The sequence below is a fragment of the Streptomyces sp. NPDC102258 genome (genome assembly GCF_055584685.1).
The window spans coordinates 259,165-308,930 of sequence record NZ_JBVJLO010000008.1; the positions used below are offsets into that span (position 1 = coordinate 259,165).

Genomic DNA, 49,766 nt, shown 5'->3' on the forward strand with positions numbered 1-49,766 from the left:
AGTCGCCGGCGGCGAAGACCGGGCGGCGGGCTGCGGGCTGGACCTTCTCGGCGGCCGGGCCGCGCACCCCGAAGACCTCCTGGTTGATCCAGCAGCGCTTGCCGTCGATGTACGTGATCACCGTGTCGGCGCCGTCGGCGACCGATCCGCAGCCCTGGAGGTGGGCGGTGTACGCGCCGCCTCGGGTGGTGGTGTTGCGGATGCCGATGACGTGGTCGGCCCCGACGCCGACGCCCCGGGCCCACACCTCGACGACGGGCTGCGGGGAGGCGGAGCTGATCCACACGTCGAAGCCGGCCTTCCGGAGGCCCTTGATCAGGTCCCGCTGCTGGTCGTAGTAGCGGACCCAGGCGGTGGCGGTGGTGCTCGTGCCGACCCGCTGGGTGGCGCCGACGGGGGCGGCGAGGTTCTCGGCGCGGGCGGCGGCGGCGAAGCCGCGGACCTGGGCGGCGGTCCAGCCCTGCGTCAGCTGCGCCAGCCAGGCGTAGGCGGGTTCGGTCGTACGGTGGTCCCAGCCGGCGAAGGCCGCGGCGCCGGTCCGGGTGGCGGCGGTGCCGTAGACGGCGTTCAGCTCGTCGGCGCAGGCCGCGCCGCGCGGGGTGCCGGTGGGCAGGGGGGCGCCGGGGCGGGCGAGGGGGCCGCAGGCGGTGTCCAGGGCCCGGGCGGCGGCCGGGGTGAGGTAGCGGCTGGTGGTGGTCCAGTCGCCGTTCGCGGGTCGGCGGATCTTGCCGTTGCGCAGCAGCCAGAACAGGGTGGCGTCGCCGACGTCGTTCTTGACGACGGTGTTGTCCCAGTCGAAGACGGCGACGGGCTTGGAGCGGCCGGGCCGGTACGGGTCGCAGCTGCCGTACCGGTCGATGAGCTGCTGGAGGCGGGCCTGGTTGTCCCCGTACCAGCCGGCCGCGAGCTTCGGGGTGGTGCAGTGGGCGCCGGGGCGGGCCGCCGGGGCGGCGGGCGCGGCGGCGGTCAGGGCGCCGGCGGCCAGCACGGCGGCGGCGACGGCCTGGAGCCGGCGCGTGGGGGTGGGTCGGGTCACGGGGGTGATCACTCCTGATTCCGGTCGGTGAGGACCGTCGCGGACGGCAGCGCACGGCAGCACGCGGCAGCCGGGCGTCGTGCGACGCCCGGCTGCCGGGAGGGTGCTGCGGGGGGTGAACGTCTAGAGGGGCGTGACGTACGCGCCGGAGATCCCGCCGTCGACGAGGAAGTCGGTGGCGTTGATGAAGGAGGAGTCGTCGCTGGCGAGGAAGGCCACGGCGGCGGCGATCTCGGTGGGCTCGGCGAACCGGCCCAGCGGGATGTGCACGAGGCGGCGGGCGGCCCGCTCGGGGTCCTTGGCGAACAGCTCCTGCAGCAGCGGGGTGTTGACGGGCCCCGGGCACAGGGCGTTGACGCGGATGCCCTCGCGGGCGAACTGGACGCCGAGTTCGCGGGACATGGCGAGGACGCCGCCCTTGGAGGCCGTGTAGGAGATCTGCGAGGTGGCGGCGCCCATGATGGCCACGAACGAGGCGGTGTTGATGATGGAGCCGCGGCCCTGGCTGCGCATGTAGGGCAGGGCGGCCTTGCAGCACAGGTAGACGGAGGTGAGGTTGACGTCCTGGACCCGGCGCCAGGCGTCGAGGCCGGTGGTGAGGATGGAGTCGTCGTCCGGGGGCGAGATGCCGGCGTTGTTGAAGGCGATGTCGACGGAGCCGTAGGTGTCGAAGGCGGTCTTGAACAGGGCTTCGACCTGCTCCTGGTCGGTGACGTCGACCTGGACGAAGGTGCCGCCGACCTCTTCGGCGGCGGCCTTGCCGGCCCGCTCGTCGATGTCGGCGCAGACGACGTTCGCGCCCTCGGAGGCCAGCCGGCGGGCGGTGGCGAGGCCGATGCCGCTGCCGGCTCCGGTGATGACGGCGGTGCGGCCGACGAGGCGGCGGCAGATGATCTCTTCGTTCGACATGCGGGTCAGGCCTCCGTGCTGAGGAAGACGTTCTTGGTCTCGGTAAAAGCGGTGAGGGCGTCCGGGCCGAGCTCGCGGCCGAGCCCGGACTGCTTGTAGCCCCCGAAGGGGGTCCAGTAGCGGACGCTGGAGTGGGAGTTGACGGAGAGGTTGCCGGCCTGGACGGCGCGCGAGACGCGCAGGGCGCGGCCGAGGTCGCGGGTCCACAGGGAGCCGGAGAGCCCGTACTCGGTCGCGTTGGCCAGGCGTACGGCGTCCTCCTCGTCCTCGAACGGCAGGACGACGGCGACCGGCCCGAAGACCTCCTCGGCGGCGACCGGCGCGGTGGGGGCGGCGCCGGTGACGAGGGTCGGCGGGTACCAGAAGCCGGGTCCCTCGGGGGCGGTGCCGCGTACGGCGGTGAGGTCGTCGGTGACGTAGGACCGTACGCGGTCCAGCTGGAGCCGTGAGATCAGCGGCCCCATCTGGGTCTTTTCGTCGGCCGGGTCCCCGACGACCACGCCCTCGATGCCCGGGGCGACGAGCTCCAGGAAGCGGTCGTAGACGGAGCGCTGGACGAGGATGCGGGTACGGGCGCAGCAGTCCTGGCCGGTGTTGTCGAGGAAGGCCATCGGGGCGGCGGCCGCGGCGGCTTCCAGGTCGGCGTCGGCGAAGACGATGTTGGGGCTCTTGCCGCCGAGTTCGAGGGTGACCCGCTTCACCCGTTCGGCGCACTTGGCCATGATCTGCTTGCCGACGCGGGTGGAGCCGGTGAAGACGATCTTCGCGACTCCGGAGTGCTCGACGAGGGCGTCGCCGGCGACCGCGCCGTGGCCGGGGAGCACCTGGAAGAGGTGCTCGGGGATCCCGGCTTCGAGGGCGAGTTCGGCGAGGCGCAGGGCGGTGAGCGGGGTGGTCTCGGCGGGCTTGAGGAGGACGGCGTTGCCCGCGGCGAGGGCCGGGGCCAGGCCCCAGGCGGCGATCGGCATGGGGAAGTTCCAGGGGGCGATCACGCCGATGACGCCGAGGGGTTCGAGGAAGGTGACGTCGATGCCGCCCGCGACGGGGATCTGCCGGCCGGAGAGGCGCTCCACTCCCCCGGCGGCGAAGTCGAGCAGGTCGCGTACGTTGCCCGCCTCCCAGCGGGCGTTGCCGATGGTGTGGCCGGCCTCGCGGACCTCCAGCCGGGCCAGTTCCTCCAGGTGTCCGTCCACGACCGCGGCGAAGCGGCGCAGGATCCTGGCCCGGTCGGCGGGGGCGGCGGCGGCCCAGCCGCGCTGGGCCGCGGCGGCCCGTACGACGGCGGCGTCGACGTCGTCCCGTGTGGCGGCCGGGACGGTGGCGACGATTTCCTCGGTGGCCGGGTTGAGCACGCTCAGGGTGGCCGGGGCCAGCGCGTCGGACACGTGGTGCCTTTCTGGTGTGCGGTGCGTTCGGGTGCGGGGGGCGGCGCGGTTACAGGCGTTCGAAGGAACGGCGCAGTTCCCAGTCGGTGACGGCGGAGTCGTAGGCGTCGAGTTCGACGCGGGCCATGTTGCGGTAGTGCGCGACGACTTCGGGGCCGAAGGCCGCCTTGGCGATCTCGCTGTTCTCCCAGAGCTCCGCGGCCTCGCGCAGGGTGGCCGGGACGTGCGCGTAGTCGCCGGTATAGGCGTTGCCGGTACAGGCCTCGGGGAGTTCGAGGCGGTGCTCGATGCCGTAGAGGCCGGCCGCGACCAGGCCGGAGACGGCCAGGTAGGGGTTGACGTCGCCGCCGGGAAGGCGGTTCTCGAAGCGGGTGGAGCGGCCGTGGCCGACCACGCGCAGGGCGCAGGTGCGGTTGTCGGGGCCCCAGGCGACCGCGGTCGGGGCGAAGGATCCCGGGCGGAAACGCTTGTACGAATTGATGTTGGGGGCGTAGAGAAGGGAGAAGTCGCGCAGCGCGGCGAGCTGGCCGGCCAGGAAGTGCCGCATCACCGGCGACATGCCGCCCGGGCCGTCGCCGGCCATGGCGTTGTGGCCGTCGGCGTCGACGAGCGAGAGGTGGATGTGACAGGAATTGCCCTCGCGCTCGTCGTACTTGGCCATGAAGGTGAGCGAGACGCCCTCCTGCGCGGCGATCTCCTTGGCGCCCGTCTTGTAGACGGAGTGCTGGTCGCAGGTGGTGAGCGCCTCGTCGTAGCGGAAGACGATCTCGTGCTGGCCGAGGTTGCACTCGCCCTTGGCGGACTCCACGACCAGGCCGGCGGCCTGCATCTCGTTGCGGATGCGGCGCAGCAGGGGTTCGACGCGGCCGGTGCCGAGGACCGAGTAGTCGATGTTGTACTGGTTGGCGGGGGTCAGGCCGCGGTAGCCGGAGTCCCAGGCCTGCTCGTACGTGTCCTTGAAGACCATGAACTCCAGCTCGGTGCCGACCATCGCCGTGTAGCCGTGCTCGGCGAGGCGTTCCAGCTGGCGGCGCAGGATCTGGCGGGGGGCGGCGACGACGGGCCCGCCGTCGTTCCAGGCGAGGTCGGCGAGGACGAAGGCGCTGCCGGGGTTCCAGGGGACGCGGCGCAGGGTGGCGAGGTCGGGGTGCATGGCGAAGTCGCCGTAACCCCGGTCCCAGGAGGACATCTCGTAGCCGTCGACGGTGTTCATGTCGGTGTCGACGGCGAGGAGGTAGTTGCAGCCCTCGGTGCCGTGGGCGAGGACCTCGTCGAGGAAGAACTGTGCGGCGAACCGCTTGCCCTGGAGGCGCCCCTGCATGTCGGGGAAGGCCAGGACGACGGTGTCGATCTCACCGCTCGCGACGAGGGCGCGGAGCTCCTCGGGCGCGAGCGGCGGCTTGCGGTCTACCACTGGAATCTCTCCTTCGGTGAGCCGAGGGGGCCTAAGGTATTGAATAAGACCATTGCTTGGGAAGGGGAGGGGCCGAGATGACCGACACGGCGGGCGAGGGTGGCGCGATCGCGCGGCTGAATCCCGTACTGCGCCAGGTGCGGGCGGGCAACGGTTTCGAGGAGGCGCTGGAGCAGATCCTCCAGGTGGTCCGGCTGGGTCTGGTCCCGGGCGGGGAACGGCTGCCGCCCGAGCGCGAGCTGGCGGAGCGGATGGGGATCAGCCGGGTCACCCTGCGCGAGGTGCTCAAGGTGCTCCAGGACCAGGGCCTGGTCGAGGCCCGGCGCGGCCGGTACGGCGGAACGTTCGTGCTGAGCCGTCCGGACCCGCCGGCCGGTGGCGCGGAGGAGGAGCTGCGGCGGCGGGTGGCCGGGGTGGACATCGAGGACGCGCTGCGCTTCCGCGAGGTGCTGGAGGTGGGCGCGGCCGGACTGTGCGCCGCGCACGGGCTGACCGAGGAGGGCGCCGAACGGCTGCTGCGCGCGCTCACGGCCACCCATGACGCCCCGCTCACCGACTACCGCCGCCAGGACACCCTCTTCCACCTCACCCTGTGCGAACTCGCCGGCTCACCCTCGCTGACGGCCCAGTACGCGGCCGTCCGGGCCACCGTGAACGACCTGCTGGACTGCATCCCGCTGCTGGTGCGCAACCTGGAGCACTCGCAGCAGCAGCACACCGCCCTGGTGGAGGCGGTGCTGGAGCGGGACGCCGGCGCGGCGCGGACCGTGATGCGCGAGCACTGCTGCGGGACGGCGGCCCTGCTGCGCGGCTTCCTCGCCTGAGGGACGGGCGCCCTTTCGGACGGCCCGGCGGAGGTTCGGGGCAGGCCCGGGGGAGGTTTTCGTAACCGCTGTTTAACGCAGGGGTCTTGCGCCCACCCCGCCCCGGACGCAAAGGTACGGCACACAACCATTGCCCCAACCCTTGCACCGCATTGCCCTAGGCAGGAGCGCACATGGCCGACGACACCGCACCCCCGCCCCTGTCCGCGCCGCCCTCCCCGGGAGCCGCGGACGCCGAGTACCTCAAGCGCCGCACCCTGCGCCGCGGCAGCGCCGGCTGGCTGCTGCTGACCGGCCTCGGTGTCGCGTACGTCGTCTCGGGCGACTTCTCCGGCTGGAACGTCGGCCTGGACAAGGGCGGCTTCGGCGGCCTCGCCATCGCCACCGTACTGATGGGCGTCATGTACGCCTGCCTGGTCTTCTCCCTCGCCGAGCTGTCCACGATCCTGCCCACGGCGGGCGGCGGCTACGGCTTCGCCCGCCGCGCCCTCGGCCCCTGGGGCGGCTTCCTCACCGGGACGGCCATCCTCATCGAGTACATCCTCGCCCCGGCCGCCATCGTCATCTTCATCGGCGACTACGTCGAATCCCTCGGCCTGTTCGGGCTCACCTCCGGCTGGCCCGTGTACCTGGGCTGCTTCGTCGTCTTCATCGGCGTCCACCTGTGGGGCGTGGGCGAGGCCCTGCGCTTCAGCCTGGTCGTCACCGCCATAGCCGTCGCCGCGCTGCTGGTCTTCGCGGCCGGGGCGCTCACCGGCTTCGACGCCGCCTCCCTCGACGACATCGCCGTCGACACCGGCGCGTTCGGCTCCAGCTCCTGGCTGCCGTTCGGCGTCCTCGGCATCTGGGCCGCGTTCCCCTTCGGCATGTGGTTCTTCCTGGGCGTCGAGGGCGTGCCGCTCGCCGCCGAGGAGGCCAAGGACCCGGTCCGTTCCATGCCGAAGGCCCTCGCCATCGCCATGGGCATCCTGGCCCTGCTCGCCCTGATCACCTTCTTCGCCGCCACCGGCGCGCGGGGCGCGGACGCCGTCAGGTCCGCGGGCAACCCCCTGGTCGTGGCCCTGGAGGGGGACGGCGGACCGACCGCCCTGAGCCGCTTCGTGAACTACGCGGGCCTCGCCGGCCTCGTCGCCTCCTTCTTCTCCCTCATCTACGCGGGCTCGCGCCAGCTGTTCGCCCTCTCCCGCGCCGGGTACCTGCCGCGCTTCCTCTCGCTGACCTCCCGGCGCAAGGCCCCGTACCTCGGACTGGTGATTCCGGGCGCGATCGGTTTCGCGCTGGCGGCGGCCACCGGCAACGGCGCGCGGATGCTGAACATCGCGGTGTTCGGGGCGACCATCTCCTACGCCCTGATGGCCCTCTCGCACATCGTGCTGCGCCACCGCGAGCCCGGCCTGGAACGCCCCTACCGCACCCCCGGTGGCGTCCTGACCTCGTCCGTCGCCTTCGTCCTCGCCCTTTCGGCGCTGGTGGCCACCTTCCTGGTGGACCAGGACGCGGCGTTCATCGCGCTCGGCGTCTACGCCGTCGCCCTCGCCTACTTCGCCTTCTACAGCCGCCGCCACCTGGTCGCCTCGGCGCCCGAGGAGGAGTTCGCCGCGCTGGCGGCGGCCGAGGCGGAGTTGACCCGCGGCTGAAATCCTGATCCCGCTCGTTGTCCGGCACCATCCTGGAGGTAGCACCGTGCCCAGGCCGCTCATCGGCATCACCACCTACGTCGAGGAATCCACCCGCTACGGCGTGTGGGACCTGTCCGCCTCGCTCGTCCCCGCCGGGTACTACGAACTCGTGCAGGCGGCGGGGGGCGCGGCCGTGCTCCTGCCGCCGGACGAACCGCAGCGGGCGGCGGAGGTGCTGGGCCGGGTGGACGGCCTGATCGTCGCGGGCGGCCCGGACGTGGACCCGGTCCGCTACGGGGCCGCCCGTGACCCCCGTACGGGTCCCCCCGCGACCGTCCGCGACGAGTGGGAACTCGCGCTGATCGGGGCGGCGCTGGCGGACGGGGTTCCGCTGCTGGGGATCTGCCGGGGCATGCAGGCGCTGAACGTGGCCCTCGGCGGGACGCTGATCCAGCACATCGACGGCCACGTCGACACCCCCGGCATCACGTCCTGGCACCCGGTCAGCCCCGTCCCCGGCACCCGCTACGCCGAACTCGTCCCCGAGGTGGCGGACGTCCCCACCTACCACCACCAGGCCGTCGACCGCCTGGGGCGGGGCCTGATCGTCTCCGCGTACGCCGAGGACGGCACGGTGGAGGCCATCGAACTCCCGGCGGGCGAGCCGTGGGTGGTCGGCGTCCAATGGCACCCGGAGCGGGACAAGGACACCCGGGTCATGGCGGCCCTCTTGGCGGCAGCGGGCGCGTACGCGACGGTGTTTTGACGCGCCCCTCGCACCGCTCAGCGCTGGCGCGCTTCCCGGGCTTCGGCGCGCTGCGCCGGACTCCGTCCGTCGGCCTGTGGGGCGGGGCCGCTGCCCCTGGCCGCTGCCCGGTCCCCCTGCGGGCGCGTGGCCGCTGCGCGGGGCTGGGGCCCCCTCCCCGCCCTTCCACCGTTCCCCGGGCTCCGCCCGGACCCGTTCCGGTGCACGTCACCACACGGCGCTCCGCGCCCGCGCCTCAAACGCCGGCGAGGCTGAAGTGGCCGACCCGGACCGGCAAAATCCAGCCCCGCCGACGGGAATCCAGCCTCGCCGGCGATTGAGGCGCGGGGTCCGGGAATCCAGCCTCGCCGGCGTTTGAGGCGCGGGGGTCCGGGGGTTGGCCCCCGGCAACGGCGCGCAAGGTAGACCGGACGCTCAGCCAAATTCCAGCCTCGCCGGCGATTGAGGCGCGGGGTCTGGGGCGGAGCCCCAGGGATCGCGGGCGGGGGGCCGCTTGGGTGGCGCCCCCCATATCCAGCCCCGCCGGCGATTGAGGCGCGGGGGTCCGGGGGCTGGCCCCCGGCGACGGCGCGCAAGGCGAACGAGCCGCCCGGCCAAAATCCAGCCTCGCCGGCGATTGAGGCGCGGGGGTCCGGGGCGGAGCCCCAGGGGGCGGGCCCGGGCGGTGCGGATGGGGGTGGTCCGGGCTAGCGGCGGGTTAGGGAGAGGAGGTCGCGGGCCGGGCCCGCTGGGCGGGAGCCGGTGGGCCAGACGGCGCGCAGGGCCCGCCCCAGCTCCGCCCCCACGACCGGCACCGCCACCAACCGCCGCCCCGCCAGCTCATCCCCCAGCGCCAGCTCCGACAGCACGCACGGCCCCGCCCCACTCACCGCGGCCCCCTTCACCGCCGTGGTCGACGCCAGTTCGAGCAGCGGCTCCGCAAGCCCCCCACTCCCGGCCAGCGCCGCGTCCAGCACCTGCCGCGTCCCCGACCCCCGCTCCCGCAGGATCAGCGGGGTCCGCGCCAGCTCCGCCGCCTCCACGGCCCGGGTCCGCCGCGCCCACGGGTGCGTCGGGGCCACCGCCACCACCAGCCGGTCCTGCGCGATGACCGCCGAGTCCAGCCCCTCCGGCACCGACAGCCCCTCCACGAAGCCGAGGTCCGCGTCGTGTACGAGGACCCGCTGAGCGACGTCCGCCGAGTTCCCGGCGTGCAGCGAGACCGCCGTGCCGGGCCGCTCCCCGCGCAGGGCGATCAGCCACCCCGGCAGCAGGTACTCCGCGATGGTCATGCTGGCCGCCACCCGCAGCCGCGAATCCCGCCGGCCCCGCAGCGCCTGCGCCCCGGCGTCGAAGGCCTCCGCCGCCTCCACCACCCGCCGGGCCCAGTCGGTGACGAGCGCACCCTCCGGCGTCAGCGTCGAGCCGCGCGGCGAACGGTCGACCAGCGCGACCCCGAGCCGGGCCTCCATCGCGCGGATCCGGCTGCTCGCCGCCGGCTGCGTGATGCCGAGGTGCCGCGCCGCCCCGCTGAGGCTGCCGACCCGGGCCACCGCGAGCAGCAGCTCCAGCGCACCCAGATCCGGTACGCGGTGCGCGAGCGGAACCCACTCCTCATTACCCATAACGTCAGTTTATGGCCTCATAGGACAGCGACCTCTGCCCTCCCCGCTCCCCGGCCGCCAGGCTGGACGCATGGCCACCACCCTCGCGCTCCCCCGCACCACCGCAGACCCCGCACCCCGCGCCGCCCACAAGGCCCCCACGCTGCGCCACCTCGGCCCCAACTGGTACGCCTCCGTCATGGGCACGGCGATCGTCGCCAACGCCGGCGCGTCCCTCCCGTACCAGCTCCCCGGCCAGCGCGTGGCCTGCCAGGCCGTCTGGGCGCTGTCCGCCGTGGCCCTCGCCGTCCTGCTCACCGCCCGCGCCGGGCACTGGCTGCACCACCGCGACCAGGCCCGCGCCCACCTCCTCGACCCCGCCGTGGCCCCCTTCTACGGCTGTCTCTCGATGGCCCTGCTGGCCGTCGGCGGCGGCACCCTCCTCGTCGGCAAGGACCTGATCGGCGCGCACGCGGCCGTCGTCACCGACGCCGTGCTGTTCACCGCCGGGACCGCGACCGGCCTGGTCATGGCCGTCGTCGTGCCCTACCTGATGGTGGTCCGGCACAAGGTGGAGGCCGCCCAGGCCAGCCCCGTCTGGCTGCTGCCCGTGGTCTCGCCCATGGTCTCCGCCGCGGTGGGCCCCCTGCTGGTCCCCCACCTGCCCGCCGGCCAGCCCCGCGAGGCGCTGCTGCTGGCCTGCTACGCCATGTTCGGCGTGAGCCTGCTCGCCACGCTGCTGCTGCTCCCCCTGGTCTTCGGCCGGCTGATCGTGACCGGCCCCCTGCCCCTGGCGCTGACCCCGGCCCTGTTCCTGGTGCTCGGCCCCCTCGGCCAGTCCACCACCGCCGTCAACCAGCTCGCCGACGTGGCCCCCCACGCCATCGACGCCCCCTACGCGGGCGCCCTGGCCGCCTTCGCCGTGGTCTACGGGGTCCCCGTGATGGGCTTCGCCCTGCTCTGGCTGGCCCTCGCGGGCGCGATGCTGGTCCGGGCCGCCCGCGCCGGAATGCCCTTCGCGATGACCTGGTGGGCGCTGACCTTCCCCGTCGGCACCTGCGTCACCGGCGCCGCCGGGCTGGCCCGGCACACCGGCCTGGACGCCTTCGCCTGGCTGGCCGCCGCCCTCTTCCTGGGCCTGGTCACCGCCTGGCTGCTCGCCGCCGCCCACACCCTGCGGGGCCTGTTCACCGGCCGCCTGCTCCCCAGGACCCACCAGGCCTAACGCGCCGCCTCCAGCGCCGCCGCCAGCACCGCCGGAGCCTCCATCAGCGAGGGCCCGTACCAGGTCAGGTGACGGCCGCTGACGAGGGCGGCGGGCAGGCCCGGGAAGGCCTCGGGCCCGTCGTCGGGGGTGAAGCGGTACGGCTCGTCGGGGAGCACCACCAGATCGCAGCCGCTCGCCGCAAGCTCGGCCGGCGCCACCCTCGGGTACCGCTCCGCATGCCCGGCGTAGACGTTGCGCACCCCCAGCCGGGCCAGCAGGTCTCCGGCGAAGGTGTCCTGGCCCAGCACCATCCAGGGCCGCCGCCACACCGGCACGACCGCCGTGCGCGGCGGCCCGGCGGGCTCCACGGACGCCCAGACCTCCCCGGCCCGCTCCAGCCACTCCGGCCGCTTCAGCCCCAGAGCCCCCACCAGCACGCGGTCCAGCTCACTCAGCGCCTGCGAAAGCGCCCGTACCTCGGTGACCAGCACCCGCGCCCCGGCCGCGCGCAGCGCTTCGAGGTCGGGAGCCCGGTTCTCCTCCTCGTTGGCGATCACCAGATCGGGGCGCAGCCCCAGGACCGCCCCTACATCGGGGTTCTTCGTCCCCCCGATCCGCACCGCGTCTCCCAGGTCCGCCGGGTGCGTGCACCAGTCGGTGACCCCCACGAGCAGTCCGGGCGCCGACACCGCCACCGCCTCGGTCAGGGAGGGCACGAGCGAGACGACGCGCACCGGCTCAGCGCCCCGGCGACGGGGGCTCGGAGGTGGCGTGGATGTGGTCGCCGACGGCGACCACGAGCAGCCGGGTGTCCTCGCAGACGGCCCGCCAGCGGTGGCGCACCCCGCCGGAGAGGAACAGCGCGTCCCCGCTCTCCAGCCGGTACGCCCGCCCCTCGGCCTCCACCTGGCAGGTGCCGGAGACCACGTACATCAGCTCGTCGTTGCGGTGCTGGTACTCGCGTCCGGCGTCCTGGTCGCCGCTGAACTCCAGCGCGTGCAGCTGGTGGTGACCGCGTACGAGGGGACGTACGCCCATGACCGGCCCGAGCCCGGACGCGTCGCCGGCCCGCACCAGGTCCACCGTGCGCGCGGTGTCGGAGGCGGCCAGCAGCTCGTCCGCGGTGGTCTCCAGCGCGTCGGCCACCCGCTTGAGGGAACGCATGCTGGGGCGGGCCCGTTCATTCTCTATCTGGCTGAGGAAGGGGACGGACAGGCCGCTGCGCGCCGACACCGCGGCGAGGGTCAGGTGGAGCGCGCGGCGTCTCTTGCGCACGGCCACGCCCACCCGCAGCGGTTCTTTGGAGTCCTTCTCCTTGTCGCTGCCGTCTTCCTTGGCGTTCATGTCGGGGCTGCCCTCCCCTGTCCTCGAAGCACATCGGTGTGCTGTAAGCACCTTACGCAGCAACCGCCCCCCAATTCGCGCCCACGGGACCACCGGGTCCCCTCCCGGTGGCTTTCCGTGGCGCTCCGGTCACCGCGCGCCGCCCCCCGGAGCCCGCCACAGCACGCGGTCGCCGTCCAGGATGACCACGTCACCCGACGGCCTGACCAGCAGCCGGGCACCGGGATGCCCGGCGGTGCCGCTGCTCCAGGCCGGGCCGCCCCCTTCCGTGCGCACGGTCAGCTCGCCGTCGCGGGAGAAGAGGGCGTCATGGCCCCGGCCCCCGGTGCCGGCGCCCCAGCGGCGGTTCCCGGAGGCGTCGAGCACCACGAGGTCCCCGTCGGCGGTGAGGGCCAGCCGGACGGCGCCCGCGTCGAGGACGTCCCCGGGGCGCAGCACCGTACCGGGGTGGACCTCGACCCGGTCGTCGAGGTGGCCGTCGGCGAGGGCGCGCAGGGTGGGCAGCGAGGGGGTGAACGCGTACAGGGCGCCCTCGGTGCGCACGAAGCGGCCGAAGCGCAGGGTGGTGGCGCGGCTGCCGCCGTTGCCGGAGTCGCTCTCGAAGGTGACCGGGGAGTCCGGGCCGATCAGCGGGTCGGAGCCGACGCGCGGGTTGCGCCCGGGCGGGAAGTCGCCCTCGTTGATCCACTTCCGGGCAAGGAACTCGAACTGCTGGACGAGGTCGGCCTGGTAGCCGATGAAGAGCAGCCCGCGCGGGGCGTCGGGGCCGTTCTCGCCCTCCTGCGTGGGGTCGTAGGCCGGGCCGAAGGGGATGCCGCGCCGGATGACGCGGCGCCCGTCCAGCTCGGAGGGGGCCAGCGGCGGCCGGCCGGGGACGGGGACCAGGCCGTCGCGCGGGTTGCCCTTGCGGATGTGGGCGAACAGCGGGGTGCGCCAGCCCTGCGGGTCGTCGCCGTAGGACAGGGCGGCATCGGGATCCGCGCCGGCCGGGCCCGGATCCTCGGCGAGCGGGCAGCCCGCGACGGGGGTGCCGCCGGGCCAGCGTCCGACCAGCCGGGCCGCGACCCAGGTCGGGGTCGCGTCGGGCGGCGCGGCGCCGGCCCGCTTCAGTTCGGCGAGCCGCTGCCCGGCCTGCTCCCACCAGCCGGGCACGTCCTGGGCGAGCCGCCGCACCACCTGGAAGGCGCCCCCGGTGGCCCACGCGGGCAGCCCGGCGGGCCGCTGCCCGGCCTTCTCCTGTCCTACGAGGAACTCCCCGGCCGGGACCAGCCGCGTCCCGGGCTTCCCCTGGACGGTGACACCTCCGGTCGCGGGGTCGGGGGCGTGGAAGCCGCGCACGCCGGGCTGACTGATGCCGTCGGCGAACCCGAAGTGCTCATGCCCGCGCAGGGCTCCGGGCAGCGTGCCCGCGTCCTGCCGGAAGACGACGTCTCCCCCGGCGTCGGCCAGCCGCTCGTGGTGGCGGGTGACGGCGTCCGCGAGCCGGGCGGGGTCGTCGGCGGCGAGGCTGAGCACCGCGTGCACGGCGCGCTCGGGCTCCTCGGCGCCGAACAGCCAGGAGTCGGGGGCGCTGCCACCGGTGTCCCCGACCGACTCGGCGCGGCGGGCGGCGCCCTGCGCGAACGCCTCGGCGGTGCTGCCGGGCGGCAGTGCCGGGAAGGGGTCGCGCCCGGCGAGCAGGCGCAGTCCGGGGTGGGTGAGGGAGAGCCCGGTCCACAGCGCCGACATGCTCGTGGGGTCGGCGCCGCCCGCCTTGACCCGGGCCGCGCTGAAGAGGGCGTTGAAGCGGGCCATCTCCTCGGTGGTGGAGAGCTCGGGCAGCAGACCGGCGAGCCAGCGGCGGCCCTGGTCCGCGTGGCGGAAGTGCACCAGCAGGAGGCAGGCGTGGTCCTTGCGGGAGCCCGCCAGGATGTCCCCCTGGGTGGTCCGGTCGGCCCGCAACGGCAGATCGGCGCCCGCCGCCCGGGCGGCGGGGGCCGCCGGAGGGGCCGGCGCGGCGGGGGCCGTGACCGTGGCCGCCGAGGCGGCCCGGGGGCACACCGCGAGGGCGGCGGCCCCCGCCCCGGCGACGAGGACGGCCCGGCGGGCGGGACTCGGGGTCTGGACGGCATCCATCGGTGACTCCTGAAGGAGGGATCGGAACGGATCGGCGCCGCCGGACGGCGGGCAGCGGCAGCCCGGCCCCGGGGGAGGACCGGACGCGGGACGGCGACGGGGCCCGGTGCGCGGACCGGAAGGGACAGACGACGAAACCGGAAGGGGAGCGACGGCGGGACCGTCGACGGAACCGGAAGGGGATCGAGGACGGGACCGGGAGCCACCCGGCCGGAAACAGACGCGGCGGCACACACCGGCCCGGCAGGCCCCCGGCACACCGCCGACGACCCGGGCACGCGAGACCGCCCGGGCGCGGCGAGGCCCCTGCCTAACGGGGACCTATGAGCCCTCCGGCGACGGCTCCGCCGACGGCCCCCCGGTTCACACGACGGCACGCGGCGAGGACGGGGGCGGCGGTGCGGGCCATGGGCATGGGCATGGGCGTCCGAGACTCCTCGCATGGGGGACCGGGCGGGCAGAACGTCCTGCCAGTGATCAACACCCTCCGCGAAACACCGCCGCCGCGCGCGCCGGACGCACTGTTGGAGTGACGCGGCGCTCACCCCCGGGGGTCCGCCCCCGTGCGGCATCATCGACTCCGTGACGACACGACGCCTGATGCTCCTGGACACCGCCTCCCTGTACTTCCGCGCGTACTTCGGCGTGCCGGACTCCGTGAAGGCCCCCGACGGCACCCCGGTCAACGCCGTGCGCGGGCTGCTCGACTTCATCGGCCGGCTGGTGCAGGACCACCGCCCCGACGACCTGGTGGCCTGCATGGACGCCGACTGGCGTCCGCACTGGCGGGTGGAGCTGATCCCGTCCTACAAGGCGCACCGGGTCGCCCGGGAGACGGAGACCGGGCCGGACGTGGAGGAGACGCCGGACACCCTCACCCCGCAGGTGCCGATCATCGAGGCGGCCCTGGACGCCTTCGGCATCGCCCGGGTAGGGGTCGCCGGGTACGAGGCGGACGACGTCATCGGCACGCTCACCGCCCGCACGAGCGGCCCGGTGGACATCGTCACCGGCGACCGGGACCTGTACCAGCTGGTCGATGACGCCCGGCGGCGCCGCGTCCTCTACCCGCTCAAGGGCGTCGGCAGCCTCCAGGTGACCGACGAGGCCTGGCTGCGCGAGAAGTACGGGGTGGACGGCCCCGGTTACGCGGATCTCGCGCTGCTGCGCGGCGACCCGAGCGACGGCCTGCCGGGCGTGCCCGGCGTCGGCGAGAAGACGGCGGCGAAGCTCCTCGACGCGTACGGGAACCTCGCCGGGATCCTCGCCGCCGTCGACGACCCGAAGTCGAAGCTGACCCCCACCCAGCGCAAGAGGCTCGACGAGTCCCGCCCGTACCTGGCGGTGGCCCCCAAGGTCGTCCAGGTGGCCTCGGACGTCCCGCTCCCGGTGTTCGACCCTGCCCTCCCACATGCCGCGAAGCACCCCGAAATGGTTGATGCGCTCGCCCATCGGTGGGGTCTGGGAGGAGCAGTGTCACGCCTGAGCAGCGCGCTGCGCCCATGAGGTGCTAACTTAGGTAATCCTAAGCTTCGTAGGTTCCTGGGGAGACACCGTGGCAGAAGGACGCGCCCGCACCGTCGGCACCGCCGTCGTCGTACGCACCGAGCGGCTGACGCCGCACATGGTCCGGATCGTGCTGGGCGGTGACGGTCTGGCCGGCTTCGGCGCGGGCGGGTACACCGACCACTACGTGAAGCTCCTGTTCGCCCCCGAGGGCGTGCGGTACGCGGAGCCCTGGGACCTGGACCAGATCCGCTCGGCCCACCCCCGCGAGGCCTGGCCCCGCCAGCGCGCGTACACGGTGCGCGCGTGGGACCCGGCGCACCGGGAACTGACGCTGGACTTCGTCGTCCACGGCGACGAGGGCCTGGCCGGGCCCTGGGCGGCCCGCGTCCAGCCCGGCGAACCGGTGCGCTTCCTCGGCCCCGGCGGTGCGTACGCCCCGGACCCGACGGCCGGATGGCACCTGCTGGCCGGTGACGAGAGCGCCCTGCCGGCGATCGCCGCGGCGATGGAGCGGATGCCGGCGGGTGCGCGGGTGCACGCCTTCGTGGAGGTCGACGGCCCGGCCGACGAGCAGAAGATCGCCACCCCGGACGGGGTCGTCCCGGTCTGGCTGCACCGCGGGGAGCGCCCGGTGGGCGCGGCCCTGGTCGAGGCGGTGACCTCGCTGGAGTTCCCCTCCCCGGATGTCCACGCCTTCGTCCACGGCGAGGCCGGCTTCGTGAAGGACCTCCGCCGCCACCTCCGCCTGGACCGCGGCATCCCGCGCGAGCGCCTCTCGATCTCCGGCTACTGGCGCCAGGGCGAAACGGACGAGGGCTGGCGCGCGATCAAGCGCGACTGGAACGCCACGGTGGAAGCGGAACAAGACCTCCCCACCCGCGCCGCCGCGTAACGCCTCGCGGCTTCCGGGCCCCGATCTCCGGCAACGGCACCGCACCGGCCCGAAGAGGCCCAGGTCCCGGCCCCTGGACCGGAGCCAGGCCGGAGCCCCGGCCTCCCGGCCCCGCCGCGCCGGGGCGGAGCGCCGGAAACATGCATCGGCGCCCCACTTGGCACACCCTCCCCCTCCCCCGCCTTGGGCACGGATCCCGCCGCCTGAGGCACGGATCCCGCGCGGAGCCCGGGGCCGCACCGGGCCGACTCACGGCGCCCCACCCGACCACCCCGCGCGGCCGTCCCCGGCCCGCCTGCCGCCCCTCCGAGGCGCCGGGGTCCGGGGCCCGCCCCCGGCCGGGCCCCGGGCCGCACCGGGCCGGCTCACGGCACCCCACCCGACCACCCCGCGCGGCCGTCCCCGACCCGCCGCCCATCCGAGGCGCCGGGATCCGGGGCCGCCCCCGGCAGCGGTGCGCCGCCCGCCCACCGGCCCCGCCGGTCCCGGGTCCCAGTTCCCGCGCGGAGCCCACAGGCCCCAGCGGACCGACAGGCGGGAGTGAGCGGCCGGGGGGACAATGGCGCCATGCGTACGGCGGCGGCGGCCCTCCTCGGAGCGGCCCTCCTCACCTCGGCGGCGGCAGGCGCGACGGCCGCCCCCACCCCGCCCCCGCCGCCGGAGCCCCGCCTCACCGCCGCCGCGGTCTCCGCCGCCGTCGCCCGCCTCGACGCCACCATCACCAGCGGCATGCACCGCACCGGCGTCCCCGGCCTCTCCGTGGCGGTGGTCCACGACGACAAGGTGGTGTACCTCAAGGGGTTCGGACTCCGCCGCGCCGGCGAAGCCGCCACCGTCGACCCCGACACCGTCTTCCAGCTGGCCTCCCTCTCCAAGCCGGTCTCCTCCACCGTCGTCGCCGGCGCCCTCCCCTCCCCCGCCGCCTGGGACCTCCCCCTCGCCGACGGCCCGCGCCCGCCCGGCTTCGCCCTCAAGGACCCCTGGGTCAGCGCCCACGTCACCCCCGCCGACCTCTTCTCGCACCGCAGCGGCCTGCCCGACCACGCCGGGGACCTCCTCGAAGACCTCGGCTACGCGCAGCCGTACATCCTCGGCCACCTGCGCCTTGAACCCCTCACCCCCTTCCGCGCGAGCTACGCGTACACCAACTTCGGCCTCACCGCCGCCGCCGAGGCCATCGCCCGCGCCCACGGCGTCAGCTGGCAGAAGCTGAGCGCCGACACCCTCTTCACCCCCGCCGCGATGACCCGCACCAGCACCGAGTTCGCCGCCTACGCCCACGCGCCCGACCGCGCCTACGGCCACGTCCGCGACCCCGACGGCACCTGGCACGCCCGCCACGTCCGCGACGCCGACGCCCAGTCCCCCGCCGGCGGCGTCAGCTCCACCGCCCGCGACATGTCCCGCTGGCTGCGCCTCCAGCTCGCCGACGGCACCCTCGACGGGCGCCGGATCATCCCCGCCGACGCCCTCGCCCGCACCCGCGTCCCCGAGATCGTCGCCCAGGCCCGGACCCCCTCCGGAACCCCCCAGTTCTACGGCCTCGGCTGGAACGTCTCCTACGACGACGCCGGCCGGCTGCGCCTGAGCCACTCCGGCGCCTTCGACCTCGGCGCCAACAGCAACGTCACCCTCCTCCCCCTGGAGCGGCTCGGCATCGTCGTCCTGACCAACGGCGCCCCCGTCGGCCTCGCCGACGCCGTGGCCCTGGACTTCCTCGACACCGCCGGGCACGGCGCTCCCACCACCGACTGGCTGGCCCTGACCGCCTCCCTCTACGCGAAGGCCGAGGACGCCGACCGCTCCCGCACCGACTACGCGCACCCGCCCGCCACCGCGCGGCCCGGCCGCCCCGACAGTGCGTACACCGGCACATACCGGAACCCGTACTACGGCCCCCTCACCGTCACCACCGCCCCCGGCGGCAAGGGCCTGGTCCTCTCCCTCGGTCCCGCCCCCCTCCGCTTCCCCCTCACCCACTACGACGGCGACACCTTCAGCTTCGTGACCACCGGCGAGAACGCCGTCGGCCGCACCGGGGTGACCTTCTCCGGCCGCACGGTCCGCGTCGAGTACCTGGACCAGCACCACCTCGGGACCTTCACCCGCCCGTAGCGCCCTACCCTGGTCCCGATGACCCGCAGATCCCACATCCCCGCCGCGCCCCTCCCGCAGATCGCCGGGATCGACCCGGTCCGCATGCGCCTGCCCCCCGACCCGGACGGCAGGTGGCCGCTCCTCGGCGACTACCTGACCGAGCGGTACGCCGGCACGCGCGGCGCCGAGTCGATGGCGCGGCTGCTCTCCGCCGGCCGGGTGTTCGGCCCCGGCGGCCGGGTGCTGCGCCACGAGGACCCGTACGAGCCGGGCGGCTGGCTCTGGTTCCACCGGGACATGCCGCCCGAGCCGCGGGTGCCCTTCCCGATCGGTGTCGTGTACCGCGACGAGCACCTGCTGGTGGTGGACAAGCCGCACTTCCTGGCCACCACCCCGCGCGGCAGCCACGTCACCCAGACCGCCCTGGCCCGGCTCCGCGAGGAGCTGGACCTGCCCGCGCTCAGCCCGGCGCACCGGCTGGACCGGATGACGGCCGGACTGGTGATGTTCAGCATCCGCCCCGAGGACCGCGGCGCCTACCAGCTGCTGTTCCAGGAGCGCCGGGTCCGCAAGGAGTACGAGGCGCTCGCCCCGCACGACCCGGCGGTGGAGCTGCCCCGCCTGGTCCGCAGCCACATCGACAAGGTGCGCGGGGTGATGGCGGCGGTCGAGGACCCCGACGCCGAACCCAACGCCGAGAGCCTCGTCGAGCTGACCGCGACCCGGGGCGCGCTGGGCCGCTACCGCCTCACCCCGCACACCGGCCGCACCCACCAGCTGCGGGTCCACATGAACGCGCTGGGGCTGCCCATCCTCGGCGATCCGGTCTACCCGGTGGTGGCCGAGGCGGCCGACCCGGCGGACTACCGCCGTCCGCTCCAGCTGCTGGCCCGCGCCCTGTCCTTCACCGACCCGGTCACGGGCCTCGCCCACGAGCTGCGGACCGGCCTCACCCTGCGGGCGTGGGACGACCCGGACGGCTGGACACGGGGCCCGGAGCCCCAGCCGCACCCCCGGCCGCAGCCGCACCCCCGCTGACCCCCGCGATCCGCAGCGCCGCGTCGGCGGCGGCCTCCGCGAAGGCGGCCACCGGGCGGCCCGGATCGGAGCGGTGGATCAGCATGACGCCCTCGATCAGGCCGAAGACCAGGTCGTTGCGGAGCGTCAGCCCGGCCCGGTCCGCCGCGAGTTCGGCGCCCACGGGCGTGGCACGCAGCAACGCCCGGTAGCCCTCCCGCAGTTCCTCCCGCATCCGCCGGAACGGCGCGAAGCGCGGTCCGCGCAGCTCGGGCAGCAGGTACAGGGCGCCGAGGTCGTACGGGCCCCCGCACAGCAGGAGCACGTCCGAGCGGCACAGCTCCCACAGCCGGCGGGCGGCGGGCCGGCCGGTGTCGGCCAGCAGCCCGCGGGCCAGGGCCAGGGAGGGGCCGACGGTGGACTCCAGGAGTTCGGCGAGGAGTTCCTCCTTGCCGCCGAAGTAGTGGTACATCGTCGCCTGGCGCAGACCGGCCCGTTCGGCCACCGCCCGCGTGGTGGTGGCCGCGTATCCGCGAACCGTGAACAGCTCGGCCGCCGCGCAGAGGATCTCCTCGCGCGGCGGCCGCCCGCTGTCCGGTCTGTGCCGGTCGGCGCGCGGCCGGCCGACCCGTCTCGGTCCTTCGTCCGTTCCACCGCTCATACGACCGATCGTCGCACAGCGCACCCCGCGACGATCATGGCAAGAGATGAGATCCGGTCAACCCGAGCCTTGGAGGAAGACCCAAAATGGCCTAGCCGACGGAGCTGTAGGCCACTACACCCCGAAGCAGGGCGTCCACGGCCTTGCGGGCATTTCGCGCCACCGTGCTGCCGCTCTCCGAGGAGGGCGGCGCCGAGGAGGCCGGGGCGGCCGCCGCGATCTGCCCGAGGACGTCGATGACCTGCTTGCACCAGCGTACGAAGTCACCGGCCGGCATCTCCGCCTCGCGCAGCACCTCGTCCAGGCTCTTGCCGGAGGCCCACTGGTAGGCCGCCCACGCGAAGCCGAGGTCCGGCTCGCGCTGGCCCACGCCCTCCGCCTGGTTGATGCGGTGCTCCTCCTCCAGCGCGTCGAGCCGGCCCCAGATCCGCACCATCTCGCCGAGGGCGGCCTTCGCCGCGCCGCCCGGTACCTTCGGCGCCACCGCGTCGTCGGACTGGCGCGCCTCGAACACCAACGCGGAGACGCAGGCGGCCAGTTCCGCCGGGGGCAGCCCCTCCCACACTCCCTCGCGCAGGCATTCCGAGGCCAGCAGGTCGAGCTCGCCGTAGAGCCGGGCGAGCCGCTTGCCGTGCACGGTGACCTCGTCCTCGCGCAGGTAGTCCAGTTCGGTGAGCAGCGCGTGGATGCGGTCGAAGGTACGGGCGATGGTGTTCGTCCGGCCCTCGATGCGCCGCTCCAGCTGCTGGGTGTCGCGCTTGAGCCGGTGGTAGCGCTCCGCCCAGCGCGCGTGGTCCTCGCGCTCGTCGCAGCCGTGGCATGGGTGCGCCCGCAGCTCGGCGCGCAGCCGGGCGATCTCCCGGTCGTCGGCGGCCGCGGCCCGGCCGGGCCGGTGCCGCTCGGGGCGGATGTGCCCGGCCTTGGTGCGCAGCGCGGTCGCCAGGTCCCGACGGGACTGCGGCGAGCGCGGGTTGAAGGTCTTCGGGATCCGCATCCGGTCGATGGCCTCGACCGGGACCGGGAAGTCGATCGCGGCGAGCCGCTTGACCTGCCGCTCGGCGGTCAGCACCAGCGGGCGCGGGCCCTCGGTGTACTCGTGCCCGCGGTGCCCGTTGACCCGCCCGGCGGGCACGCCGGGGTCGAGCACCAGCGCCAGCCCGGCGAACTTGCCGGTCGGCACGTGGATGACGTCGCCCGCCTTGAGCCGCTCCAGCGAACCGGCCGCCTGCGCCCGCCGCTGCGCCGCGCCCTGCTTGGCGAGGTCGTTCTCGCGGTCCTTGAGTTCGCGGCGCAGCCGCGCGTACTCCTCGAAGTCCCCGAGGTGACAGGTCATGCCCTCGCGGTAGCCCGTCAGCCCCTCCTCGTTGCGCTGCACCTGCCGGGAGATGCCGACGACGGAGCGGTCCGCCTGGAACTGCGCGAAGGAGGTCTCCAGCAGTTCGCGGGAGCGGCGGCGCCCGAACTGCTGGACCAGGTTGACGGCCATGTTGTACGAGGGCTTGAAGCTGGAGCGCAGCGGATACGTACGGGTGCCGGCGAGCCCCGCGAGCGCGACGGGGTCCATGCCGCGCTGCCACAGCACCACCGCGTGGCCCTCGACGTCGATGCCGCGCCGCCCGGCCCGGCCGGTGAGCTGCGTGTACTCGCCGGGGGTGATGTCGGCGTGCTGCTCGCCGTTCCACTTGACGAGCTTCTCCAGGATGACCGTGCGCGCGGGCATGTTGATGCCGAGCGCGAGGGTCTCGGTGGCGAAGACGGCCTTGACGAGACCGCGGACGAAGAGTTCCTCCACGACCTCCTTGAAGGTGGGCAGCATGCCCGCGTGGTGCGCGGCGATGCCCCGCTCCAGGCCTTCGAGCCACTCGTAGTAGCCGAGGACGTGCAGGTCCTCGGCCGGGATGGACGCGGTCCGCTCCTCGACGATCTCGCGGACCTTGAGCCGGGCGGTGTCGTCGTTGAGCCGCAGCCCCGCGTACAGGCACTGCTGGACGGCGGCCTCGCAGCCGGCCCGGCTGAAGATGAAGTTGATCGCGGGGAGCAGGTTGTCGCTGTCGAGCCGCGCGATGACCTCGGGGCGGGCGGGGGTCCAGATCCGGCTGCGGGAGCGCCGCTCGCGCTCGCGGTCGGCCTCGCGGACCATCTTGCCGCGCCGCCGGTCCTTGGGGCTGTAGGTGCGGCTGTTCTCCTCGCGGGCCATGCGCAGCAGGTCGGGGTTGACCTCGCGGCGCGCGGAGCCGCGGCCGCCGTGGTCGGACTCCTCCTCGAAGAGGTCGTAGACCCGGCGGCCGGCCATGACGTGCTGCCACAGCGGGACGGGCCGCTCCTCGGAGACGATCACCTCGGTGTCGCCGCGCACGGTGTCGAGCCAGTCGCCGAACTCCTCGGCGTTGGAGACCGTCGCCGACAGGGAGACCAGGGTCACCGACTCGGGGAGGTGGATGATCACTTCCTCCCAGACGGCCCCGCGGAACCGGTCGGAGAGGTAGTGCACCTCGTCCATCACGACGTAGCCGAGGCCCAGGAGCGACCGGGAGCCCGCGTACAGCATGTTGCGGAGCACCTCGGTGGTCATCACGACCACCGGCGCATCGGAGTTGACGCTGTTGTCACCGGTCAGCAGGCCCACCTGGGCGGCGCCGTAGCGCTTGACGAGGTCGGCGTACTTCTGGTTCGACAGGGCCTTGATGGGCGTCGTGTAGAAGCACTTGCGGCCCTGCTGGAGGGCCAGGTGCACGGCGAACTCGCCCACGATGGTCTTGCCCGAACCGGTGGGGGCGGCCACCAGCACGCCCTTGCCGGCCTCCAGTGCCTTGCAGGCCTCGACCTGGTACGGGTCCAGGTCGAATTCGTACATCTCGCGGAAGGGGGCCAGGGCGGAGGCCTCTTCGGCGGCGCGGATCCGGGCAGCGGCGTACCGCTCCGCGGGTGAGAGTTCTTCGGTCATCTTGTCTTGGAGCCTACCCGCCACCCCTGACAACAGTCGCGATCATTTGGGCGAGCGGCCGGGGCCCCGGGCCTCCGCACGCGGCCGTCGGCGGGAGCGTGCGGAGGCCCGGCCCGGAGGGACCCGGCAGGGGAACCTGCCCGGACCCGTCAGGTGGCGTCGTCGTAGCCGTTGATCTGGCGGCGGCCGCCGTCCGCCTGGCCGGGGAGGGCCGAGGGGGCCGGGGGCTCCTGCGGTGCGCCGATGGGCGCCGGCGTGAGGTCCAGGTCGGAGGCCTCGTCGTCGTCCAGCCCGGCGTCCGGGTTGGCCCTTCGGCGGCGCCGGTCGTTGAGGTAGCAGACGCCGAGGGCGAGGAAGTACAGGGCCACGATCGGCGACGCCAGCGTCAGCATGGTGAGCGGGTCGCCGGTGGGGGTCGCGAAGGCCGAGAAGATCGTGATCCCGAGGACCATGGCCCGCCACCAGCTCCCCAGCCGCTTGGCCGTGAGGACGCCGGTGAAGTTCAGCAGCACCAGCATCAGCGGCAGCTCGAAGGCCAGGCCGAAGACCACGACCATGCGCGTCACGAGGTCGAGGTAGTCGTCGACCGGCAGCAGGTTCTTGACGTGGTCGGGGGTGAAGCCGAGGAGGATCTCCGCCGTCTGCGGCAGGATCTTGTACGCGAGCACCGCGCCGGCGAGGAAGAGCGGGGCGCCGACCGCCACGAAGCTCAGCGCGTACTTCTTCTCGTTGCGGTGCAGGCCGGGGGCGGCGAAGGCCCACAGCTGGTACAGCCAGATCGGCGCGGAGAAGACGATGCCCGCCGACAGGCCGACCTTGAGCGCGATGGAGAAGGGCGCGGTCAGGCCGTTCGTCGTCATCTCGGCGCAGGGCGCGCCGTTGCTCTGGTGGGTGGCGCCGCCCACGCATCCGACGGAGGAGAGCATCGGCTCCAGCAGGAAGTCGATGATGCCCCGGTAGAAGTAGGCCGCGACGACGGTGACCACGATGATCGCCAGGACCGACTTCAGCAGGCGGTTTCTCAGCTCACGCAGGTGCTCGACCAGCGGCATGCGCCCTTCGGCGTCCTTGGCCCGGTCTTCTTTCCCCTGCTTGCGGGCAGACTTGAGCAACCCACGTCCCTTGTCTCGTTGCAGATGACTCGCGCGACGGGCGAACCGCCGGGTGTCAGGCCTGGGTGGTGCGGTTCGGCTCGCTGACCGGGCGGGCGCTGGTGACGTCACCGGGGGCGGCCTGGATGGTGCGCGGGGCGACGACGGGCTGGGCCGGGTCGGCGACCGTAGCGGCGGTGGCGGCGGTGGCGGCGTCCTCGGCCTCGCCGTCCTTCTTCATCGCCTTGGCCTCGCTCTTGAGGATCCGGGCGGACTTGCCCAGGGAGCGGGCCATCTCGGGAAGCTTCTTGGCGCCGAACAGCAGCACGATGACAGCGATGATCAGAAGGATCTCAAGGGGCTTCAGATTGCCGATCATGTGTGTCTTCCTTCTCACCGGAGCGGCTGGTTGTGGTGACCTGGCGATCCCGGACGAAGATCTGGGACCGCTCTGACAAGGATCGTAACCCCCGAGGGTTAACGCCCGGCAATCACCCGGGGTATCCCCGTCTCCTTACGCACCGACGGTACGGCTCCGGCTCCACGGTTTCTATAAGCACGGCTCCCCGAGCGCGCCGGGCCCCGCCGTCCGGTCCCCGTCACCGAATCCCTGGACCGCTACGGACGCACCCCGTGGCCCGCCCGGGCCAGGTCGGCCGCGGCCCGCTCCAGGTCCCCCGAGGCCTCGGTGATCCGGCGGCTGGCCAGGGCCACCTGACCGGCCAGCCGGCGCACCTCCAGGAAGACCCGCAGGGCCAGGACGGCGAGGACGGCGACCCCGAGGAACCCCAGGGCGAGAGCGAGCATCGGCCACAGCATGGGACGAGCCTAGCGCCCCCGGTTCACAGGCCGCGCAGGGTGCTCACCCCGCCGCCGGTCAGCAGCTCCACGATCCGCTCCCCCGCCGGTTTGCGTACCGCCGCCGCGCACCGCGGGCAGGTGAAGGAGTAGAAGGTGCTCCGCCGGCCGCCGATCACCAGGCGCAGCGCGTCCGCCGCGAGCTCGAAGCGGTCCCGGCACTCGGGGCAGGCCGCCTTGAAGGTGACCGGCGCCGGTCCGGACGAGGATCCCGATGACGGTGACATCGCTCCCCGCTCCCCCTAGACCTGTTCCCCGTACCCCGCGAGCGCCTCCGCGGCGGCCTTCCGCGCGCTCTGCGCCAGCTCCGGCGGGGACACGATCCGCCCGTCCCGGCCCAGGCGCAGCGCCAGGCGGCGCAGGGAGGCCGGGTCGGGGCTGCGCAGGGTGATCCGCAGGCCCCCGTCGGGCCGCTCCTCGGCGCTGTCGTGCGGGTAGTACTCGGCGACCCAGCGCCCGCCGGGCCCCACCTCGACCACCACCTCCGGGTCCTCGGCGGCCGGCTGGACCAGCCCCTCGGACAGGTCGCGGGGCTCGATGGCGGGCGGCTCGGCCCGCTCGTCGAGCAGCCGGATCTCGGCCACCCGGTCCAGGCGGAAGGTGCGCCGGGCCTCCGAGAGGTGGCACCACCCCTCCATGTACGTGTGGCCGACCGCGAAGAGCCGGATCGGGTCGACGGTGCGCTCGGTCAGCTCGTCCCGGGCGGGCGAGTAGTAGCGCAGCCACAGCCGGCGCCGCTCGGCGATGGCCCGGTCCACGTCGGCGAAGACCCCGCCCTCGGATTCGAAGGTCACCGACAGCCGGGCGCTGGCCCCGGCCACCTCGCCCGCGGCGGCCTCCAGCTTGGCGGTCGCCCGCAGCAGCGCGTCCCGGTCGCTCTCGCGCAGGCCCGGCAGGGTGGCCACCGCGCGGGCGGCGACCAGCAGGGCGGTCGCCTCGTCGGCGGCCAGGCGCAGCGGCTCCGCGGTGGACTCCCCCGAGGCGTCGGGATTGCGCCACCAGATGCGCTCCCCGTCGGTGTCGATGTCGAGCAGGTCCCCGCCGCGGAAGCTGGTCCCGCACATGGGGAGCACGTCGAGGTCCGAGATCAGCTCGTCCTCGGAGATCCCGAAGGCCCGGGCCACGTCGGCGACGTGCGCCCCCGGGCGCTCGCGCAGGTAGGTGACCAGGGACAGCATCCGGCGGGTCTGGTCGATGGCGTTGGCAGCCATGCTGGTACGTCTCCCCCTCAGGGCGTTGCTACGGAAGGTGCGGTGGGCCGGGGGCTTCAGCCCCGGGCGACGGCGCGCAGCCGGTCCACCACGTCGGCCCGCAGATCGGCGGGCTCCACCACGACGACGTCGGGCCCGAACTCCACGAGCCAGGCGTCCAGCCCGTGCCCGTACGGGATCTCCAGCTCGTCCCATCCGTCCGAGCCCTCCCGCACCGCGGTGGCCTTCGCCCGCAGCGGGTACCCGGCGCCGGCCCGCAGCCGGATCAGCGCGGAACGCTCGGCGCCCTCACCGGCCCAGCTCGCCACGGTCTCCCGTACCGTCACCACGTCGGGCACCTCGGCGGTGTACTTCGCGGCTCGCGAGCGCACCTTGCCGGTGATCCGGGAGAGCCGGAAGACGCGCTCCGCCCCGCGGTCGCGGTCGTAGCCGGCCAGGTACCAGTGGCCGCGCCAGCACTCCAGGGCCCACGGCTCGACCTGGCGGGGCTCGGGCCGGGCCGCGTTGGACTTGCGGTACTCGAACACCACCGGCCGCCGGTCCCGGCAGGCCAGCATCAGCGGCTCGAACGCCGCCTCGTGGACCGGGATGCGCGGCTCGATGGCGCTGTGCTGCCCCTCGTACGGGTCACCCGCCTCCGGCATTCCGCCGGCCCGCAGTTTCTGCAGGGCGCCGTTGGCCGCGCCGGCCAGCCGGGCCTGCTGCCACACCTTGGCCGCCAGACCCAGCGCCGCGGCCTCCTCGGCGTCCAGGGACACCGGCGGCAGCCGGTTGCTGTCCCGGCGGGCCAGGTAGCCGGTCTCCCCCTCCAGGTTCTCCACCGTCTCGATCACCAGGCCGAGTTCGCGCAGGTCGTCCTTGTCGCGCTCGAACATCCGGTTGAAGGACTCGTCGTTCCCGGCTTCCAGGTACGCCTCGATGGAGCCGCGCAGCTCGCGCTTGCTGAGGGGACGCCGGGTCCCCAGCAGACACAGCGCCAGATTCATCAGCCGCTCGGCCTTGGCAATCGCCATCGACGCCGTTCCCCCGCTCCTCGACACACACTCGTGACCGTTGACCGTACCGCCCCGGCGGTCCCGGACAAAAGCGAGGGCCCCCGCCTCATGGCGGGGGCCCTCGCGACGGCTGCCGGTGGATCAGGCGGCCATCAGGTCACAGACGAAGATCAGCGTCTCGCCCGGGGCGATCGCGCCGCCCGCGCCACGGTCGCCGTAGGCGAGGTGGGCGGGGATCGTCAGCTTGCGGCGGCCGCCGACCTTCATGCCCGCGATGCCCAGGTCCCAGCCCGCGATGACGCGGCCGGCACCGAGCGGGAACTGCAGCGCGGAGCCGCGGTTCCACGAAGCGTCGAACTCCTCGCCGGTGGAGAAGGCCACGCCCACGTAGTGGACGGAGACCATGGCACCGGCCTTGGCCTCGGCGCCGTCGCCCTCCCAGATGTCCTCGATGACGAGGTCGGTGGGAACCGGGCCCTCGGGGAAGTCGATCTCGGGCTTTTCGAGCTTGTCGCTCACGGAACTGCTCCTCATAGGTACGAACCGGTCAACCGGAACAGTCTTACACTGCTCCGACGATGTCCACGACGAAGACCAGCGTGGAGTTGGCCGGCAGGTCCTCACCCTTGGCCTGATCCTTGTACGCCTGCTCCGGCGGGATCACCAGCAGCACCCGGCTGCCGACCTTCTTGCCCACCAGGCCCTTGTCCCAGCCCTCGATGACCTGGCCCTGGCCGATCGCGGTCGAGAACGGCGCCCCGGTCTTCCAGGACGTGTCGAACAGCTTCGCCGCGTCCTTGCCCTGGTTCGGCGCCCACGCCGCACCGCTGTACTGCATGTACACGGTCTGGCCGGACTTGACCTCCGGGCCCTTGCCCTCGATCAGGACCTTGTCGACCAGCTCCTTCGGAGGGTCGTTCTTCGGGATCGTGATCGTCGCGGCCTCGTCCTTGTCCGCCTTGACCTGCGGCAGCTCGGACGGGATCGGCGCCTGCGTGCCCTCGGCCTTCTTCGGCATCACCGAGTCGAGGTCCAGGACGAAGACCAGGTTGTCGGTCGGGCCGACCCCCAGCTGCGGCTGGCCCTGCGCACCGAACGCCGCCGCCGGCGGAGCCACGACCAGCACGCGGCTGCCGACCTTCTTGCCCACCACCGAGTCGCTGAACAGCGGCAGGATCTGCTGCGAACCGGCCGGGACGACCAGGGGCTGGCCGTCCTTGTCGTAGGAGCCCTGGAGGTCCTTGCCGCTCTTCCAGACCTTGCCGGTGTACTTCGTCAGGACGAGGTCGTCCTTCTTGATCTCCGGGCCGGTGCCCTCCGTGACGGTGTGCACCACGAACTTGCCGCTCGGCTCGCCCTTGGGGACGGTGATCTCCGCCTTCTTCCCCGTCTCACCCGCCACCGAGGGCATCGGGTTCGCCGCGTCCACCGGCTTCGGGACGTCCGCGGGCTTCGAGGCGTCGGCCGACGGGGACGCCGAGTCCTTCTTCTTCCCGGAGTCGTCGCCTCCTCCGCAGGCCGCGGTGAGCATCAGAGCCGGCACGATGAGCGCGGCAGCAAGTCGGCGTCGCACAGTGGTCCTCAGGGTCGCTGGAATGGTCCGTCCTAGCGGCCCACTCTACGGGCTGACCCCTCCGCGACAAGGCCGTGGCGTGCGAAGACCCCGTGCGCGAGCGCGCACGGGGTCCTGCGCCGGCCCGTCTCACATACCGGCGATGAGCTTCTCCACCCGGTCGTCCACCGACCGGAAGGGGTCCTTGCACAGCACGGTCCGCTGCGCCTGGTCGTTGAGCTTCAGGTGCACCCAGTCGACGGTGAAGTCCCGCCGCTGCTCCTGCGCCCGGCGGATGAAGTCCCCGCGCAGCCTGGCCCTGGTCGTCTGCGGGGGCACCGACTTGCCCTCGAAGATCTTCAGATCGTTGCAGACCCGGGCCGCCTGCCCCTTGCGCTCCAGCAGGTAGTACAGCCCGCGCCGGCGGTGGATGTCGTGGTAGGCGAGGTCTATCTGGGCGACCCGCGGATTGGACATCGTCATGTTGTGCTTGGCCCGGTACCGCTCGATCAGCTGGTACTTCATCACCCAGTCGATCTCGGTCCCGATCCGGTCCAGGTCCTCCGCCTCGACCGCGTCCAGGGTCCGGCCCCACAGCTCCAGGACCTGCTCGACCACTCCGGTGCGCAGGCCCCGCCGCTCGGCGAAGTCCAGGGCCTTCTCGTAGTACTCGCGCTGGATCTCCAGGGCGGAGGCCTCGCGGCCGCTGGCCAGGCGCACCTTGCGCTGGCCGGTGATGTCGTGGCTGACCTCGCGGATCGCCCGGATCGGGTTCTCCAGGGTCAGGTCCCGCATCACCGTGCCCGCCTCGATCATGCGCAGCACCAGGTCGGTGGCGCCGACCTTGAGCAGCATGGTCGTCTCGGACATGTTCGAGTCCCCGACGATCACGTGGAGCCGCCGGTAGCGCTCGGCGTCCGCGTGCGGTTCGTCGCGGGTGTTGATGATCGGCCGGGAGCGGGTGGTCGCGGAACTGACGCCCTCCCAGATGTGCTCCGACCGCTGGCTGACGCAGTAGACCGCGCCCCGGGGGGTCTGGAGCACCTTGCCCGCGCCGCAGATCAGCTGGCGCGTGACGAGGAAGGGAATCAGGATGTCCGCCAGGCGGGAGAATTCTCCGTGCCGGGCCACGAGGTAGTTCTCGTGACAGCCGTACGAATTGCCCGCCGAGTCGGTGTTGTTCTTGAAGAGGTAGACGTCGCCCGCGATTCCCTCCTCGTGCAGGCGGCGTTCTGCGTCGACGAGCAGGCCTTCGAGAATGCGCTCGCCGGCCTTGTCGTGGGTGACCAGTTCGATCAGGTTGTCGCATTCGGGTGTTGCATATTCCGGATGCGATCCCACGTCGAGGTAGAGGCGGGCGCCGTTCCGCAGGAAGACATTGCTGCTGCGGCCCCATGACACAACACGGCGGAAGAGGTAGCGCGCCACTTCGTCAGGAGACAGTCGGCGCTGTCCCCTGAACGTGCACGTGACGCCGTACTCGTTCTCCAGCCCGAAAATGCGGCGGTCCATGACTGAACATTACGCCTTCTGCCCTCTTCTGAAACTTGGTTCGAGAGCGGCGTTCCGATCAGTTTCCGACGAACGGCTCCGACAGGGCGTCCGCCGAGGCCGCCACCGGGCGGCTTCGACCCGCGCCCGCCAGCGCCCGCTGAGTGGCCATCAGGACCACCAGCGCCGCCACCCCGGCACCCGCGGCCACGGCGAAACCGGCCGTCGACCCGCCCAGTTCCACGGACGGACCCGCCGCCGCCGTACCGATCGCGGCGCCCACCCCGAAGAAGGTGACCAGCCAGGAGAAGGCCTCCGTCACCGTGCCCGCCGGAGCGTGCCGGTCCACCACGATGAACGCGCACGCCAGACACGGCGCCAGGAACACGCCGGCCACCGCGGCCAGTACCGACATCGACACCGGACCCACCGACAGCATCAGCGGCAGATAGCCCAGCGCCAGCAGCCCCACCAGCACCAGCAGCCGCCGCTCCGGCGCGCCCGCCCACTGCCGGGCCCCGTACGTCACCCCGCCGGCGAGCGCGCCCAGACCCAGCGCCGCCATCATCCAGCCGTACACCGCCGTACCGCCGTGGCCGTCGGAGTACGCGATCGCCGCCACCGTGATGGAACCCAGCGCCATGCCCACGAAGAAGAAGGCCCCCAGCAGCGCCAGCAGCCCGCGCGAGCGCAGCGCCCCCAGCCAGTGCGCCTCGCGCGGCGCCGAACGCCACGTCCGCGAGGGCTCGGAGACCACCACCGACAGCGCGCCCAGCACCCCGATGACGTTCAGCCCGACCAGCGCCGCGGCCGGGGACCACAGCGACACGAACAGCGTCACCAGCAGCGGCCCGACCGTGAACATGACCTCCTGCGCCACCGCGTCCATGGCGTACGCGGCGTGCACCCGCTCCTCCTTGCCGCCCAGCACGCTCGGCCACAGCGCCCGCAGGCCGCCCTCCAGCGGCGGGGTGAACAGGCCCGCGACCACCACCGCCGTGTAGGCGACCGCGGCCGACCCGATGCCCGCGCAGGCCAGCCAGACCATGCCCAGCGCCGAGAGCACCGCCGCCGGCAGCTGCACCCGCGGCTGCCCGTACAGGTCCACGGCCCGGCCCAGCAGCGGCTGGCCCACCGCGTTGCCCACCCCGTACACGGCCGCGAGCGCACCCGCCAGGCTGTAGCTGCCGCCCTCGCCGCGGACGAACATCACGATCGCGATCGACGCGACCCCGTTCGGCAGCCGGCCCACGAGCGTGCCCACCAGCAGCCGCGCGGCGTGCCGGGTCCTGAGCAGTTCCGCGTATCCCGCGGCCATGTCCGCCCCCTTCTGCCCGGACCCTGCCGGGGTAATACGTATAACCTGACCCGTCATACGTACCATGGCCGCAGACCCGGGGTCCACCCGGCGGACCCCCGGCACCCCGCCCCACCTCGCACTTCAGGAGCCCCCTGTGACGAGACCCACCAGCCGCGACGTCGCGACGGCCGCCGGGGTCTCCCAGGCCACCGTCTCCCTCGTCCTCGGCGACAAATGGCGCGGCCGCGTCTCCGAGCGCACCGCCCACCTCGTCCGCCAGGCCGCCACCGACCTCGGCTACCGGCCCAACCTCGCCGCCCGCAACCTCCGCCTCGGCAGCACCCGCACCGCCCTCCTCGTCGTCCCCGCCCTCACCAACGAGTTCTTCGCCCGCGTCTACACCGGCGCCGCCCGCATCGCCTCCGCCCACGGCTTCGGCGTCGTCCTCTACCCCTCCCCCGACGGCACCGGCCCCGCCCGCGACCCCTTCGCCTCCGCCCGCGCCGCCCTCGACGGCGTCATCGCCTCCTCCATGGCCGCCGACGCCCTCGACGCCATCGGCGGCGACGGCCTCCCCCTCGTCATGCTCGACAGCGACCCCGCCACCGGCAACGCCGCGGCCCACGTCAACCTCGCCATGACCGACGGCGTCCACCAGGTCTGCGCCCACCTCCTGGACCTCGGCCACCGCCGCTTCCTCCACCTGGCCTCCGCCGTCGACTCCTGGACCTTCGACATCCGCGCCCGGGCCCTCGCCGCCCGCCTCGGCCCCCGCGCCGACCTGCGCACCGTCCGCGCCGACCTCAGCGTCGACGCAGCCCGCACCGCCATGGAGCACGCCCTCGCCACCCCCCACGAGCGGCCCACCGCCATCGTCTGCGACGACGACATCCTCGCCGCCGGCGCCTGCAAGGCCGCCCGCCGCCTCGGCCTGCGCGTCCCCGAGGACCTCTCCGTCACCGGCTTCGACGACCTCGCCCTCGCCACCGCCGTCGAACCGGAGCTCACCACCGTCCGCCTCCCCGCCGAGCGCGTCGGCGAAGAAGGCATGACCGCCCTCCTCTCCGTCCTCGACGGCTCCCCCTACACCGCCGCCGACATCCCCGTCACGCTCGTCGTCCGCGACTCCACCGGCCCGGCCCCCACCCGCTGAACGCGAAGGGCCCCGGCCCGCCGCGAACGGCAGACCGGGGCCCCACGACACGCACCGCCTACTCGGCGTCGTCCTCCGGCGCCTCGTCGTTCGACACGGCGTCCGCCTGGGCGTCCGCCGGAACGTCCGCCTCCAGCAGCCGCGCCAGCTGTCGGCCGCGGATCCGCTTGAACTTGCGCTGCTGCGCCCGCGTCCGGTCCAGCACCGCCACCTCCAGCCGCTCCGCCGGAATCGCCTTGTCGGCGCCGTTGGCCTGGCTGGACAGCGCCTGCACCGCCAGCTTCAGCGCCTCGGACAGGGTCATCCCGTCCTGGTGGCGCTGATCCAGGAACGTACTGATCTGCTCGGCGTTGCCGCCGACCGCGACCGAACCGTGCTCGTCCACGATCGACCCGTCGTGCGGCAGCCGGTAGATCTGGTCACCGGCCGCCGTGGCACCCACCTCGGCGACGACCAGCTCCACCTCGTACGGCTTCTCACCGGCCGACGAGAAGATCGTGCCGAGCGTCTGGGCGTACACGTTGGCCAGCCCGCGGGCCGTCACGTCGTCACGGTCGTAGGTGTATCCGCGCAGATCGGCATAGCGCACGCCGCCGATCCGCAGGTTCTCGTACTCGTTGTACTTGCCGGCGGCCGCGAAGCCGATCCGGTCGTAGATCTCGCTGAACTTGTGCAGCGCGCGGGACGGGTTCTCGCCGACGAACACGATGCCGTCGGCGTACTGCAGCACGACCAGGCTGCGGCCGCGGGCGATGCCCTTGCGGGCGTATTCCGCCCGGTCGGCCATGGCCTGCTGGGGTGACACATAGAACGGAGTCGACACCGGCTGTCCGTCCCTTTCTTCTGGGCTCCTACGGGGCGACGGATGGTCAGAGCAGGGCGGCGCGCGGGCCGTCGGGCTGCTCAAGACGACGGTTGGTGACCGCACGGGCGAGTTCCTGCGACTCCTCGTCGGTCAGCCTGCGGAAGCCCTCGTCGGTGATGACGGTGACGATCGGATAGATGTGCCGGTACAGGTCCGGCCCACCGGTCGCCGAGTCGTCGTCGGCCGCGTCGTACAGCGCCTGCACGACCAGGGTGGTGGCCTGCTCCTCCGTCAGGTCGGGACGGAACAGCTTCTTCATCGAGCCCCGGGCGAAGATCGAACCGGAACCGGTGGCGGCGTAGCCGTGCTCCTCGGAGCGGCCGCCGGTGACGTCGTAGGAGAAGATCCGGCCCTTCTCCTTGGCCTCGTCGTACCCCGCGAACAGCGGCACGACCGCCAGACCCTGCATCGCCATGCCCAGATTGCTCCGGATCATGGTGGACAGCCGGTTGGCCTTGCCCTCCAGGGAGAGGGTGGTCCCCTCGACCTTCTCGAAGTGCTCCAGCTCCAGCTGGAACAGCTTGACCATCTCCACGGCCAGGCCGGCCGTACCGGCGATGCCCACCGCGGAGTACTCGTCGGCCGGGAACACCTTCTCGATGTCCCGCTGCGCGATCATGTTCCCCATGGTCGCCCGCCGGTCACCGGCGAGGACGACCCCGCCGGGGAAGGTGGCGGCCACGATGGTCGTCCCGTGCGGCGCCTCGATGACGCCCTCGGGCAGCTTGCGGTTGCCCGGCAGCATCTCGGGCGAGTGCGCCCCCAGGAAGTCCATGAAGGACGAAGACCCCGGCGTCAGGAAGGCTGCCGGTAGACGCCCTGTGCTACGAGTGTTGGGTTCCACAGGTTTCCTTCCACGTAAGCGGCTGCACGCCGTATGACGTCCGGCCGATCCTCGAACTGCCCCCGGGCTCCGGTACTACCGGCGCCCGGTACGCCTCGGACCTTACCCGTCTGATGATCGTGATCAACCTGCCCGGACGGGCCCGTTCGGACGGCCGGACGGGAAGGCCGTGCGCAAGGCCGCTCATCGCGTCGCGCACGGCACTCCACCCGCCGATCTACCTTCGATTCGAAGGCAAGAGGGCCTTACTGGCCGCCCTTTTGAACGAAGGAGCGCACGAAGTCCTCGGCATTCTCTTCGAGCACATCATCGATTTCGTCGAGTACGGAGTCGACGTCGTCGGAGAGCTTCTCCTGGCGCTCCTTGAGATCGGTCGATTCCTCGACCGCCGCCTCCTCGACCTCCTCGGTCGAGCGCGTCGCCTTCTGCTGTCCGCCGCCGGTGTCCTTGGTCGCCATGTCTACCTCACCCCGCTCGGTTCGCACGCTCACACGGAGAGACCCCGGGTTCGGGACCCTCAAGATCAGACCCTACGTCGGACCCTACAAGGAGGGTCCGCATTCGTCCCGGCACTTTCCTCAACGTCCGGGCTTTCTCATGATTCCCGGCCGGGAGGGCTTTCAGCCGCGCTCACTGCCCCGAAAGCACCCGCACCAGGTCCTCCGCCGTACGGCAGCGGTCCAGGAGCTCCTTGACGTGGTTGCGGGTCCCCCGCAGGGGTTCCAGGGTCGGGACCCGCTGGAGGGAGTCCCGGCCCGGGAGGTCGAAGATCACCGAGTCCCAGGAGGCCGCCGCGACGTCGTCCGCGTACTGCTCCAGGCAGCGGCCGCGGAAGTACGCCCGGGTGTCCTCCGGGGGCTTGCTCTCGGCCCGCTCGACGGCCGGCTCCTCCAGGAGCCGCTTCATCTTCCCGCGGGCGGCCAGCCGGTTGTACAGGCCCTTCTCGGGCCGTACGTCCGCGTACTGGAGGTCCACCAGGTGCAGCCGCGCCGCGTCCCAGCCCAGCCCGTCACGCCGGCGGTAGCCCTCCAGGATCTCCCGCTTGGCGACCCAGTCGAGTTCCCCGGACAGGCTCATCGGATCGGTCTCCAGCCGGCCCAGCACGTCCTCCCACCGAGTGAGGACATCCTTGGTCTGCTCGTCCGCGTCCGACCCGAAGCGCTCCTCCACGTACTTCCTGGCCAGCTCGAAGTACTCCATCTGGAGCTGTACGGCGGTCAGCGTCCGCCCGCTGCGCAGCGTGATCAGGTGCTGGAGGTCCGGGTCGTGGGAGACCTGGTGCAGGGTGCGCACCGGCTGGTCCACGGCCAGGTCGACGGTGATGAACCCGTCCTCGATCATGGACAGGACCAGCGCGGTCGTGCCGAGCTTGAGGTACGTGGAGATCTCGGAGAGGTTCGCGTCGCCGATGATCACGTGCAGCCGGCGGTACTTCTCGGCGTCCGAGTGCGGCTCGTCCCGGGTGTTGATGATCGGCCGCTTGAGGGTGGTCTCCAGCCCGACCTCGACCTCGAAGTAGTCCGCGCGCTGGCTGATCTGGAAGCCGTGCTCGCGCCCATCCTGTCCGATGCCGACCCGTCCCGCGCCGGTGACGACCTGGCGGGAGACGAAGAAGGGGGTCAGGTGGCGGACGATCTCCGAGAAGGGGGTCTCCCGCTTCATCAGGTAGTTCTCGTGGGTGCCGTAGGAGGCGCCCTTGTTGTCGGTGTTGTTCTTGTAGAGGTGGATCGGCTGGGCGCCGGGCAGCTGGGCGGCCCGCTCGGCGGCCTCGGCCATGATCCGTTCGCCGGCCTTGTCCCAGAGCACGGCGTCGAGCGGATTGGTGATCTCCGGCGAGCTGTACTCGGGGTGCGCGTGGTCCACGTAGAGCCGCGCGCCGTTGGTGAGGATGACGTTGGCGAGGCCGATGTCCTCGTCGGTGAGCTGGCTGTTGTCGGCGGCCTCGCGGGCGAGGTCGAAGCCGCGGGCGTCCCGCAGCGGATTCTCCTCCTCGAAGTCCCAGCGGGCGCGTCGCGCCCGGTGCATCGCCGCCGCGTAGGCGTTGACGATCTGGGACGAGGTGAGCATGGCATTGGCGTTCGGGTGCCCCGGCACGGAGATCCCGTACTCCGTCTCGATCCCCATTACTCGCCGTACGGTCATGCGGCCCTCCTTGCCCGGCGGCGCTCCCGTTCGGGAGCGGCGCTAAGTACCGCTTGTTCTCCGGTGGGTCATGTGCGGTGTCCGTCCCCGCACTGCGGAGGAGGCGGTACGGAAGAGCCTAGAACCACTCCGCGCTGGTGGGGAGATCATTTCAGTCATGGAATGTGCCCGTCACCGGCTGAAAAGGGCGGCCGGTAAAGCAGTCGGCTGCGGGTGCCCGGTGAGGGCACCCGCAGCCGCCCCGCTCTGTCAGAGGTACTGACCGGTATTCGCCACCGTGTCGATGGAGCGACCGGTGTCCGCGCCTTGCTTTCCGGTGACGAGGGTGCGGATGAATACGATCCGCTCGCCCTTCTTTCCGGAGATGCGGGCCCAGTCGTCCGGGTTGGTGGTGTTCGGCAGGTCCTCGTTCTCCTTGAACTCGTCCACGCACGCCTGGAGGAGGTGGGAGACCCGCAGGCCCTTCTGGTTGTGTTCGAGGAAGGCCTTGATCGCCATCTTCTTCGCCCGGTCCACGATGTTCTGGATCATCGCGCCCGAGTTGAAGTCCTTGAAATAGAGGACTTCCTTGTCGCCGTTGGCGTACGTGACCTCGAGGAAGCGGTTCTCCTCGGTTTCCGCGTACATCTGCTCGACGACGGTCTGGATCATGCTGTGGACCGTGCCGGCCGTGGAGCCCTGGTGCTCGGACAGGTCGTCCGTGTGCAGGGGCAGCGAGGCCTTGAGGTACTTCGCGAAGATGTCCTTCGCGGCCTCGGCGTCCGGGCGCTCGATCTTGATCTTCACGTCGAGGCGGCCGGGCCGCAGGATGGCCGGGTCGATCATGTCCTCGCGGTTGGAGGCGCCGATGACGATGACGTTCTCCAGGCCCTCCACGCCGTCGATCTCGGCGAGCAGCTGGGGGACGATGGTGTTCTCCACGTCCGAGCTGACGCCGGATCCGCGGGTGCGGAAGAGGGATTCCATCTCGTCGAAGAAGACGATGACGGGGGTGCCCTCGCTCGCCTTCTCCCGGGCACGCTGGAAGACGAGGCGGATGTGCCGCTCGGTCTCGCCGACGTACTTGTTGAGGAGCTCGGGGCCCTTGATGTTCAGGAAGTAGGACTTCCCGGCGGGCTGGCCGGTCACCTCGGCGACCTTCTTGGCAAGGGAGTTGGCCACGGCCTTGGCGATGAGCGTCTTGCCGCAGCCGGGGGGGCCGTACAGCAGGATGCCCTTCGGGGGCCGCAGTTCGTGCTCCTTGAAGAGGTCCGGGTAGAGGTACGGGAGCTCGACGGCGTCGCGGATCAGCTCGATCTGGTCGCCCAGGCCGCCGATCTTGTCGTAGTCGATGTCGGGGACCTCTTCGAGGACGAGTTCCTCGACCTCGCTCTTGGGGACCACTTCGTAGACGTAGCCGGAGCGCGGTTCGAGCAGCAGGGCGTCGCCGGGGCGGATGGTGATGTCCAGGAGCGGCTCGGCGAGCCTCACCACCCTTTCCTCGTCGGTGTGCCCGACCACCAGGGCGCGCTCGCCGTCCTCCAGGATCTCCTTGAGGGTGACGATGTCCCCGGCCCGCTCGTATTCCATGGCCTCGACCACGTTGAGCGCTTCGTTGAGCATGACCTCCTGGCCGCGCCGGAGGTCTTCCGGCTCGACGCTGGGGCTGACGTTCACCCGGAGCTTGCGGCCGCCGGTGAAGATGTCGACGGTGCCGTCCTCGTTCGCCTGCAGGAAGACACCGAAGCCGGCCGGCGGCTGTGCGAGCCGGTCGACTTCCTCCTTGAGGGCGACGATCTGGTCGCGGGCCTCACGGAGGGTGTTCGCCAGTCGTTCGTTCTGCGCGGAGACGCCTGCCAGATTCGTCTGGAGCTCGACGATCCGCTCTTCGAGAATCCTCGCGTGCCGCGGAGAGTCGGCGAGCTTGCGTCGCAGGACGGCGATTTCCTGCTCTAGATAGGCAACCTGGCCGGCGGGGTCCTCAGACCCTCGCCCGGGCCGGATGCCGCGGTTGATGTCGTCGTCGTGGGCTGCCACGGTCCTCACCTCCTCCAAGGGGAGCTGGACGCTTCCTGACCCTACCTGGGCTGGTGGTGATTGAAACCCCTAGATCACAAAGACGGTAGAGGTGTGTCCGATCTTCACCCTTGCGTACTCCCTCACGCCAGGGAAATACCCACCCTTCAACATCGGAAAGCAGCCGGTTGTAAGGTCGAAGTGTTCAACACCCGTCAGAGCCCGCGCGACTTGCCGCGAGTTGTGTCCGGGACGGATCGATCAGCGCAGGAAACGGCAGGAGATATGACCGTGCAGCAGGAGGCCCCGACGGGCGGCGCCGGCGAGGCCGGGGAGCCGCTCGAGGTCTGGATCGACCAGGACCTGTGCACCGGCGACGGCATCTGCGTGCAGTACGCCCCCGAGGTGTTCGAGCTGGACATCGACGGTCTGGCGTACGTGAAGACCCCCGAGGACGAGCTGCTGCAGGACGCGGGGGCGACCACTCCGGTTCCGCTGGTGCTGCTCCAGGACGTGGTCGACTCGGCGAAGGAATGCCCCGGTGACTGTATTCACGTAAGGCGCGTTTCGGACAGGGTCGAGGTGTACGGCCCCGACGCGGAGTGACGTTTCAAACACGCGTGGCGGTCGAGTCCGTCAGCTCCTGGCGGAATTTCCCGTCGCTCCAGCGCCACTTGGCGAGCTGCCTCACATCGGGGCTGTAGCGCGGGACCGAGGGCGAGGAGTAGCCGAGGAGGCGGGCGGTGACCGTCCCGTCGCTCACGGTGAGCCCGCTGGCGGTCTGCCGGCGGGCGGCGTCGAGGAGGGTGGCGACGACCCGGGGGGCGGCGCCGGGGCCCTGGCCCGCGGTGAGGACGTAGATCGCGTGGGGCGGGGTTCCGGATCCCGCGTCGCAGCGCACGGCCGCCACCGTTTCGGGGCGGCCGTCGCCGTCGAGGTCGCCCTCGGCGGTGTCGGTGACGGTCTGCGGTATCCCCTTGCAGTCGAGCGGGTACGTGGCCGCGTGCGCGTCGGGGGCGGTGGCCTCCGGGCCGCTCGCGGGGACGGCGGCGGACCGGGGCGCGGCCGCCGGGGCCCCGGTGGCCCGGCCCGGCTGGAACAGGCCCGCGCCGGCGACGACGGCGGCCAGGGCGGTGGCCGTGGCGGCCCAGTGGAGGGGCCGGGCGCGGTGGCGGTCCGGGTGTTCCGCCGACGGGCCGGGCTCCGAGGGGCTGTGCTGCACGCGGGCTGTCTCCTGTGCGCGGGGTGAGGGGGAGCCAGCATCGTGCCACACCTCACACCGGACCGGTACGGCCGGGTCCGACCCGGTACTCCCCCCAACGAAAAGGCGCCGTCGCGCAGTTCCCGGGGTGTCCGGGGAACTGCGCGACGGCGCTCTCGTGTTGGGGGCCGCGGGCGGCCGGGGAGGCTACGCGGAGCGGTCGCTGCCGGGGCCGTCGTAGTCCTCGCCGTAGGCGCCCTTGGAGGGGCGGCGGCGGCGCATCGGGGGCTCGACGCCGTCGGCGAGGCGCCGGGCGGTGACGAGGAAGCCGGTGTGGCCGATCATCCGGTGGTCGGGGCGGACGGCGAGGCCCTCGACGTGCCAGTTGCGGATCATCGATTCCCAGGGCTGCGGCTCGGCGTAGCAGCCGAACTCGCGGATGGACTCGACGGTGCGCGAGAGCTGGGTGGTGGTGGCCACGTAGCAGCACAGGATGCCGCCGGGGACGAGTGCCTTGGAGACGGCTTCCAGGCATTCCCAGGGGGCGAGCATGTCGAGGATCACGCGGTCGACGTCGGTGTCGGACAGGTTGTCCTGGAGGTCGCCGACGGTCAGCTGCCACGCGGGGTGGGGGCCGCCGAAGTAGCGCTCGACGTTGGCCGTGGCGATCTCGGCGAAGTCCGCGCGGCGCTCGTAGCTGTGGAGCATGCCCTGGTCGCCGATGGCGCGCAGCAGGAAGCTGCTCAGGGAGCCGGAGCCCACTCCCGCCTCCACGACGCGGGCGCCGGGGAAGATGTCGGCGAAGGCCAGGATCTGGCCCGCGTCCTTGGGGTAGACCACGGCGGCGCCGCGGGGCATGGACAGGACATAGTCGGGGAGCAGGGGGCGCAGCGCGAGGTACGCGACGTTCCCCGTGGTGCGGACAACACTGCCCTCGGGAGCACCGATCAGCTCGTCGTGCGGGAAGGAACCCTTGTGGGTGTGGAAATTCTTCCCGGCTTCGAGCGTGAACGTGTAGTGGCGGCCCTTGGGGTCGGTGAGCTGAACCTGGTCCCCGACCTCGAAGGGCCCGCGTCGGCGGGCGGCACCGGTCGGTTCGGACATGTGACCAGTGTATTGGCTTCAGGACTGGGGCCGCGCCATGGCCTTCACGAAGGCCTTTTCGACGTCGAGGGTGGACAGGACGCCGTAGATCTCGCCGCTGCCTTCGAGGACGAGGTATTCGCTGGCGGGGTTGGCGCGGAGGTGGTCGAGGAGTTCTTCGCCGGTGAGTTCCGCGGAAACCTTCATGCCGTCGGTGAGGTCCTGGGCGAGGGTGCTGACGGCGACCCAGGGGCGTCGGTGTTCGGGGACGGAGGCGATGGCGCTCTCGCGGACGAGGGCGGTGGGGTCGCCGAGGCCGTCGACGACGACGAGGGCGCGGGCTCCGGCCGCGTTGGCGCGGCGCAGGGCTTCGGAGAGGGGGGTGGCGTTCTCGACGGGGATGGCGCGGCGGGTCAGGGCGCGGGCCTGGAGTTCGGGGAGGTGTTCGCGCAGCCGGGCCAGGCGCAGGCTGTTGCCGGCGCCGGTCCAGATGATGGCGGCGAGGATCGCGGCGAGCAGGGCGTCCATGACGGTGTTCATGCCGCCGATCTCCTGGGTGCGGTTGCCGAGGAGTCCGGTGTGGGTGAGCAGCGGCAGGCCGAGGAGGACGGTGACGGCGAGGCCGCGGCCGACCCAGGCGGCGGCGACGGTGCCGGCCATGGGTTTGCCGGTGATGCCCCAGATGACGGCGCGGAGCATGCGGCCGCCGTCGAGGGGCAGGCCGGGGAGCAGGTTGAAGGCGGCGACCAGCAGGTTGGAGATCATCAGGCCGGCGAGCAGGACGCCGGGGACGGTGGCGGGGTCGACGGCGGTCATGCCGAGGTAGAACGCGCCGGCGAGGGCGAGGGAGAGCAGGGGGCCGACGAAGGCGAGGACGAATTCGCGGCCGGGGGTCTCGGATTCCTTCTCGATCTCGGAGACGCCGCCGAAGAACTGGAGCTGGATGCGGCGCACGGGGAGTTTGAAGCGGAGCGCGGCGATGGTGTGGGCGAGTTCGTGGACGAGGACGGAGGCGTAGAAGGCCACGGCGAAGAAGAGGGAGACGAGGTAGCGGGCCGGGCCGAGGTCGGGCAGGAGCTGGTCGAGCTGGTCGCCGAAGACCCAGGTGATGAGGGCGGCGACGAGGAACCAGCTGGGCGAGACGTAGACGGGCACGCCGAAGGGGCGGCCCATGAGGATCCCGCCGCCCGGATCGGAGCGCTTGGGCCGGCGCTCGCCGGTTTCGTCGGTGTCTGCCACGGTTGTCCTTCGTTCGGTGCCGGGGTGTCCTGCGGTGCCGGAGTGTCCAGTGTGGTCCACGTAGCGCGGTGTGATCCCCTGATCATGCAGTGCGAGGGGCTTCGAGTCGATGGTATGCGCGTGCTGTCGGTGCCGGGTCGTAGGGTTTCACGTATGACGACTACCCCCGGTGCCGCGGCGGACGCGGCCGGCTCCGCTACCTCTTCGGGTGCTTCCCGGCCTTCTTCGCTGTCGCCTTCGCGGGCGGGTGACTTCATGCAGTGCCCGCTGCTGTACCGGTTCCGGGTGATCGACCGGCTGCCGGAGAAGCCGAGTGCGGCGGCGACCCGGGGGACGCTGGTGCACGCGGTGCTGGAGCGGCTGTTCGATCATCCCGCGGAGGAGCGGACGGCGCCGCGGGCGAAGGCGCTGGTGCCGGGGCAGTGGGAGCGGCTGCTGGAGGCGAAGCCGGAGCTGGCGGAGCTGTTCCCGGCGGGGGACGAGGGCGCGGGGCTGGCGCGGTGGCTGACGGAGGCCGAGGCGCTGGTGGAGCGCTGGTTCACGCTGGAGGACCCGACGCGGCTGGAGCCGGTGGAGCGGGAGTTCTTCGTGGAGACGGAGCTGGAGTCGGGGCTGCGCCTGCGGGGGATCATCGACCGGGTGGATGTCGCGCCGACGGGTGAGGTGCGGATCGTCGACTACAAGACGGGGAAGGCGCCGCGGCCGGAGTACGCGGAGGGCGCGCTGTTCCAGATGAAGTTCTACGCGCTGGTGGTGTGGCGGCTGAGGCAGGTGGTGCCGCGGCGGCTCCAGCTGGTGTACCTGGGCAGCGGGGACGTGCTGACGTACGACCCGGTGGTGGCCGATCTGGAGCGGGTGGAGCGCAAGCTGCACGCGTTGTGGGAGGCGATCCGGGAGGCGACGGAGACGGGTGAGTGGCGGCCGCGGCCGACGAAGCTGTGCGGCTGGTGCGATCACCGGTCGGTGTGCCCGGAGTTCGGGGGGACCCCGCCGGTCTATCCGCTGGCGATCGTGCCCCGGCAGCCGGCCGGGGAGGACGGCCCGGACCGGGTCTGACCGTCCGGTCAGGGCACAATGGGCGGCGTCCCGCCGATGCTGTCCGACGAATTCGAGGTACTCCCCGTGGCGATCCGCGTCCTGCTGGTCGACGACCAGCCACTGCTGCGCACCGGCTTCCGGATGATCCTGGAGGCCGAGCAGGACCTGGTGGTGGTGGGTGAGGCCGGGGACGGTCTGCAGGCGCTGGACCAGGTGCGGGCGCTGCAGCCGGACGTGGTGCTGATGGACATCCGGATGCCGCGGATGGACGGGGTGGAGGCGACGCGCCAGATCACGGGTCCGGAGCGGAACGGTCCGGCGAAGGTGCTGGTGCTGACCACCTTCGATCTGGACGAGTACGTGGTGGAGGCGCTGCGGGCGGGGGCGAGCGGGTTCCTGCTGAAGGACGCTCCGGCGGTCGAGCTGGTGCAGGCGATCCGGGTGGTGGCGGCGGGCGAGGCGATGCTGGCCCCGAGCATCACGCGGCGGCTGCTGGACAAGTACGCGGGGCACCTGCCGTCGGGCGAGGAGAGTCTGCCGGACACGCTGGGGACGCTGACGGAGCGCGAGGTGGAGGTGCTCAAGCTGGTGGCCCGGGGGCTGTCGAACGCGGAGATCGCGGCGGACCTGTTCGTGAGCGAGACGACGGTGAAGACCCACGTGGGGCACGTGCTGACGAAGCTGGGCCTGCGCGACCGGGTGCAGGCGGCGGTGTACGCGTACGAGAGCGGTCTGGTGCGGCCGGGCGCCCAGTAGGGGCCCGGCGGGCGCCGGTGGGCGTACGGGAACGACGGAGGGCCGGCGGCCGCGGGTGCGGCTGCCGGCCCTTCGCCGTGGTGGGGCGGCTCAGCCCTTGCTGATCTCCCAGAAGCGGAAGACGGTGGAGGCGTCGAGCGACCACTGGAGGCCGGTCACGTTCTGGCGGGTGACGGCGTACTGCTTGCCCTGCCAGAGCGGGAGGATCGGGACCTCGTCGGCGACGATGTCCTGGAGGCGGACGTAGTCGGTGTTGGCGGCGGTGCGGTCGGACTTCGCGGAGGTCGCCGGGATGATCGTCCCGGTGATCTCCTTGTTGTCGTAGTTGTTGTGCAGGACGTTGTCCGGTCCGAAGAACGGCTGCGTGAAGTTGTCGGCGTCGGGGTAGTCGGGGACCCAGCCCTTGACGTAGACGCCGTACTTGCCGTCCTGGATGTCCTTCTCGTACTGCTCGAACTCGACGGACTTCATGTCGGCCTCGAAGAGGCCGCTGTCGTTGAGCTGCTTGGCGATGACCTGGAACTGCTGGTCGGTCGAGGGGCCGTAGCGGGACGGCGTCGAGTACAGGGTCAGCTTGATCTTGCCGGTGATGTTGGCGGCCTTCAGGACGGCCTTGGCCTTCTCGGGCTGGGGGCTGCCGCCGTACCGGTCGAAGAACGGGGTGGTGTGTCCGGCGATGCCGGCGGGGACGATCGAGTAGAGCGGGGACGCGGTGCCCGCGTACACGTCCTTGACGAGCGCCTCGCGGTCCACGAGGTAGGCGATGGCCTTGCGGACGGCGACCTTGCCGACGACCGGGTCGTTGACGTTGAAGACCATGTGCTCGACTTCGGCGCCCGCGCCCTGGACGACGTCGACCTTCTGGTCGCCGGTCTTGACGGAGGCGAGGGCGGCGATGTCCTTGGCCGCGAGGCCGCGGAAGGCGAAGTCGACGTCGCCCTTCTCCAGGACCGTCTTCAGGGTGGCCTGGTCGCCGTTGAAGAACTTCAGCGTGACGCCGGTGTTCTTGGCCTTGGCCTTGCCGGTGTAGGAGTCGTTCACCGAGAAGCTGGCGCTCTTCTCGTTGATGGAGTCCAGCTTGTAGACGCCCGAGCCGACGGCCTTGCCGTCGGTGCGGAGCTTGTCGGCGGGGTACTCGGCGTGGTCGACGATGGAACCGGCGCCCGAGGCGATCTTGCTCGGGAAGGTCGCGTCGGACGTCTTCAGGCGGAAGACGACGGTCTTCTCGTCGGGGGTGTCGATGCCGGCGATCGACGCGAGCATGACGGCGGGACCGGCGGCGTCGTTGATCTTCAGCGTGCGCTCGAAGGAGTACTTGACGTCCTTGGAGGTCAGGCTGTGGCCGTTGCTGAACTTCAGGCCGGAGCGCAGGACGCACTTGTACTGCTTGCTGTCCGGACCCTCGAAGGTGCAGGTCTGGGCGGCGTCGGGCTCGGGGGTGGTGCCGCCCTTGGGGAAGCTGAGCAGCGACTGGAAGACGTTGTTGAAGAGGAGCCAGGAGCCCGGGTCGTAACCGGCCGCCGGGTCGGTCGACTTCACCTTGTCGGATATCCCCATGACCACGCCCTTGCCGCTGCCGGCGTTGGCGCCATCGGTCGAACCGCAACCGCTGAGCAGCGCGGCGGCGGTGGCCGCGCCGAGCGGGGCCGCCAACCACTGGTTACGTCTCATCACGCGAATGTCCTTCACAGTCTTGTCTGGTCGTTGCGCCGGCCTGCGACGTCCGCCGCCGGTTGCCGCCGGTCTCAGCTGCTCTTGCCCCGGCCGAGTTCCCACAGCTGGAGGTCGGAGATGGCGTTGACCGACCACTCCACCCCGGTGATCCCGTCGCGTGCGGCGACGTACTGCTTGCCCTGCCACAGGGGCAGGACGGGTACGTCCTCGGCGACGATGTCCTGCATCTCCGCGATCGCGGGCGCGGCGGTGGTGCGGTCGGCCGCGCGCCGGGAGTCGGGGATGAGCCTGGTGCGCACCGCGGCGTTGGCGTACGGGGTGCCCAGGAAGTTGTCCTGCTCCAGGAACGGGGCGAGGAAGTTGTCGGCGTCCGGGTAGTCGGGGAACCAGCCGAGCCCGTAGGCGGCGTAGTCGCCCTTCTTCTGCGCGGGGCGGAAGTCGGCCCAGTCGTTGCCCTGGACGGTGATGTCGAACAGCTGGGTGGAGTTCAGCTGGGTCTTGAGGGCTTCGAACTCGGCGGCGGTGCCGTCGCCGTAGTGGTCCTTGGTGTAGTTCAGGGTCAGCTTGACGGGGGTCTTGATCCCGGCGTCCTTGAGCAGGCTCGCGGCCTTCGCGGTGTTGGCCTCGCCGTACTTGTTGAAGAACGAGTTGACGTGGCCGGTGACGGCGGTGGGGACCAGCGAGTACAGGGGCTGCGCGGACTTCCCGTACACCTTGGAGATGACGTTGTTGCGGTCGACGGCGGCGGCGAGGGCCTGGCGTACGGCCTTGTCCTTGACGGCCGGGGCGTCGGTGTTGAAGCCGAGGTAGCGGATCTCCAGGCCGGGCATCGGGACGAGCTTGACGCCCTTGGGGGGCCGGGCCGAGAACTCGGCGATCTGGGCGGGCGACAGGGTGCGGGAGACCATCTGGACGGAGCCGTCGGTGAGGGCCTTGCCCATGGCGGCGGAGTCCTCGAAGGAGCGCAGTTCGACCTTGTCGTTCTGCGGCTTGATGTCGCCCTTGTAGTTCGGGTTCCTGGTGAAGACCGCCCGGACGAGGTGGCCGTCCTTGACCTCGGGCTTCATCGTGTAGGGGCCGGAGCCGTCGACGGCGAAGCCCGCGCGGAGCTTCTTGGCGTCGTAGTTCTTCTCGCTGACGATGCCGGCGGCGGGGGTGGAGAGCTTGTACGGGAACGTCGCGTCGGCGGTCTTCAGGTGGAAGACGACGGTGTCGGCGCCCTTGACCTCGACGGTGTCGAGGGTGGAGAGCAGGGAGGACGGGCCGTTCTCGGCCTTGATCGCGAGGACCCGGTCGATGGAGAACTTGACGTCCTTGGCGGTGACGGGGTCGCCGTCGGCGAACTTCAGGCCCGGGCGCAGGACGCAGCGGTAGCTCTCGTTGCCGGTGTCGGTGAAGCGGCAGTCGGAGGCCGCTTCGGGGACGGGCTGGCCGCCGCCGCGCGGGGTGTGCATCAGCGTCTGGACGGTCTGGCGCAGTACGTTCCAGGCGCCGGCGTCGTAGGCGTAGGCGGGGTCGAAGGGGGCGGGGGCGTAGTCGGCGGCGTCGAACCGGTCGGTGGTCCCGACGACGATCGCTCCGGACGCTGCTCCTCCGCCGCTCGCGCTGCCGCATGCGGACAGCGCGGGGGTGAGCAGGCCTATCGCGGCCGTCAGCACCATGGTCTTGCGGTTCATGCTGGAAGTACTCCCTCACCCGGCACTTGCAAAAAGCGGCGTAGAGGGCACTTCGCGGCGGTCGCCCGTTCAGGGCGGAACGATCGGGCCGGTGTTTGACGATCGGTCCACGCGGCACCGGCGCAAGGGTGTGCGTCCGGGACCGCAGAGGTGCGTGCGTAGTGCCCGCGTCGACATTAGTGGGCCGGGACGGTCTGGCTGGAACTGGCAGGAGTTGGGGCGTAATCGCACCGTGATGGGAGCGGACGGACCGCTTATGCCGTCGTCTTCGCAGATGGTGTCAGGAGATGATCAATCCGGACACATGGGAAGGCTGTGGGGCACTCCGCCGGGCCGGGCCGGGCACTGCCGGGTGACCAAGCTCACCCGTCGCGCGGGAGGCGGGCAGGATGGAATTTCGGCCTCCGGGGGCCGGGGCGGAAGATCCTCCCGCGCGGCCCGCGCCCCACCCCTGTTCCGTTCGGTACGGAGCGTGCGCGCTCAGTTCAGGGGAGTGATGAGGGACCGCAGGAACGGCAGGTCGACGTCCTCCAGGGAGCGCACGACGGTACGGCCCGGGGCGGGCTCGATCAGCCCGACGGAGGGCACGGCGACGACCCGGCAGCCGGCGGCCTCGGCGGCGGCGACCCCGGTGGCGGTGTCCTCGATGACGGCGCACCGCGAGGGGTGCGCGCCGAGGGTGCTCGCGGCGATCAGGTAGGGGTCGGGGTGCGGCTTGGTACGGGGCACCTCGTCCCCGGCGATGGTGAGGGTGAAGCGGTCGCGGCCGAGGGTGAGCAGCACCCGGTCGATGACGCGGCGGTGGGAGGCGGAGACCAGGGCGGTGGGCACGTTGTGCCGGGCCAGTTCGGCCAGCAGCCGCTCGGCGCCGGGCATCAGCGGGACCTGGTCGGCGATGCGGGCCTCGAAGCGCTCGTTGAGCAGGACGCTCAGCTCGGCGAGGGTGATGGCGGCGCCGGTGGCCTCGATGAGGAAGGCCGCGCTGCGGCTCATGGGACCGCCGACGACGATGTCGCGCCAGGCGTCCTCCAGCCGGTGGCCGAGCTCGCGGAAGATGTCCGCCTCGACCTCCCACCAGAAGCCCTCGGTGTCGACGAGGGTGCCGTCCATGTCGAGGAGCACCGCCTGCAGGGCGTGCCCGTCGGCCGTACGGGCGACGGGTGCGGGAACGGTGCTGGTCATGCGTACGCCTCTCCGAAGGGGACGACAAGGCCGGTCACCTGGGCCCGCGGGGATGACCCCTCGGAACAGGTGACCGGCCTGTATGGGACCGACCAGTGTACGCCGGTCCGTGTCAGCGCGCGTTGAAATACTTCGCTTCGGGGTGGTGGATCACGATCGCGTCGGTGGACTGCTCGGGGTGGAGCTGGAACTCCTCCGAGAGGTGGACGCCGATCCGCTCCGGCTGGAGGAGGTCGGCGATCTTCGCACGGTCCTCCAGATCGGGGCAGGCACCGTAGCCGAGGGAGAAGCGGGCTCCGCGGTACTTGAGGTCGAACATGTCCTCGACCGCCGCCGGGTCCTCGCCGCCGAAGCCGAGCTCGGCGCGGACGCGGGCGTGCCAGTACTCGGCCATGGCCTCGGCCAGCTGGACGGACAGGCCGTGCAGCTCCAGGTACTCGCGGTACGAGTCGGACTCGAACAGCTTGGCGGTGGCCTCGCCGATCTTCGAGCCGACGGTGACGACCTGGAGGCCGACGACGTCGGTCTCGCCGGACTCCTCCGGGCGGAAGAAGTCCGCGAGGCACAGGCGGCGGCCGCGGCGCTGGCGCGGGAAGGTGAAGCGGGTCCGCTCGTTCCCGGCGTCGTCCAGGATGATCAGGTCGTCGCCCTTGGAGACGCAGGGGAAGTAGCCGTAGACCACGGCGGCCTCCAGCAGGTTCTCCGTGTGCAGCTTCTCCAGGAGGCCGCGCAGCCGCGGACGGCCCTCGCTCTCGACGAGCTCCTCGTACGTCGCCCCGCCCGCGCGGGCCTGCTTGAGGCCCCACTGGCCCTTGAACAGGGCGCCCTCGTCCAGCCAGGAGGCGTAGTCCTTGAGCGGGATGCCCTTGACGACGCGGGTGCCCCAGAACGGCGGTGTGGGGACCGGGTTGTCCACGGACACGTCGGAGCGGCCGCCCGGCTCCTGCGGTTCCTCCTCCTGGGGGAGGGGGGTGGCGCGCTTGGCGACGCGGCGCTGCTTGAGCTCGGGCAGGGTGGCGCCGGGGACGCCGCGCTTGACCGCGATGAGGGCGTCCATGAGGCGGAGTCCTTCGAAGGCGTCGCGGGCGTAGCGGACTT

45 protein-coding genes (1 of these 45 running past the window's edge) are annotated in these 49,766 nt (G+C 72.3%); 12 read left to right on the forward strand and 33 right to left on the reverse strand.

Annotated elements, in window-relative coordinates; genetic code table 11:
- The 4 genes from ACZ6ZT_RS16560 to ACZ6ZT_RS16575 form a co-directional block, all read right to left on the reverse strand.
- Positions 1-1,036, reverse strand: partial view of a haloacid dehalogenase-like hydrolase gene (locus ACZ6ZT_RS16560; RefSeq protein WP_469719866.1) — the 5' portion only. It extends 263 nt beyond the left edge of the window; the window shows 1,036 of its 1,299 coding nt (coding positions 1-1,036); its start codon is at positions 1,034-1,036; its stop codon lies off the left edge, out of view.
- Between the two features lie 123 nt (positions 1,037-1,159).
- Positions 1,160-1,945: a 3-oxoacyl-ACP reductase gene (locus ACZ6ZT_RS16565; RefSeq protein WP_469719867.1), complete on the reverse strand. Its 786-nt coding sequence runs from the start codon at positions 1,943-1,945 to the stop codon at positions 1,160-1,162.
- Between the two features lie 5 nt (positions 1,946-1,950).
- Positions 1,951-3,330 (reverse strand): aldehyde dehydrogenase family protein, encoded by a 1,380-nt coding sequence (locus tag ACZ6ZT_RS16570; protein ID WP_469719868.1) that lies wholly within the window; start codon positions 3,328-3,330, stop codon positions 1,951-1,953.
- Between the two features lie 49 nt (positions 3,331-3,379).
- Positions 3,380-4,744, reverse strand: a complete 1,365-nt coding sequence (locus ACZ6ZT_RS16575; RefSeq protein ID WP_469719869.1) for a glutamine synthetase family protein — start codon at positions 4,742-4,744, stop codon at positions 3,380-3,382.
- 77 nt (positions 4,745-4,821) lie between these two features.
- Here ACZ6ZT_RS16575 and ACZ6ZT_RS16580 point away from each other — a divergent pair, with 77 nt between their 5' ends.
- The 3 genes from ACZ6ZT_RS16580 to ACZ6ZT_RS16590 all read left to right on the forward strand — a co-directional run bounded on the left by ACZ6ZT_RS16580 (position 4,822) and on the right by ACZ6ZT_RS16590 (position 7,953).
- The gene (locus tag ACZ6ZT_RS16580) at positions 4,822-5,568 is read left to right on the forward strand and encodes a FadR/GntR family transcriptional regulator (RefSeq protein WP_469719870.1); all 747 of its coding nucleotides are present in this window, start codon (positions 4,822-4,824) and stop codon (positions 5,566-5,568) included.
- A 173-nt stretch (positions 5,569-5,741) separates the two neighbouring features.
- Positions 5,742-7,205, forward strand: coding sequence for an ethanolamine permease (gene eat / locus ACZ6ZT_RS16585; protein WP_469719871.1), 1,464 nt, complete (start codon positions 5,742-5,744; stop codon positions 7,203-7,205).
- Positions 7,206-7,251: 46 nt separating this feature from the next.
- Positions 7,252-7,953 (forward strand): gamma-glutamyl-gamma-aminobutyrate hydrolase family protein, encoded by a 702-nt coding sequence (locus ACZ6ZT_RS16590; RefSeq protein ID WP_469719872.1) that lies wholly within the window; start codon positions 7,252-7,254, stop codon positions 7,951-7,953.
- Between the two features lie 686 nt (positions 7,954-8,639).
- Here ACZ6ZT_RS16590 and ACZ6ZT_RS16595 read toward each other — a convergent pair.
- Complete coding sequence (locus ACZ6ZT_RS16595) at positions 8,640-9,557, reverse strand: LysR family transcriptional regulator (RefSeq protein ID WP_469719873.1); 918 nt, start codon at positions 9,555-9,557, stop codon at positions 8,640-8,642.
- Between the two features lie 70 nt (positions 9,558-9,627).
- Between ACZ6ZT_RS16595 and ACZ6ZT_RS16600 the strand changes: the two genes are divergently transcribed.
- A complete protein-coding gene (locus tag ACZ6ZT_RS16600; protein ID WP_469719874.1) occupies positions 9,628-10,761 on the forward strand; it encodes a TDT family transporter in 1,134 nt (377 codons plus the stop codon).
- On the opposite strand, the gene ACZ6ZT_RS16605 is transcribed toward ACZ6ZT_RS16600, so the two are convergent.
- The 3 genes from ACZ6ZT_RS16605 to ACZ6ZT_RS16615 all read right to left on the reverse strand — a co-directional run bounded on the left by ACZ6ZT_RS16605 (position 10,758) and on the right by ACZ6ZT_RS16615 (position 14,202).
- The gene (locus ACZ6ZT_RS16605) at positions 10,758-11,477 is read right to left on the reverse strand and encodes a helical backbone metal receptor (protein ID WP_469719875.1); all 720 of its coding nucleotides are present in this window, start codon (positions 11,475-11,477) and stop codon (positions 10,758-10,760) included. The genes ACZ6ZT_RS16600 and ACZ6ZT_RS16605 overlap by 4 nt on opposite strands.
- 4 nt (positions 11,478-11,481) lie before the next feature.
- Positions 11,482-12,087 carry a helix-turn-helix domain-containing protein gene (locus tag ACZ6ZT_RS16610; protein ID WP_469719876.1) on the reverse strand — a complete coding sequence of 202 codons (606 nt, stop codon included), beginning with the start codon at positions 12,085-12,087 and terminating at the stop codon, positions 11,482-11,484.
- 129 nt (positions 12,088-12,216) lie between these two features.
- Positions 12,217-14,202 carry a Dyp-type peroxidase gene (locus ACZ6ZT_RS16615; protein WP_469719877.1) on the reverse strand — a complete coding sequence of 662 codons (1,986 nt, stop codon included), beginning with the start codon at positions 14,200-14,202 and terminating at the stop codon, positions 12,217-12,219.
- Positions 14,203-14,802: 600 nt separating this feature from the next.
- On the opposite strand from ACZ6ZT_RS16615, the gene ACZ6ZT_RS16620 reads away from it, so the two are divergent.
- From ACZ6ZT_RS16620 to ACZ6ZT_RS16635, 4 genes are all read left to right on the forward strand, one after another.
- Positions 14,803-15,708: a 5'-3' exonuclease gene (locus ACZ6ZT_RS16620; RefSeq protein WP_469719911.1), complete on the forward strand. Its 906-nt coding sequence runs from the start codon at positions 14,803-14,805 to the stop codon at positions 15,706-15,708.
- 49 nt (positions 15,709-15,757) lie between these two features.
- The gene (locus ACZ6ZT_RS16625) at positions 15,758-16,603 is read left to right on the forward strand and encodes a siderophore-interacting protein (protein ID WP_469719878.1); all 846 of its coding nucleotides are present in this window, start codon (positions 15,758-15,760) and stop codon (positions 16,601-16,603) included.
- Between the two features lie 567 nt (positions 16,604-17,170).
- Positions 17,171-18,718, forward strand: coding sequence for a serine hydrolase (locus ACZ6ZT_RS16630; protein ID WP_469719879.1), 1,548 nt, complete (start codon positions 17,171-17,173; stop codon positions 18,716-18,718).
- A gap of 18 nt (positions 18,719-18,736) precedes the next feature.
- Entirely contained in the window at positions 18,737-19,738 is a 1,002-nt protein-coding gene (locus tag ACZ6ZT_RS16635) for a pseudouridine synthase (protein ID WP_469719880.1), read from the forward strand.
- On the opposite strand, the gene ACZ6ZT_RS16640 is transcribed toward ACZ6ZT_RS16635, so the two are convergent.
- The 12 genes from ACZ6ZT_RS16640 to ACZ6ZT_RS16695 all read right to left on the reverse strand — a co-directional run bounded on the left by ACZ6ZT_RS16640 (position 19,650) and on the right by ACZ6ZT_RS16695 (position 31,838).
- Positions 19,650-20,378 (reverse strand): TetR/AcrR family transcriptional regulator, encoded by a 729-nt coding sequence (locus ACZ6ZT_RS16640; RefSeq protein WP_469719881.1) that lies wholly within the window; start codon positions 20,376-20,378, stop codon positions 19,650-19,652. The genes ACZ6ZT_RS16635 and ACZ6ZT_RS16640 overlap by 89 nt on opposite strands.
- 91 nt (positions 20,379-20,469) lie before the next feature.
- A complete protein-coding gene (locus ACZ6ZT_RS16645; protein WP_469719882.1) occupies positions 20,470-23,322 on the reverse strand; it encodes a DEAD/DEAH box helicase in 2,853 nt (950 codons plus the stop codon).
- A gap of 149 nt (positions 23,323-23,471) precedes the next feature.
- Positions 23,472-24,434 carry a twin-arginine translocase subunit TatC gene (tatC, locus tag ACZ6ZT_RS16650; RefSeq protein ID WP_469719883.1) on the reverse strand — a complete coding sequence of 321 codons (963 nt, stop codon included), beginning with the start codon at positions 24,432-24,434 and terminating at the stop codon, positions 23,472-23,474.
- A 55-nt stretch (positions 24,435-24,489) separates the two neighbouring features.
- Entirely contained in the window at positions 24,490-24,792 is a 303-nt protein-coding gene (tatA, locus tag ACZ6ZT_RS16655) for a Sec-independent protein translocase subunit TatA (RefSeq protein ID WP_469719884.1), read from the reverse strand.
- Between the two features lie 239 nt (positions 24,793-25,031).
- Entirely contained in the window at positions 25,032-25,232 is a 201-nt protein-coding gene (locus tag ACZ6ZT_RS16660; protein ID WP_469719885.1) for a hypothetical protein, read from the reverse strand.
- Positions 25,233-25,255: 23 nt separating this feature from the next.
- Positions 25,256-25,498, reverse strand: a complete 243-nt coding sequence (locus ACZ6ZT_RS16665; protein ID WP_469719886.1) for a hypothetical protein — start codon at positions 25,496-25,498, stop codon at positions 25,256-25,258.
- Positions 25,499-25,513: 15 nt separating this feature from the next.
- A complete protein-coding gene (locus ACZ6ZT_RS16670) occupies positions 25,514-26,482 on the reverse strand; it encodes a helix-turn-helix transcriptional regulator (protein ID WP_469719887.1) in 969 nt (322 codons plus the stop codon).
- Between the two features lie 56 nt (positions 26,483-26,538).
- A complete protein-coding gene (locus tag ACZ6ZT_RS16675) occupies positions 26,539-27,495 on the reverse strand; it encodes a helix-turn-helix transcriptional regulator (RefSeq protein WP_469719888.1) in 957 nt (318 codons plus the stop codon).
- A gap of 123 nt (positions 27,496-27,618) precedes the next feature.
- Complete coding sequence (locus ACZ6ZT_RS16680; protein WP_266578123.1) at positions 27,619-28,011, reverse strand: FKBP-type peptidyl-prolyl cis-trans isomerase; 393 nt, start codon at positions 28,009-28,011, stop codon at positions 27,619-27,621.
- A gap of 28 nt (positions 28,012-28,039) precedes the next feature.
- Positions 28,040-29,050 carry an FKBP-type peptidyl-prolyl cis-trans isomerase gene (locus tag ACZ6ZT_RS16685; RefSeq protein ID WP_469719889.1) on the reverse strand — a complete coding sequence of 337 codons (1,011 nt, stop codon included), beginning with the start codon at positions 29,048-29,050 and terminating at the stop codon, positions 28,040-28,042.
- A gap of 129 nt (positions 29,051-29,179) precedes the next feature.
- The gene (gene pafA / locus ACZ6ZT_RS16690) at positions 29,180-30,541 is read right to left on the reverse strand and encodes a Pup--protein ligase (protein ID WP_469719890.1); all 1,362 of its coding nucleotides are present in this window, start codon (positions 30,539-30,541) and stop codon (positions 29,180-29,182) included.
- A gap of 58 nt (positions 30,542-30,599) precedes the next feature.
- Positions 30,600-31,838 (reverse strand): MFS transporter, encoded by a 1,239-nt coding sequence (locus ACZ6ZT_RS16695; protein ID WP_469719891.1) that lies wholly within the window; start codon positions 31,836-31,838, stop codon positions 30,600-30,602.
- Positions 31,839-31,902: 64 nt separating this feature from the next.
- Here ACZ6ZT_RS16695 and ACZ6ZT_RS16700 point away from each other — a divergent pair, with 64 nt between their 5' ends.
- Entirely contained in the window at positions 31,903-32,973 is a 1,071-nt protein-coding gene (locus ACZ6ZT_RS16700) for a LacI family DNA-binding transcriptional regulator (protein WP_469719892.1), read from the forward strand.
- 58 nt (positions 32,974-33,031) lie between these two features.
- Here ACZ6ZT_RS16700 and prcA read toward each other — a convergent pair whose 3' ends face one another.
- The 6 genes from prcA to arc all read right to left on the reverse strand — a co-directional run bounded on the left by prcA (position 33,032) and on the right by arc (position 38,840).
- On the reverse strand, positions 33,032-33,796 hold the full coding sequence (prcA, locus tag ACZ6ZT_RS16705; protein WP_469719893.1) for a proteasome subunit alpha: 765 nt from the start codon (positions 33,794-33,796) through the stop codon (positions 33,032-33,034).
- 46 nt (positions 33,797-33,842) lie between these two features.
- Positions 33,843-34,682 carry a proteasome subunit beta gene (prcB, locus tag ACZ6ZT_RS16710; protein WP_469719894.1) on the reverse strand — a complete coding sequence of 280 codons (840 nt, stop codon included), beginning with the start codon at positions 34,680-34,682 and terminating at the stop codon, positions 33,843-33,845.
- A complete protein-coding gene (locus ACZ6ZT_RS16715; protein ID WP_469719895.1) occupies positions 34,634-34,891 on the reverse strand; it encodes an endonuclease domain-containing protein in 258 nt (85 codons plus the stop codon). Before ACZ6ZT_RS16715 ends, prcB begins: the two co-directional genes overlap by 49 nt.
- A 36-nt stretch (positions 34,892-34,927) precedes the next feature.
- On the reverse strand, positions 34,928-35,140 hold the full coding sequence (locus ACZ6ZT_RS16720; RefSeq protein ID WP_030016348.1) for a ubiquitin-like protein Pup: 213 nt from the start codon (positions 35,138-35,140) through the stop codon (positions 34,928-34,930).
- 172 nt (positions 35,141-35,312) lie between these two features.
- A complete protein-coding gene (gene dop / locus ACZ6ZT_RS16725) occupies positions 35,313-36,824 on the reverse strand; it encodes a depupylase/deamidase Dop (RefSeq protein WP_469719896.1) in 1,512 nt (503 codons plus the stop codon).
- Positions 36,825-37,073: 249 nt separating this feature from the next.
- Positions 37,074-38,840, reverse strand: a complete 1,767-nt coding sequence (gene arc / locus ACZ6ZT_RS16730; protein WP_469719897.1) for a proteasome ATPase — start codon at positions 38,838-38,840, stop codon at positions 37,074-37,076.
- A 264-nt stretch (positions 38,841-39,104) separates the two neighbouring features.
- Here arc and ACZ6ZT_RS16735 point away from each other — a divergent pair, with 264 nt between their 5' ends.
- A complete protein-coding gene (locus ACZ6ZT_RS16735) occupies positions 39,105-39,425 on the forward strand; it encodes a ferredoxin (protein ID WP_469719898.1) in 321 nt (106 codons plus the stop codon).
- Positions 39,426-39,429: 4 nt separating this feature from the next.
- Here ACZ6ZT_RS16735 and ACZ6ZT_RS16740 read toward each other — a convergent pair whose 3' ends face one another.
- From ACZ6ZT_RS16740 to ACZ6ZT_RS16750, 3 genes are all read right to left on the reverse strand, one after another.
- Positions 39,430-40,041 (reverse strand): hypothetical protein, encoded by a 612-nt coding sequence (locus ACZ6ZT_RS16740; RefSeq protein ID WP_469719899.1) that lies wholly within the window; start codon positions 40,039-40,041, stop codon positions 39,430-39,432.
- A 186-nt stretch (positions 40,042-40,227) separates the two neighbouring features.
- Positions 40,228-41,124, reverse strand: coding sequence for a tRNA (adenine-N1)-methyltransferase (locus tag ACZ6ZT_RS16745; RefSeq protein ID WP_030233594.1), 897 nt, complete (start codon positions 41,122-41,124; stop codon positions 40,228-40,230).
- An 18-nt stretch (positions 41,125-41,142) separates the two neighbouring features.
- A complete protein-coding gene (locus tag ACZ6ZT_RS16750; protein ID WP_469719912.1) occupies positions 41,143-42,276 on the reverse strand; it encodes a site-2 protease family protein in 1,134 nt (377 codons plus the stop codon).
- 219 nt (positions 42,277-42,495) lie between these two features.
- Here ACZ6ZT_RS16750 and ACZ6ZT_RS16755 point away from each other — a divergent pair, with 219 nt between their 5' ends.
- Together ACZ6ZT_RS16755 and ACZ6ZT_RS16760 are read left to right on the forward strand one after the other, a co-directional pair.
- Positions 42,496-43,398, forward strand: a complete 903-nt coding sequence (locus ACZ6ZT_RS16755) for a RecB family exonuclease (protein ID WP_469719900.1) — start codon at positions 42,496-42,498, stop codon at positions 43,396-43,398.
- Between the two features lie 66 nt (positions 43,399-43,464).
- The gene (locus tag ACZ6ZT_RS16760) at positions 43,465-44,136 is read left to right on the forward strand and encodes a response regulator (protein ID WP_469719913.1); all 672 of its coding nucleotides are present in this window, start codon (positions 43,465-43,467) and stop codon (positions 44,134-44,136) included.
- Between the two features lie 90 nt (positions 44,137-44,226).
- Here the strand turns inward: ACZ6ZT_RS16760 and ACZ6ZT_RS16765 are convergent, their stop codons facing one another.
- The 4 genes from ACZ6ZT_RS16765 to ACZ6ZT_RS16780 form a co-directional block, all read right to left on the reverse strand.
- Positions 44,227-45,810: an ABC transporter substrate-binding protein gene (locus tag ACZ6ZT_RS16765; protein ID WP_469719901.1), complete on the reverse strand. Its 1,584-nt coding sequence runs from the start codon at positions 45,808-45,810 to the stop codon at positions 44,227-44,229.
- 71 nt (positions 45,811-45,881) lie between these two features.
- Complete coding sequence (locus ACZ6ZT_RS16770) at positions 45,882-47,486, reverse strand: ABC transporter substrate-binding protein (protein WP_469719902.1); 1,605 nt, start codon at positions 47,484-47,486, stop codon at positions 45,882-45,884.
- Between the two features lie 480 nt (positions 47,487-47,966).
- Positions 47,967-48,668, reverse strand: a complete 702-nt coding sequence (locus ACZ6ZT_RS16775) for an HAD family hydrolase (protein WP_469719903.1) — start codon at positions 48,666-48,668, stop codon at positions 47,967-47,969.
- A gap of 112 nt (positions 48,669-48,780) precedes the next feature.
- On the reverse strand, positions 48,781-49,766 hold a 986-nt coding region (locus tag ACZ6ZT_RS16780; protein ID WP_469719904.1), incomplete at its 5' end, for a vitamin B12 dependent-methionine synthase activation domain-containing protein.

Coding starts and splice junctions, on each gene's coding strand:
- ACZ6ZT_RS16745 (WP_030233594.1), bottom strand. CDS start 41,124: ATGTCCGAACCGACCGGTGCCGCCCGCCGACGCGGGCCCTTCGAGGTC.
- ACZ6ZT_RS16595 (WP_469719873.1), bottom strand. CDS start 9,557: ATGGGTAATGAGGAGTGGGTTCCGCTCGCGCACCGCGTACCGGATCTG.
- ACZ6ZT_RS16630 (WP_469719879.1), top strand. CDS start 17,171: ATGCGTACGGCGGCGGCGGCCCTCCTCGGAGCGGCCCTCCTCACCTCG.
- ACZ6ZT_RS16670 (WP_469719887.1), bottom strand. CDS start 26,482: ATGGCTGCCAACGCCATCGACCAGACCCGCCGGATGCTGTCCCTGGTC.
- ACZ6ZT_RS16600 (WP_469719874.1), top strand. CDS start 9,628: ATGGCCACCACCCTCGCGCTCCCCCGCACCACCGCAGACCCCGCACCC.
- ACZ6ZT_RS16635 (WP_469719880.1), top strand. CDS start 18,737: ATGACCCGCAGATCCCACATCCCCGCCGCGCCCCTCCCGCAGATCGCC.
- ACZ6ZT_RS16565 (WP_469719867.1), bottom strand. CDS start 1,945: ATGTCGAACGAAGAGATCATCTGCCGCCGCCTCGTCGGCCGCACCGCC.
- ACZ6ZT_RS16755 (WP_469719900.1), top strand. CDS start 42,496: ATGACGACTACCCCCGGTGCCGCGGCGGACGCGGCCGGCTCCGCTACC.
- ACZ6ZT_RS16750 (WP_469719912.1), bottom strand. CDS start 42,276: ATGGGCCGCCCCTTCGGCGTGCCCGTCTACGTCTCGCCCAGCTGGTTC.
- ACZ6ZT_RS16645 (WP_469719882.1), bottom strand. CDS start 23,322: ATGACCGAAGAACTCTCACCCGCGGAGCGGTACGCCGCTGCCCGGATC.
- pafA (WP_469719890.1), bottom strand. CDS start 30,541: ATGGACCGCCGCATTTTCGGGCTGGAGAACGAGTACGGCGTCACGTGC.
- dop (WP_469719896.1), bottom strand. CDS start 36,824: ATGACCGTACGGCGAGTAATGGGGATCGAGACGGAGTACGGGATCTCC.
- ACZ6ZT_RS16640 (WP_469719881.1), bottom strand. CDS start 20,378: ATGAGCGGTGGAACGGACGAAGGACCGAGACGGGTCGGCCGGCCGCGC.
- ACZ6ZT_RS16695 (WP_469719891.1), bottom strand. CDS start 31,838: ATGGCCGCGGGATACGCGGAACTGCTCAGGACCCGGCACGCCGCGCGG.
- ACZ6ZT_RS16675 (WP_469719888.1), bottom strand. CDS start 27,495: ATGGCGATTGCCAAGGCCGAGCGGCTGATGAATCTGGCGCTGTGTCTG.
- ACZ6ZT_RS16620 (WP_469719911.1), top strand. CDS start 14,803: ATGCTCCTGGACACCGCCTCCCTGTACTTCCGCGCGTACTTCGGCGTG.
- ACZ6ZT_RS16665 (WP_469719886.1), bottom strand. CDS start 25,498: ATGTCACCGTCATCGGGATCCTCGTCCGGACCGGCGCCGGTCACCTTC.
- ACZ6ZT_RS16735 (WP_469719898.1), top strand. CDS start 39,105: ATGACCGTGCAGCAGGAGGCCCCGACGGGCGGCGCCGGCGAGGCCGGG.
- tatA (WP_469719884.1), bottom strand. CDS start 24,792: ATGATCGGCAATCTGAAGCCCCTTGAGATCCTTCTGATCATCGCTGTC.
- ACZ6ZT_RS16580 (WP_469719870.1), top strand. CDS start 4,822: ATGACCGACACGGCGGGCGAGGGTGGCGCGATCGCGCGGCTGAATCCC.
- ACZ6ZT_RS16615 (WP_469719877.1), bottom strand. CDS start 14,202: ATGGATGCCGTCCAGACCCCGAGTCCCGCCCGCCGGGCCGTCCTCGTC.
- ACZ6ZT_RS16775 (WP_469719903.1), bottom strand. CDS start 48,668: ATGACCAGCACCGTTCCCGCACCCGTCGCCCGTACGGCCGACGGGCAC.
- eat (WP_469719871.1), top strand. CDS start 5,742: ATGGCCGACGACACCGCACCCCCGCCCCTGTCCGCGCCGCCCTCCCCG.
- ACZ6ZT_RS16720 (WP_030016348.1), bottom strand. CDS start 35,140: ATGGCGACCAAGGACACCGGCGGCGGACAGCAGAAGGCGACGCGCTCG.
- ACZ6ZT_RS16770 (WP_469719902.1), bottom strand. CDS start 47,486: ATGAACCGCAAGACCATGGTGCTGACGGCCGCGATAGGCCTGCTCACC.
- ACZ6ZT_RS16660 (WP_469719885.1), bottom strand. CDS start 25,232: ATGCTGTGGCCGATGCTCGCTCTCGCCCTGGGGTTCCTCGGGGTCGCC.
- ACZ6ZT_RS16680 (WP_266578123.1), bottom strand. CDS start 28,011: ATGAGGAGCAGTTCCGTGAGCGACAAGCTCGAAAAGCCCGAGATCGAC.
- ACZ6ZT_RS16610 (WP_469719876.1), bottom strand. CDS start 12,087: ATGAACGCCAAGGAAGACGGCAGCGACAAGGAGAAGGACTCCAAAGAA.
- ACZ6ZT_RS16700 (WP_469719892.1), top strand. CDS start 31,903: ATGGCCGCAGACCCGGGGTCCACCCGGCGGACCCCCGGCACCCCGCCC.